This is a genomic window from Pseudomonas sp. R9.37, from assembly GCF_963878885.1.
Lineage (GTDB): Bacteria > Pseudomonadota > Gammaproteobacteria > Pseudomonadales > Pseudomonadaceae > Aquipseudomonas.
The window spans coordinates 170,916-228,390 of record NZ_CAWNZA010000049.1 but is presented as its reverse complement, the minus strand read 5'-3'; the positions used below and the strand labels follow the sequence as shown (position 1 = coordinate 228,390).

General features: G+C 63.0%; 45 protein-coding genes and 1 pseudogene (1 of these 46 running past the window's edge). 21 read left to right on the top strand and 25 right to left on the bottom strand.

The window, feature by feature from the left end:
• The 7 genes in view from AACU78_RS28445 to AACU78_RS28415 are tightly spaced (at most 57 nt apart) and all read right to left on the bottom strand, a layout consistent with a single transcriptional unit that may run on beyond the window.
• Positions 1-674: the 5' portion of an LLM class flavin-dependent oxidoreductase gene (locus AACU78_RS28445; RefSeq protein ID WP_106578917.1), read on the bottom strand. The gene continues 499 nt to the left of window position 1, outside the view; only the first 674 of its 1,173 coding nucleotides appear in the window; it begins with the start codon at positions 672-674; its stop codon lies off the left edge, out of view.
• Positions 664-1,629, bottom strand: a complete 966-nt coding sequence (locus AACU78_RS28440; protein ID WP_106578916.1) for an LLM class flavin-dependent oxidoreductase — start codon at positions 1,627-1,629, stop codon at positions 664-666. The genes AACU78_RS28445 and AACU78_RS28440 overlap by 11 nt, the downstream gene beginning before the upstream one ends.
• 16 nt (positions 1,630-1,645) lie before the next feature.
• Positions 1,646-2,623, bottom strand: a complete 978-nt coding sequence (locus AACU78_RS28435) for an LLM class flavin-dependent oxidoreductase (RefSeq protein WP_106578915.1) — start codon at positions 2,621-2,623, stop codon at positions 1,646-1,648.
• Positions 2,620-3,609, bottom strand: coding sequence for an LLM class flavin-dependent oxidoreductase (locus tag AACU78_RS28430; protein ID WP_106578914.1), 990 nt, complete (start codon positions 3,607-3,609; stop codon positions 2,620-2,622). Before AACU78_RS28430 ends, AACU78_RS28435 begins: the two co-directional genes overlap by 4 nt.
• Complete coding sequence (locus AACU78_RS28425; RefSeq protein ID WP_106578913.1) at positions 3,606-4,520, bottom strand: 5'/3'-nucleotidase SurE; 915 nt, start codon at positions 4,518-4,520, stop codon at positions 3,606-3,608. Before AACU78_RS28425 ends, AACU78_RS28430 begins: the two co-directional genes overlap by 4 nt.
• Entirely contained in the window at positions 4,517-5,854 is a 1,338-nt protein-coding gene (locus tag AACU78_RS28420; protein ID WP_106578912.1) for an LLM class flavin-dependent oxidoreductase, read from the bottom strand. Before AACU78_RS28420 ends, AACU78_RS28425 begins: the two co-directional genes overlap by 4 nt.
• A 57-nt stretch (positions 5,855-5,911) precedes the next feature.
• Positions 5,912-8,338: a TonB-dependent receptor plug domain-containing protein gene (locus tag AACU78_RS28415; protein WP_106578911.1), complete on the bottom strand. Its 2,427-nt coding sequence runs from the start codon at positions 8,336-8,338 to the stop codon at positions 5,912-5,914.
• Positions 8,339-8,645: 307 nt separating this feature from the next.
• Between AACU78_RS28415 and AACU78_RS28410 the strand changes: the two genes are divergently transcribed.
• Positions 8,646-9,638: a P1 family peptidase gene (locus tag AACU78_RS28410; RefSeq protein ID WP_106578910.1), complete on the top strand. Its 993-nt coding sequence runs from the start codon at positions 8,646-8,648 to the stop codon at positions 9,636-9,638.
• 67 nt (positions 9,639-9,705) lie between these two features.
• Here AACU78_RS28410 and AACU78_RS28405 read toward each other — a convergent pair whose 3' ends face one another.
• Positions 9,706-11,052, bottom strand: a complete 1,347-nt coding sequence (locus AACU78_RS28405) for a tetratricopeptide repeat protein (protein ID WP_106578909.1) — start codon at positions 11,050-11,052, stop codon at positions 9,706-9,708.
• Between the two features lie 318 nt (positions 11,053-11,370).
• On the opposite strand from AACU78_RS28405, the gene AACU78_RS28400 reads away from it, so the two are divergent.
• From AACU78_RS28400 to AACU78_RS28380, 5 genes are all read left to right on the top strand, one after another.
• Positions 11,371-12,954, top strand: a complete 1,584-nt coding sequence (locus AACU78_RS28400; protein ID WP_106578908.1) for an ABC transporter substrate-binding protein — start codon at positions 11,371-11,373, stop codon at positions 12,952-12,954.
• Positions 12,951-13,928 carry an ABC transporter permease gene (locus AACU78_RS28395; RefSeq protein ID WP_106578907.1) on the top strand — a complete coding sequence of 326 codons (978 nt, stop codon included), beginning with the start codon at positions 12,951-12,953 and terminating at the stop codon, positions 13,926-13,928. Before AACU78_RS28400 ends, AACU78_RS28395 begins: the two co-directional genes overlap by 4 nt.
• Positions 13,928-14,755 carry an ABC transporter permease gene (locus AACU78_RS28390; RefSeq protein ID WP_106578906.1) on the top strand — a complete coding sequence of 276 codons (828 nt, stop codon included), beginning with the start codon at positions 13,928-13,930 and terminating at the stop codon, positions 14,753-14,755. Before AACU78_RS28395 ends, AACU78_RS28390 begins: the two co-directional genes overlap by 1 nt.
• Positions 14,752-16,359, top strand: a complete 1,608-nt coding sequence (locus AACU78_RS28385) for a dipeptide ABC transporter ATP-binding protein (protein WP_106578905.1) — start codon at positions 14,752-14,754, stop codon at positions 16,357-16,359. The genes AACU78_RS28390 and AACU78_RS28385 overlap by 4 nt, the downstream gene beginning before the upstream one ends.
• Positions 16,360-16,422: 63 nt before the next feature.
• Positions 16,423-17,262, top strand: a complete 840-nt coding sequence (locus AACU78_RS28380) for an alpha/beta fold hydrolase (RefSeq protein ID WP_106578904.1) — start codon at positions 16,423-16,425, stop codon at positions 17,260-17,262.
• Positions 17,263-17,271: 9 nt separating this feature from the next.
• On the opposite strand, the gene AACU78_RS28375 is transcribed toward AACU78_RS28380, so the two are convergent.
• The 3 genes from AACU78_RS28375 to AACU78_RS28365 form a co-directional block, all read right to left on the bottom strand.
• The gene (locus AACU78_RS28375) at positions 17,272-18,786 is read right to left on the bottom strand and encodes an ArnT family glycosyltransferase (protein WP_106578903.1); all 1,515 of its coding nucleotides are present in this window, start codon (positions 18,784-18,786) and stop codon (positions 17,272-17,274) included.
• Positions 18,787-18,812: 26 nt separating this feature from the next.
• Entirely contained in the window at positions 18,813-20,468 is a 1,656-nt protein-coding gene (gene arnT / locus AACU78_RS28370; protein ID WP_106578902.1) for a lipid IV(A) 4-amino-4-deoxy-L-arabinosyltransferase, read from the bottom strand.
• Positions 20,469-20,655: 187 nt separating this feature from the next.
• Positions 20,656-21,330, bottom strand: a complete 675-nt coding sequence (locus tag AACU78_RS28365) for a histidine phosphatase family protein (protein ID WP_169368669.1) — start codon at positions 21,328-21,330, stop codon at positions 20,656-20,658.
• Positions 21,331-21,607: 277 nt separating this feature from the next.
• On the opposite strand from AACU78_RS28365, the gene AACU78_RS28360 reads away from it, so the two are divergent.
• The 4 genes from AACU78_RS28360 to AACU78_RS28345 all read left to right on the top strand — a co-directional run bounded on the left by AACU78_RS28360 (position 21,608) and on the right by AACU78_RS28345 (position 27,493).
• Entirely contained in the window at positions 21,608-22,276 is a 669-nt protein-coding gene (locus tag AACU78_RS28360; RefSeq protein ID WP_106578966.1) for an ABC transporter ATP-binding protein, read from the top strand.
• A 1-nt stretch (position 22,277) separates the two neighbouring features.
• On the top strand, positions 22,278-24,740 hold the full coding sequence (locus tag AACU78_RS28355; RefSeq protein ID WP_106578900.1) for an FtsX-like permease family protein: 2,463 nt from the start codon (positions 22,278-22,280) through the stop codon (positions 24,738-24,740).
• Positions 24,730-25,794: a lipocalin-like domain-containing protein gene (locus AACU78_RS28350; protein ID WP_106578899.1), complete on the top strand. Its 1,065-nt coding sequence runs from the start codon at positions 24,730-24,732 to the stop codon at positions 25,792-25,794. Before AACU78_RS28355 ends, AACU78_RS28350 begins: the two co-directional genes overlap by 11 nt.
• A gap of 256 nt (positions 25,795-26,050) precedes the next feature.
• Positions 26,051-27,493, top strand: coding sequence for a hypothetical protein (locus AACU78_RS28345; protein ID WP_106578898.1), 1,443 nt, complete (start codon positions 26,051-26,053; stop codon positions 27,491-27,493).
• Between the two features lie 46 nt (positions 27,494-27,539).
• Here AACU78_RS28345 and AACU78_RS28340 read toward each other — a convergent pair whose 3' ends face one another.
• Both AACU78_RS28340 and AACU78_RS28335 read right to left on the bottom strand, forming a co-directional pair.
• Positions 27,540-28,640: an SMP-30/gluconolactonase/LRE family protein gene (locus AACU78_RS28340; protein WP_106578897.1), complete on the bottom strand. Its 1,101-nt coding sequence runs from the start codon at positions 28,638-28,640 to the stop codon at positions 27,540-27,542.
• Positions 28,637-29,314, bottom strand: a complete 678-nt coding sequence (locus AACU78_RS28335) for a sterol desaturase family protein (protein WP_106578896.1) — start codon at positions 29,312-29,314, stop codon at positions 28,637-28,639. Before AACU78_RS28335 ends, AACU78_RS28340 begins: the two co-directional genes overlap by 4 nt.
• A gap of 295 nt (positions 29,315-29,609) precedes the next feature.
• Here AACU78_RS28335 and AACU78_RS28330 point away from each other — a divergent pair, with 295 nt between their 5' ends.
• The 6 genes from AACU78_RS28330 (at position 29,610) to AACU78_RS28305 (ending at position 36,567) form a co-directional block, all read left to right on the top strand.
• Positions 29,610-30,533: a substrate-binding domain-containing protein gene (locus AACU78_RS28330; protein ID WP_106578895.1), complete on the top strand. Its 924-nt coding sequence runs from the start codon at positions 29,610-29,612 to the stop codon at positions 30,531-30,533.
• Between the two features lie 63 nt (positions 30,534-30,596).
• Positions 30,597-32,105, top strand: a complete 1,509-nt coding sequence (locus tag AACU78_RS28325) for a sugar ABC transporter ATP-binding protein (protein WP_106578894.1) — start codon at positions 30,597-30,599, stop codon at positions 32,103-32,105.
• Positions 32,071-33,063 carry an ABC transporter permease gene (locus AACU78_RS28320; RefSeq protein ID WP_106578893.1) on the top strand — a complete coding sequence of 331 codons (993 nt, stop codon included), beginning with the start codon at positions 32,071-32,073 and terminating at the stop codon, positions 33,061-33,063. The genes AACU78_RS28325 and AACU78_RS28320 overlap by 35 nt, the downstream gene beginning before the upstream one ends.
• 26 nt (positions 33,064-33,089) lie before the next feature.
• Positions 33,090-34,169 carry an alcohol dehydrogenase catalytic domain-containing protein gene (locus AACU78_RS28315; protein ID WP_106578892.1) on the top strand — a complete coding sequence of 360 codons (1,080 nt, stop codon included), beginning with the start codon at positions 33,090-33,092 and terminating at the stop codon, positions 34,167-34,169.
• A 3-nt stretch (positions 34,170-34,172) separates the two neighbouring features.
• On the top strand, positions 34,173-35,705 hold the full coding sequence (locus AACU78_RS28310) for an FGGY-family carbohydrate kinase (protein ID WP_106578965.1): 1,533 nt from the start codon (positions 34,173-34,175) through the stop codon (positions 35,703-35,705).
• A gap of 136 nt (positions 35,706-35,841) precedes the next feature.
• Positions 35,842-36,567, top strand: a complete 726-nt coding sequence (locus AACU78_RS28305; protein WP_106578891.1) for an SDR family oxidoreductase — start codon at positions 35,842-35,844, stop codon at positions 36,565-36,567.
• Here AACU78_RS28305 and AACU78_RS28300 read toward each other — a convergent pair.
• From AACU78_RS28300 to AACU78_RS28270, 7 genes and pseudogenes are all read right to left on the bottom strand, one after another.
• Entirely contained in the window at positions 36,564-37,568 is a 1,005-nt protein-coding gene (locus AACU78_RS28300) for a LacI family DNA-binding transcriptional regulator (RefSeq protein ID WP_106578890.1), read from the bottom strand. The genes AACU78_RS28305 and AACU78_RS28300 overlap by 4 nt on opposite strands.
• Before the next feature lie 58 nt (positions 37,569-37,626).
• Positions 37,627-38,490: a LysR family transcriptional regulator gene (locus tag AACU78_RS28295; protein ID WP_106578889.1), complete on the bottom strand. Its 864-nt coding sequence runs from the start codon at positions 38,488-38,490 to the stop codon at positions 37,627-37,629.
• An 862-nt stretch (positions 38,491-39,352) separates the two neighbouring features.
• Positions 39,353-39,882: pseudogene (locus AACU78_RS28290) on the bottom strand (FadR/GntR family transcriptional regulator); the annotation flags it as partial.
• A gap of 109 nt (positions 39,883-39,991) precedes the next feature.
• A complete protein-coding gene (locus AACU78_RS28285; protein WP_106578888.1) occupies positions 39,992-40,753 on the bottom strand; it encodes an alpha/beta fold hydrolase in 762 nt (253 codons plus the stop codon).
• Between the two features lie 106 nt (positions 40,754-40,859).
• Entirely contained in the window at positions 40,860-42,272 is a 1,413-nt protein-coding gene (locus AACU78_RS28280; protein ID WP_106578887.1) for an efflux transporter outer membrane subunit, read from the bottom strand.
• The gene (locus AACU78_RS28275) at positions 42,265-44,256 is read right to left on the bottom strand and encodes a MacB family efflux pump subunit (RefSeq protein WP_177410113.1); all 1,992 of its coding nucleotides are present in this window, start codon (positions 44,254-44,256) and stop codon (positions 42,265-42,267) included. The genes AACU78_RS28280 and AACU78_RS28275 overlap by 8 nt, the downstream gene beginning before the upstream one ends.
• Entirely contained in the window at positions 44,240-45,412 is a 1,173-nt protein-coding gene (locus AACU78_RS28270; RefSeq protein WP_106578886.1) for an efflux RND transporter periplasmic adaptor subunit, read from the bottom strand. Before AACU78_RS28270 ends, AACU78_RS28275 begins: the two co-directional genes overlap by 17 nt.
• Before the next feature lie 256 nt (positions 45,413-45,668).
• On the opposite strand from AACU78_RS28270, the gene AACU78_RS28265 reads away from it, so the two are divergent.
• From AACU78_RS28265 to AACU78_RS28245, 5 genes are all read left to right on the top strand, one after another.
• A complete protein-coding gene (locus AACU78_RS28265) occupies positions 45,669-46,151 on the top strand; it encodes a sigma-70 family RNA polymerase sigma factor (RefSeq protein ID WP_106578885.1) in 483 nt (160 codons plus the stop codon).
• Between the two features lie 119 nt (positions 46,152-46,270).
• Positions 46,271-47,608, top strand: a complete 1,338-nt coding sequence (locus tag AACU78_RS28260; RefSeq protein ID WP_106578884.1) for a lysine N(6)-hydroxylase/L-ornithine N(5)-oxygenase family protein — start codon at positions 46,271-46,273, stop codon at positions 47,606-47,608.
• An 81-nt stretch (positions 47,609-47,689) separates the two neighbouring features.
• Positions 47,690-48,910, top strand: coding sequence for a putative DNA modification/repair radical SAM protein (locus AACU78_RS28255; protein ID WP_106578883.1), 1,221 nt, complete (start codon positions 47,690-47,692; stop codon positions 48,908-48,910).
• Positions 48,907-49,740, top strand: coding sequence for a TIGR03915 family putative DNA repair protein (locus AACU78_RS28250; RefSeq protein ID WP_106578882.1), 834 nt, complete (start codon positions 48,907-48,909; stop codon positions 49,738-49,740). Before AACU78_RS28255 ends, AACU78_RS28250 begins: the two co-directional genes overlap by 4 nt.
• Before the next feature lie 380 nt (positions 49,741-50,120).
• Complete coding sequence (locus AACU78_RS28245; RefSeq protein ID WP_106578881.1) at positions 50,121-51,014, top strand: GNAT family acetyltransferase; 894 nt, start codon at positions 50,121-50,123, stop codon at positions 51,012-51,014.
• A gap of 134 nt (positions 51,015-51,148) precedes the next feature.
• On the opposite strand, the gene AACU78_RS28240 is transcribed toward AACU78_RS28245, so the two are convergent.
• From AACU78_RS28240 to AACU78_RS28220, 5 genes are all read right to left on the bottom strand, one after another.
• Complete coding sequence (locus AACU78_RS28240) at positions 51,149-52,168, bottom strand: branched-chain amino acid aminotransferase (protein WP_106578880.1); 1,020 nt, start codon at positions 52,166-52,168, stop codon at positions 51,149-51,151.
• A gap of 224 nt (positions 52,169-52,392) precedes the next feature.
• On the bottom strand, positions 52,393-53,772 hold the full coding sequence (gene lpdA / locus AACU78_RS28235; RefSeq protein ID WP_106578879.1) for a dihydrolipoyl dehydrogenase: 1,380 nt from the start codon (positions 53,770-53,772) through the stop codon (positions 52,393-52,395).
• Positions 53,773-53,775: 3 nt separating this feature from the next.
• Positions 53,776-55,053 (bottom strand): dihydrolipoamide acetyltransferase family protein, encoded by a 1,278-nt coding sequence (locus AACU78_RS28230; RefSeq protein WP_106578878.1) that lies wholly within the window; start codon positions 55,051-55,053, stop codon positions 53,776-53,778.
• Positions 55,054-56,112 carry an alpha-ketoacid dehydrogenase subunit beta gene (locus AACU78_RS28225; protein WP_106578877.1) on the bottom strand — a complete coding sequence of 353 codons (1,059 nt, stop codon included), beginning with the start codon at positions 56,110-56,112 and terminating at the stop codon, positions 55,054-55,056.
• 2 nt (positions 56,113-56,114) lie between these two features.
• Positions 56,115-57,350, bottom strand: a complete 1,236-nt coding sequence (locus AACU78_RS28220; RefSeq protein WP_106578876.1) for a 3-methyl-2-oxobutanoate dehydrogenase (2-methylpropanoyl-transferring) subunit alpha — start codon at positions 57,348-57,350, stop codon at positions 56,115-56,117.
• Positions 57,351-57,475 lie beyond the last annotated feature (125 nt).

Below are 57,475 nucleotides of genomic sequence, written 5' to 3'. Positions count from 1 at the left end.
CGCATGCGCTGGATGCGCTCGGCGATCATCACCGGCGGTTCGCACCACATCAAATAGGTTTGCCCATGGGCCGCGCCGACGCGTTCAGCGGCTTCGGAGGCGCCGCCGAAATAGATGGGCGGCACCACAGCGCCGGGCGCGATCGGCGTGTGGGTGCCGCTGCGGTAATAACGTCCGGGATGCGCCGAAGGCTGGCCGGCCCAGACAGCCTGGAATTGCTGCAGGAATTCAGCGGTGCGCGCATAGCGTTCGTCGTGTTCGAGAAAGTCGCCCAGCGAGCGCTGCTCGAAACGGCTGGAGCCGGTCACCACATGCAAGGCCAGGCGATTCTCGCTGAGCAATTGCAACGTGGCGGCGCGGTGGGCGGTGTAGGCCGGCAATTCGGTGCCGGGCCGCAAGGTGAGCAGGAAGTTCAGGCGGCGCACTTCCTGGGCCAGCACGGCGGTGATCAGCCACGGGTCTTCGAAGCCGCTGGCGGTGGGCACCATGATGCCGTCGAAACCGGCCTGTTCGGTGGCGCGTACGATCTGGCGCAGGTAGTCCAGCGTCGGTGCGCGTTCGCCTTGCTGGAACAACCCGACCTTGGGCAGGCCGCTGCTGGTGAGGTGGCGGCCGTCGCCGTTGGTGGGCAGGAACCAGTCCAGCTGGATCGGTGGGCGTACATCATTGCTCATCGTGCAAGCGCTCCTTGCGCAAAAGGGGGACCACCTGTTCGCCAAAACGCAGTACTTCGCTGACCGCCGGGCCGCCTTCCAGGATCAGGTGGCTCAGGCCCAGCCCGTGCAGTTCCTGCAGGCGCGTGGCGACCTGTTGCGGGGTGCCGACCAGGATCAGCGGTTGCCCGGGCTGCAGTTGCAGCAAATTCGGGTGCACTTCCCATTGGCGTAACGGGTGGCGGGCACGGGGCAGGGTGGCCAGCGGTTCATCCGGCAGGTCCGGCACGGGCAGCAAGGTGGCAGCGGTTTCCCAGGCCAGGTCTTCGCTGTCGCCGAGAATCAGGCCAAAGGTGCAGGCAAACTCAAGGTCCGGTTGGCTCTGCCGCCAACCCTGTATTTGCTGGGCCAGCCAATGCGGATGCCCAGGCGCCAACAGGCAGGTCTGGGCATGCGCGGCCACCAGCGTATGGCTCTGGCTGTCGTCCAGCACCAGCGCAGGCGCGGGCAACTCGCGGCGGGCGACGCCGGCGTTTTCCAGCTGGAAATACCGGCCTTGATAGTCCAGACCGCCGTTATTGGCTGCGAGCAGTTGCTGGAGGATGTCCAGGTATTCGCCGATGCGCTCGCTGCGCTGGTCGCGGTTGAGCCATTCGCCGAACGCGCTGCGCTCAGCGTTTGGCAGGTGCAGTTGCACGCGGTGGCCACTGATCGATTGCAAACTCTGCAGGGTGGTCGCCAGCGCTGCCGGCAGCATTACCTCTGGCGGCACGCTCACCGACAACTGCACCCGCCGCGTGTGCGCGCACAACGCTGCCGCCACACCCAGGCTGTCGGCGCACAAGGCGCCCCCGGGTATCCACAGGCCATCGAGCCCGGCGTATTCAACCGCCTGGGCCAACTGAATCCATTGCCCCGGCCGCGCCGCCCAATCGGGCGTACACAGGGGCATCAGCCAGCTGAATTGAAGGGGCATCGGTGCGCTCCATTCTTCATCGTTTTTGCCAACCCAGCGCCGGGGCGATGTCCTTGGCGATGATTTCCAGGCGCTTGAGGATCTGCGCCTGGGTCGAGCTTTCGGCCTGGACCACGGCGATCACGTAATCAGCATAAGGCAGCAGCGACGGGTCGTGCTGCAAGCTTTCGATCACTTCATCGGGATGGCCGTGGTGCACGTTCATCAGGCGCAGGTGTTCCTGCAGGTGCAGCGCCTCGTTGATCAGGCCTTCGCGTTGCAGGCGCGGGATGTGCCGCTCGATGTCCACCGCCAGTTCAGCCTGGGCGCTGGCGCGGCTGTCGGCCGGGAAGATCGCGCGGACCACGCCAATGCGCGGCGCGCGCTCAGCGTGCGACCAGGCGTGCAGGTAGGCATCGGCCAGCGGTTTTTGCACCGTGAGTGGGTCATGTGTGGCGGTGCCCAGCAGCAGGCCGTTGCCTTGCTGGGCGGTGTAGAGGGCGCCGTCGAGGCTGGCGTGGGAGTGCCACAGTCGCGCACTCAAGCCGGGCGCGGGCGGTTGCAAGGTCAGTTCGCCGCTCAGTGGTTGGCCTTGCAACAGATGCTGCAGGCGCTGCTGACGCTCGGCGAAATCCGCCTGGCGCCGACTCGGGTGGCGGTCGAAGGCGCTGAAGTTGTCGAGGTTGGCGCCGCCGCTGCCCAGGCCCAACTGCACGCGACCGCCGCTCAAGGCGTCGAGCACGCTGGCGTCTTCGGCCAGGCGGATCGGGTCTTCGAACGGCAACACAATCACCCCGGTGCCCAGTTCGATCTGTCGCGTGCGCTCGGCCACCGCCGCCAGCAACACCAAGGGTGAAGGCAAGCGGCCGAAGCCATTGCTCAGGTGGTGCTGGGCAATCCAGCCGCCGTTAAAGCCCAGCGCTTCGGCGACTTCAAACTGCTCGATCAGGTCGCGGTAGACCTGTTGTGGATCCTCACCAAAGGCGTGGCTGAGAAAGCCCAGTTTAAAGCTCATGACAGGTTTCCTGTGGCCAGGGTCGGTTGCCAGCCAAGGGCCGGGGCGATGTGTTCGCGGATGATTTCCAGGGCGCGCAGGGCATCGCGCAACGGCGTGCTGACGGTCTGCACTTGCAGGATCAACTGGTCGTGGGCGCTCAACGTCGGGCCTCGCTGCAGCTGTTCGATAATCTGCGCCACCGGGCCGTGCAGCACGCCGAGGCGCTTGAGGGTGGTGTCGAAGTCGGCGTCAATCTCGCCCTTGAACACACCGATGCTTTGCTGGCGTTGCACATAGGCGAGGATGTCGCGGCGCGTGGCCTCATCGGGCGCAGGGAATAATGCCTGCACCCGTGCGATGCGCGCCGGTGTGCCGTTGTCGCCGGTCCAGGCGTTGCGGTAGCGCCTCACCAGTGCTGCACCGGCGTGCGCCGGCAGGTGCGGATTGGGCGCCATGATCAGCCCGTGACCGCGCTCGGCGACCAATTCGACCCGCGACGTGGCTTCCCACAGCCGGTGGCTCAAGCCGTGGGCGCGCGGCAGCAGGCGTGAACCGCTGTCGGTCAACGGCGCGTTGCCCAACGCATTAAGCAGCTGTTGCAGGTGCTGTTCGTAGTCGCGATGGCGGGCTTCATGCGCGCGGCCAAAAGCGACAAACGTCTCAGGATCAAAGCCGGCACCAAGGCCCAATTCCAGGCGGCCGTGGCTGAGTAAATCAAGCACCGCTGCATCTTCCGCCAACCGCAACGGCGCCTCCTGGGGCAACACGATAATGCCGCTGCCGAGGCTGATGCGCCGCGTGCGCTGGGCGATGGCGGCGAGCAATACCAGCGGCGAGGGCAGGCGCCCGTTTTCGCTGGCGAAGTGGTGCTGCGCCACCCAGCCGCTGTCGAAGCCCAACTCTTCGGCAACCCTGAACAGTTCCAGCGTGTCGCGGTACACCTTGGGATCAGCGCTGGGGCTATAGACCCGACTCAGAAATCCCAGGGAAAAGCCTGCGCTCATGGTTTCATCTCCTGGGCCAATTGCTTTTGCAGCACGGGGCCAGCGCTGATCGACTCCGCAAGGCCGCTGAACGGGCTGATGGTCAGGTAGCCCTTGTTCAGCCACACCGCCTCATCGTTTTGCTGTGCAGCGCTGGCGGCGGGGCTGTACTGGAAGCCGATGCCCGGCTTGCCTGGCAGGTTGAATTGCTTGAGGTCGTCGGTGTACAGCGCTTCAAAACCCACGTAGCTGCCGATGCGAGTGAGCTTCACGCCTTTGATCTGCGAGTCTTTGGGCAGGTTGATGTTCAGGCCCAGCCCTTTGGGCAGCAGCGCGCCGTCCGGCTGGCGATGTTGATCGAGGGCGTGCACCAGCTTCACGATCAACTGCGCGGCGCGTTGCGGATCGGCTTCTTTCAAGTCGGTACTCACCGCCAGCGCCGGCACCCCGGCCTGCAGCGCCACACTTGCGGCATTGAACGTGCCCGAGGCCATGTTGATCGCCCCCAGGTTGTTGCCGGGGTTGGGGCCGACGATGACCAGGTCAGGGTGTGGCAGGATTTTATTCAGGCCCAGCAGCACCGCCATCACGGGCGTGCCACTGATCTGGATCTGCACCGCTTTACCAGCGCACTCGGCGCTCTGGCACAGGCCTTTTTCATGGGTGCTGATGAAGTAGCTGTCCGGGTAGGCCGGGTCGCTGTCGTGGCCGACGCTGACTTCGCGACCAAAAAAGAACGCGCCGCCACGCGCACTCTGGTCGCTTTGCGGCGCGGCAACCTTCACGGTGTGCCCCGCAGCCTTGAGTGCGGTGTACAGCGCGCGAATGTTCGGGTGCTGATAACCGTCGTCATTGCTCAGCAAAATGTTCAGGGCAAACGCCTTGGAGGCGATCAGGCTGCCGACTGCCAGCATCCATGCGCTGTGCTTCATGCGGGGGCTCCTTGGGTAAAGCGGTTGGCCGGGCGCGGCAGGCCGAGGTTTTCGCGCAAGGTGCTGCCTTCGTATTCCTGACGGAACAGCCCGCGCGCCTGCAGCAGCGGGATCACGCGTTCGACAAACAGCTCGATGGAACCGGGAAAATACGGGAAGAACACATTGAAGCCGTCGCAGGCGCGCGCCTGGAACCACGCCTGGAAATGGTCCGCTACATCCGTGGCGGTGCCGATCACCGGGTTGCCGCCGGCCAGGCGCAGGTACAGCTGGCGAATGCTCAGGTTCTCGCTGCGCGCCAGTTCCAGCACCTTGTCGCGACGGCTGCCGCGTTGGCCTACCGGTGTGTCCGGCAGCGGGCCGTCGAGGTCATGGCCGGACAGGTCGATGTCATCGCCCAGGGTGTCGGCGAGCAGGCGCAGGCCCAGTACCGGGTCGATCAGTGCCTGGAACTCCTCGAACAAGGCTTGGGCCTGTTCGCGGGTGTCGGCGATAAACGGCGTGACGCCGGGCAGGATTTTCACGTGATCAGGGTCGCGGCCAAAGGCGGCGGCACGTTGCTTGATGTCCTGATAGAACGCCTGGGCACCTTCAATGTTGTGCGCGTGGGCAAAGATCAGCTCAGCCACGCGCGCCGCCAACTGCTTGCCGGGCTCCGACGCGCCGGCTTGTACCAGCACCGGATGGCCCTGCGGCGAGCGCGCCACGTTGAGCGGGCCACGCACGGCAAAATGCGCGCCGCGATGGTTGAGGGTGTGCAGCTTGGCCGGGTCGAAATACTCGCCGCTGGCTTTGTCGCGGGTGAAGGCGTCGTCGTCCCAGCTGTCCCACAGGCCCTTGACCACGTCGTGGAATTCTTCGGCGCGCTGGTAGCGGTCACCGTGGTCCACGTGGTTTTCGCGGCCGAAATTCCAGGCTTCATCGCGAACCACTGAGGTCACCAGGTTCCAGGCGGCGCGGCCTTTGGACAGGTGGTCCAGCGAGGCGAATTTGCGCGCGATATGGTACGGCTCGTTGTAGGTGGTGGTGGCCGTGGCGATCAGCCCGATAGTGTGGGTGACGGCAGCCAGGGCCGACATCAAGGTCAATGGCTCAAAGTGCTCGGCGCGCGCAGTGCGGCTCAGCGCATCGTGATGATGGCCCCACAGCGCGACCACGTCGGCTATGAACAGGGCATCGAATTTGCCGCGCTCGGCGGTCTGGGCGATGTGTTTGAAGTGCTCGAAATCCAGGCTGGCATCGGCCTGGGCCAGCGGGTGGCGCCAGGCGGCGACGTGGTGGCCGCTGTTGGCCAGAAACGCGCCCAGTTTGAGTTGATCGGTGCGAGGGGTCATGCACAGGCTCCCATTCAGGTCAGGCACGGAGCCGGCGAACCGGCCCCGTGCGCTGGGTTAGAAGTTGTAGGTCACGCCGGTGTACCAATAGCCGCCGGTAGTGCCGTAAGGCGAGAAGTTGCCATAGGGGAAACCGCCCGAGCTGCTGGCCAGGTCAGTGCGCTCCGGGTACTTGTTGAACAGGTTGTTGGCACCGGCATTCAAGGTCACGGCCTTGGTCAGGTGGTAGTCGATGTTCACGTCGGTGATCCACGCCGGCGAGAAGGTACGGTCGTAGATCTCGGCGGTGCCGTACTGCGTGTACTCGCCGTAGCGGGTCAGGTTGAGCGCGACTTCCAGCTTGTCGTAGGTCCAGGTGGTGCCCAGCAGCAGCTTGGATTGCGGCAGGCCGTACTTGAGGTTGCCCTGGCGCTGACGGTCGTAGCCACCGTCCGGGCCGAGGGCTTGCGCGGCGACAGCGGAGGCGTGGATGTCGTCGATCTGCGTGGTGTTCCAGTTGAACCCGGCGGAGTATTTGAGGTTGCCGTAGGCGCCGATGTCCTGGCGATAGTCGCCCACCAGATCGACGCCGCGGGTGGTGGTGTCCAGGGCGTTGGTGAAGTAGGTGACCGCCTGGTTCGGGTTCAGCCCGGCGGCGGCGAGAATGGCACTGATCTGCGGGGTGCCGCCCAGGTAGCCGGTCTGGGCGATGCGGTCCTTGATCTTGATCTGGTACGCGTCGAGGGTGATGTTGGTGGCATCGGTGGGCTGCAGGGTCAGACCGAGGCTGAAGTTGGTCGACTTCTCGGGCTTGAGGTTGCTGGCGCCCAGCGCCTTGGCCACGTCGGAGTTCACCGCCACGTTGCGGTAGTCGAACAGTTGGCCGTTGACGCTGGTTTGCGAGGTGGCGCTGTAGATCTGCTGGGCCAGCGACGGCGCGCGGAACCCGGTGCTGAAGGTGCCGCGCACGGCCAGGATCGGCGTCAGCTGGTAACGGGTCGAGAACTTGCCGTTGGTGGTGGTGCCGGAGCCGTCGTTGTAATGCTCATAGCGACCGGCCAGGTCCACGTGCCATTTATCGGTGAAATCCTGTCCGACCTCGCCGTAGCCCGCCAGGCTGATGCGGCTTTTTTCGGCGGCATCGGCCGGTGTGGTACCGGCGCCGGAAATCGTTCCTGGTGGAATGATTGACCCGTCGGCGCCAGTGCCGAACGGCCCGCTGGCGTAAGAGGCGACGTCGCCCTTGCCGATTTTGTAGTCCTCGTAGCGCTGCTCCAGGCCCCAGGAGATTTGCGTCGGCTTGTACAGGCCAAGGTCAAAGGCGCGGGTCAGGTCGAGGTTGTTGGTCCATTGGCTGAAGGTCTTCACGCCGGTGTCCACCGAGGTCGGCGACGTCGGGCCGTAGCTCAGGTTGTAGGTGTCGGTCAGCGTGGCGCGCGCATGGTCCTGGCCGTAGGTGCTGGACAAGTCGTAGTCCCAACCGGCCGCCTGGCCTTTACCGCCGAACGCGACCTGGAAGTCGTCTTCGATAAAGCGCAGGTTGTCTTCGATGCCTTCCGGGTACGGGGTCTGAATGCCGTTGAACGACGGTGGCTGGTGGAATGCCAGGGGCTTTTCCGAATTGCGATGGGTGAAGGTCGAGAACGAGTACAGGGTCAGCGCGTCGGCCACCGGCAGCTCGGCGTTGTAACCCAGGCTGAAGTTTTTCGCCTCGGGCAGGCCGGTGCCGTAGTAGGTATGGCGTTGGCTGGTGTTGCCGGCAGAGTCGGTGTACGGCGCGTCGTCGGAACGGTCCGAGATGTTCTGCTTTTTCACGTCCAGGGCCAGGTTGATAAAACCATCGTTGGGCAGCGCCAGGCCGACGTTACCGGTTTGACGCACGGTTTCGCCGTCGCCGTTTTCGTAGTTTTGGCCATAGCTGGTGGACAGGCTGCCACCGTGGTCAGTCTGCTTGAGCACGATGTTGACCACGCCGCCGATGGCGTCCGAGCCATATTGCGCCGAGGCGCCGTCGCGCAGGACTTCGACGTGATCCACCAGGGCGGTGGGGATCATGTCCAGGTCCACTGGCTGCGAGCCGGAGTTGAGGTAAGTGCCATTGTTCAGCAGCGCGCTGTTGTGGCGGCGCTTGCCGTTGACCAGCACCAGCACCTGGTCGCCGTTGAGGCCACGCAGGCTGATCGGGCGCACCACCGAGGTGGAACCGAAGCCCGAGGAAGCCGGTTGGTTGAGGGACGGCAGCACCTTGCTCAGCGCACGGGTCAGGTCGCCCTGGCCGGTGGCCAACAGTTGCTTGGACGAAATCACATCCACCGGCGCCGGGCTTTCGGCCAGGGTGCGCGCCTGGCCACGGTTGCCGATCACGACGACCGTGTCCAAAGGGTTGTCACTGGCCGGCGCGTCGGCGGCCAGGGCCAGGCTGCTGTAGCTCGCGGCCTCGCACAAGGCGAGAAATAACAAAGTGTGGGCGAAGGCCTGGCGGCCTGCGGCGCGTGATGCATTCATGATGGGAAACACTCCAGTAGTTTTAAGGCGTTGGCCTTGATCGAGGTCGGCTTGTTGGGTTCAAGCTCTGGTGAAGGCAGGAGAGCAAAGGCTGTGCCATCTGTAAAAACCGTCTTAAAACAACTAGTTAGAGTGATTTTGGCGCCTGTGTTGGTGTTTTTCTAACAGGCCAAAGGGCAGGGTGTTGGTTTTTGTGCAGGACACGCTCGCGCGGACCGCAATGCACGCCGCAACGCCGGGGTATTGCGGCTTGGCACACCCCTTGCTCTCCCCACGCCATACCTGAACCCAAGGAAGTTTTTTCTGTATGCCTAGACCCGGCCCGCGCAATGCCCTCACTGATATCCCAGGCCTCACGGTCGGCCACGCCACGGACCTGCACGTCGACACCGGCGTGACGGTGATCCGCCCCGATGGCTTCTGGACGGCCAGCATCGACATCCGCGGCGGCGGCCCCGGCGGGCGTGAAACAGCGGCCCTGGAGCCGGAAAACATGGTCGGCCAACTGCACGCGCTGGTGTTTGCCGGCGGCTCGGTGTTCGGCCTCGGCGCGGCCGATGCGGTGGCGGCCAAACTGTCTCAGGACGAGGTTGGCCTGCATTTGAAACCCGGCGCGCCGGCGATTCCCATCGTGCCGGCGGCCGTGTTGCATGACCTGGCCAATGGCGGCGACAAGGCTTGGGGCCTGGAGCCGCCTTATCGGCGCCTGGGGTTTGAAGCGTTGGCGAATGCGGCTGAGGACTTCGAGCTGGGCTCGGTGGGTGCTGGGCGTGGCGCCATGGCGGGCGTGTTGAAAGGCGGGTTGGGCAGCGCCTCTCTGGACCTGGGCGATGGCTTGATCGTCGCGGCGCTGGTGGTCGCCAACCCGATTGGCTCGGTGTATATGCCCGATGGCGAAACCTTCTGGGCCTGGCCTTGGGAGGTGGAGGGCGAATTTGGCGGGCATCGGCCGCAAACCGAGATGGACTGCAGCGACCCGATGCCGGAGCTGTCGCGCCTGGACTCCATGGGCCGCTTGCAGGCCGGAGCCAATACCACACTGGTGGTGGTCGCCAGCACCGCGCGGCTGACCGTCGCCGAGTGCAAGCGTGTTGCAATTATGGCCCAGGACGGGATTGCCCGAGCCGTGCGGCCGGCGCATCTGCCGTTTGATGGGGACACGGTGTTTGCCTTGGCGTCGGCGGCGGTGGCGTTGACCGACGGCCCACGGCGGCAGGTGGAGATTGGTTGTATTGGGGCAGCCGCCGCGGATTGCGTGGCGCGGGCGATTGCCAGGGGGGTATTTGCCGCTCGAAGCTGATTAACCAGTGAGCGCGCTCAAAGGTGCAAGCTGGCACGCCAGCTCGCACCTTTTTGAAGGTTGTTGGTCAGCTAAAACGCAGCACTCGCGCCTGCGCTTTTGCTGCCTGCTCGGGTAGCCCCAACGCCTCATACACGCGCACCAAACTTCGGTTTGTCGGCACATCCCAGCCGTCATACCGGCGCCGTAATTCCAAGGTTTGCTGGGCAGTAAACCAATCACCTGTGCGCAACCGCGCATCCAGTTCGATCTGCGCAAACAAATCGCGCTGGGCATGACTGCCGCCAATCTCGTTCAGGCGCGGCAGGGCGATTGCCAGTTGCGCCAGGGCCTCGTGTACATGGCCTCGCGCATGCGCCAGTAACCCGCGCGCCAGCGGCAATGTCACTTCGCCCCACACCGGTCGCGCCTCACCACTATGCTCGCGCAGCGCCGTCAGCAACCCATCCGCCTCGGGCTTGCCGGCCCGCGCCAACCCATACAGATATTGCACACTGAGAAACGGCTGCACCGTATCGCCCACCCGTGGTTGCAGGTACGGCGCCAATGCTTGCCAGCGCTCACCCACATCGATGCCCGCCAGCTCCATACGCGCCAGCAAGGACACGGCGCCGACCTGATCCTGCGAGTATTGCGGCAGGATGCCCCACACGTGGCGGTCGTAAATCTCCAGGACCTGCTGGTCATCCCCGCGCGCGAGGTAAAACAGCGCCAGGTGCCACCAATTGTGCGTGTACATGAAGGAGTTCAGGCCGTCCCAGTGGTGCTTCACGCCTTGCAGAAAAGCCGTGCCTTCCTCGATACGGCCTTCGGTGAGCATCACATGGGCCAGGGCATGATGGGCCCAAGGCTCGCTCGGTTGCAGACGCAAGGCTTCGCGCGCGCTGGTTTGAGCCTCTTCGAGCAGATGGCATTGCTCATAGGCAAAAGCCAGCAGGCCGTGGCTGTGGGCGATGTCTGCGGCGCCGGCGGTGGCTTTGAGGCCGATGCGCAGCAGCGCCGGCCAGTTGCCGCGATTGAATTCCACATACTGGTTGAGCTTGGCGGCGAACAAGTCGCGCGGGTAGCGTTCAAGCAGGTGGTCGCTCAGGTGCAGGACTTGGTCGAGGTCGTCATTGATCCAGGCGTCCAGCACGGCAAGGTACAGCTGCGCGCGCGGGTGGTCGGTGTTCACGGCGGCGGCGCGTTGGCGGTAGTGGTCGGCCAGTGCCGGGCCTGCGGGGGACTCGATAAACATCAGCAACAAGCCGGCAAACGCATTGGCCAGCGCGGAGTCCGCGTTGGCGTCGGCGGTGGCCAGAATGCGCTCGGCGCGCGGCTGGTAACCGAGAAAGCCGCCGATGAAATCGTCCAGGCCCTGGCGGGTGGCGGCGTCGGTGGTGTCGATGGGGTTGCCCAGGTAATCCAGTGACATGAGGTTCGGCTCGTTGATACAGATAACGGTGACAGGGGCAAACCTTGTGCCAGCTGACACCCTGGAATCCCTGTGGCAGCTGGCTTGCCTGCGCTAGCGCTGGTTCGGCCAACTCATCCGCCCTCCGGCCCACCGCAATCGCAGGCAAGCCAGCTCCCACAAGTGAACGGCGGTGCTGTTGCTTTTTGCACACTCGCGCAGGCCGCTGTGGTTTTTTCATCAGCTCGCCCGATTGCAAATCCAGCAATCTCAAGCCCGAAGCCCCATGGCACAGCGCTTGCAAAACCTCTGGCATCTCTTTCAACCCGAGGAGCCTCCATGCGCTCATTCTCTTTGCGCCGCGTCCTGTCGTCCGTGGGCCTGTGCACCGTTTTGCTGGCCGGCCAGGCGCTGGCGCAACCCCAGGACGGCGGCGTGCTGAACCTGGTGGCCCAGCCGGAGCCGCCGTCGCTGATGCATGGCGTGGTCAGCCATGTGTCCACCCAATACGTGAGCGGCAAGATCCTTCAGGGCCTGCTGACGTTCGACACTGACCTGAACCCCAAACCGGTATTGGCCAAAGCCTGGACCCTTTCGCCGGATGGCCTGACCTACACTTTCGACCTGCAGGACGGCGTGCACTGGCATGACGGCCCGGCGTTCACCGCCGATGACGTGGTGTTCAGCTTCCAGACCTTCTACCCCGAAGTCGACAAGCGCCTCGGCGGGATCATCACCGAATACGTTGACAGCATCACTGCCACGGGCCCGTTGCAGGTGGTGTTCCACTTGAAGAAACCCTTCGCCCCGTTGCTCTCGGCCCTGGGCAGTGGCCTGCGCCCGGTGGTGCCCAAACACCTGTACGAGGGCACTGATTTTCGCAATAACCCTTACAACCTCAAACCGGTCGGCACCGGGCCGTTTGTGTTTGTCGAGTGGAAACGCGGTGCCTACATCAAGCTGGCCAAGAACCCCACCTACTGGAAAAAAGGCCTGCCGCACCTCGACGGCATCATCTTTCACGTGATCCCCGACGGCTCCTCGCGCGCCGCCGCATTCGAGCGCAACGACGTGCAAGTGCTGCGCAGTGGCGATGCCGATTACTCCGACCTCAAGCGCCTGAGTGCCTTGCCCGGTGTGCAGTCATCGCACAAGGGCTGGGAGCTGTATGCGGGCCTGGCGTTTTTGCAGATCAACACACGCAAGCCGCCGCTGAACAACCCCAAGGTGCGCCAGGCGATCCTGTATGCGCTGAACCGGCAGTTCATCGTCGATAACATCTTCTTTGGCTCGGGAAAGGTTGCCCAGGGCGAGTTCGTCTCGACCACGCCGTACCACGACCCACAACTGCCGCAGTACGCCTATGACGTGAACAAAGCCAAGGCCTTGATTGCCGAGTCCGGCGTGGACGTGGGCGCAGTGCGTATTCGTCTGCTCAATGGCGAGAAGGGCGGTGCGTGGGAGCGCCTGGCCGAGTACACCAAGCAGTCCTTGCAACCGCTGGGTTTCAAGGTGCAAGTGGTGACGTCCGACGCCGCGACGTGGTTCCAGCGCGTCAGTGACTGGGATTTTGACCTGACCTACAACTTTATCTTCCAGATCGGCGACCCGTACCTGACCAGTGCCTACCTGTTCCGCTCCGACTACATCCTCAAGACTTCGCCGTTCGCCAACGTCAGCGGCTACAACAGCCCGGAAGCGGATGCGCTGTGGAACAAACTCGCCGACACACCGGAAGGCCCTGAGCGCAAGCAGCTCTACAGCCAGTTGGAAAACGTGCTGAACACCGACCTGCCGATTGCGCCGATCTTTGAAATGCGCAACCAGACGCTGTTTCACAACCAGGTGAAAAACCTGCTGCAAACCGCCACCAGCCTTAACGAAGATTACGAAAGCGTCTACCTCGAGGCGCCGGCGCCATGAACGGCGTGCTGTATCTGGGCGGGCGCCTGGCCAGGGCGCTGCTGATGGTGGTGGCGGTACTGGTGTTGAGCTTTGTGCTGATCCACCTGGCGCCGGGTGACCCGGCGCTGCTGCTGGCGGGCGAAGCGGGTGTGGACGATGTGCAGTTTATCGAGCAACTGCGCCAGACCATGGGCCTGGACAAACCGCTGGTTGAGCAACTGCTGATTTACCTGGGCCATATTGCCCAACTGGACCTCGGCTATTCCTACCGTAACCAGAGCTCGGTGTGGTCACTGATCGCCGAGCGGTTGCCCGCCACGTTGGCGCTGATGGGCTCGGCGTTTGTGGTGTCGTCCGTGTTGGGCGTGAGCCTGGGTGTGTTGGCGGCGCGGGCCAGACAGAAGCGCCATTGGCTCGATGGCGTGATCTCCCACGGCGCCTTGCTGCTGTATGCGATGCCGCCGTTCTGGCTGGCGATGCTGTTGATTCTGCTGTTTTCCGTGAGCCTGGACTGGCTCCCGGCCTTTGGCATGGAGAGCGTGGGCCAGGACTTCTCGCTGCTTGATCGCTTGCGGCATCTGCTGTTGCCGTGCGTGTCGCTGAGCGTGCTGTTTCTCGCCCTGTATATCCACCTGACCCGCGCCGCCGTGCTCGACGCCCTTGGCCAGGAATACGTGCGCACCGCCCACGCCAAAGGGCTGCACCCCCGGCGCATTCTGTATGTGCATGTGCTGCGCAATGCGTTGCTGCCGGTGGTGACCTTCGCCGGGCTGCAACTCGGCCAACTGGCCAGCGGCGCGTTGCTGGTGGAAGTGGTGTATTCCTGGCCCGGTATCGGGCGCTTGATGTACGACGCCCTGGCGCAGCGCGACTACGGCGTATTGATGGGTGGCTTTTTAGTGATTTCGATCCTGGTGGTGGGCTTCAACGTGTTGACCGATGTGATCTGCCGTTTCCTCGACCCGCGCATCGGCGCCGGAGGGCAGGGCTGATGGCGCTGCTCAAACGCTTTATCCGCCAGCCTTCGGCGTTGCTGGGCGCGGTATTTTTGCTGGTACTCGCGGGGTTGGCGACTGCCGCGCCGTGGCTCACCCACAGTTCGCCATGGGAGATGAACACCCAGCCGATGCTCGCCCCGTTCCATGATTCGGCGCATTGGCTGGGCAGCGATTTGCTCGGCCGCGACCTGGGCAGCGGTTTGCTCTACGGCGCCCGCGTGTCCCTGGCCGTGGGCGCATTGGCGAGCCTGGCAACCTTGCTGGTCGGCTTGATCGTCGGCGCGCTGGCCGGTTATTTCGGCGGTTGGCTCGACGGCGTGCTGATGCGCGTCGCCGAGTTCTTTCAGATTATCCCGCAGCTGGTGCTGGCGGTGATTTTGGTGGCGGTGCTGGAGCCGTCCCTGGGCACCATTGTGCTGGCCATCGCCCTGGTTGCCTGGCCGGCGGTGGCGCGCCTGGTGCGCAGTGAATTCCTTACCCTGCGCCAGCGTGAGTTTGTGCAAGCCGCGCGGGTGCTGGGGCAATCGCCACTGGGGATCATCACCCAACAGATCCTGCCGAACGCCCTGGCGCCGTTGCTGGTGGTGATGACCTTTGTGATGGCCACGGCGATCCTCACTGAAGCGGCGCTGGCGTTCCTCGGGTTGAGCGACCCGGAAGCGATGAGCTGGGGCTACATGATCAACGCCTCGCGTGGCGTGTTGCGCGAGGCCTGGTGGATGAGCTTTTTGCCGGGCCTGGCGATTGTGCTGTGCGTGCTGGCGGTGAACCGGGTGGGCGAAGGCTTGCGCGTGGCTTTTGAACCGGGGAGGTCGCTATGACGTTATTGCGTGTCGAGAACCTGCGTATCGCCTTGCCGCCCGGTGCGGACCGCAGCCATGCGCTGTATGACCTGGCGCTGCAATTGCGCAGCGGCGAATGCCTGTGTGTGGTGGGCGAGTCCGGTTCGGGCAAGTCGATGCTGGCCAAGGCGTTGCTGCGTCAACTGCCGACGCCGTTGACGGTGGAAAGTGGGCGCCTGGCGTTTCGCGATCAAGACCTGGCCGCCCTCAGCGACACTGCCATGCGCCAACTGCGCGGGCGCGATATCAGCATGGTCTTTCAGGAGCCGATGAGCGCCCTAAACCCGCTGCTGCGCGTGGGTGAGCAGATCGACGAAACCCTGCGCGCCCATGGGGTGAACGCGGTGCGCGAGCGCCGTCGGCGCGTGGTCGACCTGCTCGGTTATGTCGGCCTGCCCGACCCTGAACGCCTGCGCCTGGCTTATCCGTTCGAGCTGTCCGGCGGGCAGCGCCAACGGGTGGTGATCGCCATGGCCCTGGCGTTCGATCCGGCGCTGTTGATTGCCGATGAACCGACTTCGGCCCTGGATGTGACCACTCAGGCGCAGATCCTCGACCTGTTGCGCAAAATCCAACAGGACAAGGGCATGGCGCTGTTGTTTATCACCCATGATTTTGCCGTGGTCGAGGCAATTGCCGACCGCGTGCTGGTGTTGCAAAAGGGCCATCTGGTGGAGCAGGGCAGCGCCCGCCAGGTGTTGCGCGAACCGCAGGCGGCGTATACCCGGCAACTGCTGGCGGCGGTGTCGGCACAACCGCTGGCACCGCGTACGGCGGTGGACGGCGCCGTGGTGCTCAAGGCCGAGCAACTGGGCAAGGTTTTCAGCACCCGTGCAGGGTGGGGCGCGCGCCGTACCACGCAAGCGCTGGACGCGGTTCAATTGCAACTGCGCGAAGGCGAAACCCTGGGGATTGTGGGTGAGTCCGGCTCGGGCAAATCCACCTTGGGCCGCTGCCTCGTGCGCCTGTTGCATGCCGACAGCGGGCACATCCAATGGCTCGGCCAGGAGGTTGTCGGTCTATCGGAGCGGCGCCTGCGCCCGTTGCGCAGCGCGGTGCAGATGATCTTCCAGGACCCGTTCGCCTCGCTCAACCCGCGCCAGACGGTAGGCCGCATCATCATGACCGGGCCGCGGGTGCAGGGCCGCTCCAGGGCTGACGCCGAACAGCGCGCGCGGCAATTGCTTGACTTGGTGGGCCTGCCGGCCTCGGCCTTCGAGCGCTACCCGCACGAAATTTCCGGGGGCCAGCGCCAACGCATCGGCATCGCCCGTGCATTGGCGGTGGAACCGAAAATCCTGATTGCCGATGAGTGTGTTTCGGCTCTGGATGCGTTGATTCAGGTGCAGATTCTGGAGCTGCTGGAGTCGCTGCAACGGCGGCTTAAATTGAGCATCGTGTTTATCACCCACGACCTGCGCGTGGCGGCGCGGCTGTGTGATCGCATTGCCGTGATGCAACACGGGCGGGTGGTCGAGCAGGGCGAGACTGACAGATTGTTTGCCGATGCGCGGCATCCCTATACCCGAGCGCTGTTGCAGTGCGTGCCGAACGCCGCCGTGCTTGAAGCCGACACGCTTTAATGCAGGCGCCGGCAAGGCCGCCGCCACACTGACCGAGTTTTTTGATCGAGGAATGCAGTGTTTATGAGTGCCAACCTTAGCCAGTTGCCAGTGGTGCGCGGTGAAGCCGTGGAGATCCGTCGCGGCCGATCCCTGAGCATCGCCCACCACCGCGGCACGCCCGAATCCGCCACCGTGGTGTTTTTCTGCCATGGCGCCGGCGGCAACAAGGACCAATGGCGCCTGCAATGGCAGGCGCTGAAGGCTGAGGGTTACAGCCTGGTCGCCTGGGACCTGCTCGGCCACGGCGACAGCGCCAAACCGCGAAAAGCCGCTGCCTATGCCTGGTCGGAGCTGGTGGCCGACTACCTGGCGATCCTGCAACGCTACGGCGGTGCTCGCAACGTGATCGTGGCGCATTCCTTCGGCACCGGGCTGAGCTTGAGCACCTTGCTGGCCAAGCCCGCAGTGCCTGTCGATGCGGCGCTGTTACTGGGGACGCAGCTGCATCGACCGGTGACAGGCGGTGGCCTGATGGCTTTACCTGCGTGGCTGTTGGAATGGCTGCGCCCTGTGTTGGCCAAGGGCTTTCGCGAGCGCGCCTGGCACGCCACGGCCGACCCGGCGCTGGTGGCCTATGAAGAGAAACTCACTGAACGCAACCGCCTGTCCATGTTCAAGGCGCTGATGAAGCACGCCCAATGGCCGGACGCCGAGCAGGTTCGCAGCCTGCTGTTGCCGGTCAGCGTGTTGGCCGGCGACACTGACGGCCTCACGCCCGCCAGTGGCGGGCAAGCTCTGGCAGCGCAGTTGCCCAACGCAGTGTTTCAAGTGTTGGAGAATTGCGGTCACCAACTGATGCTGGAAAAACCGCAGGCGGTGCTGGCGGGGTTTCACGCACAGGTGAAGACTCGCAGCGCCTGAGCGGACCTGTCAGCGTGGCACAGGAATAAACGCCACGCTGCCGCCCGAACGTTTCTGGAACAGCCGCTCGCCATTGTCCGGCTGCGTGGTGATCACCTGATGATCCGTGCCCAGGTAGGCCAACGGCGTGGGGTCTTCCTTTGAGTATTGCGCGACGATGATCGTGTGCTGCGGGTCGAACCCCTGGCCGCTGTTTTTTTCCAGCCAGGCCATCAGGGCGGCGCTGTCGCCCTGACGCGGGAAGTCCTGGGTTTCGCTCACGTAGTAAAACGGCTTGCCGCCGTTTTGCAGGTACATCGGGACCTTGTTGTCGACTTCCACCAGCACCATCTGCCACTGATTCCACGGCGCGCTTTTCACCGCCTCGGCGTGCACATCCTCGGCGAATCGGGTGACGCCGCCGTTGCCGGTGGTCCAGGGGTAGACCACGCCCAGCACCAGCAGCAACACGCCGGCGGTGATGCCAAACGCCTTCTGCCAGCGCGGCCAACGGGCCGGTTGCTGCTGCAGGCGTTCACTCAGCCACCAGGCGCCCAGCAGCTGGGCGAAAGGCACCAGCGGCAATACGTAATAACTGCGGCGGCTGCCGCTGGCGGTGAAGAACACAAACAACAGGCCCAGGCCCCACACCAGCCAGCGCACGCTAGGAGGCGTTTGGCGCCAATGGCGCAGCGCCAGCCACACGCCGAGCAGCCAGCACGGCGCCCAGGGCAGGGTGTAGGCGGGCAGGTAGATCAGGTAGGTATAGATCGGTCCCATGTGGTCGAAGGGGTCGAAAAAGCGCACGACGTTTTCCTTGAACACCAGTTCAAGGCCGCTCTCGCCATAGGTGGGTGCCCCGTAAAAGTGGGACAACACGAAGGGGATCGAATAGAACGCCGCCGCGATCAGCATGGCCAGCAGCAGGCGCAGGTTGAGGTGGCGCCGGTAGCGGTGTTCGCCGAGCAGGTGTGGCAACAGCACCAGGCCCGGCAACACGAAGCCGATCAAACCTTTGAACAGCGACGTTGCCGCCAGCAGCAGGAAAAATACCGTGTAGCGTCCCAGCCGCGTGTCGTCCGGACCGCGCCAATACCACCAGACCGCCGACAGCACGCCACACACGGTCAGCACATCGGCTGTGGCCACGCGGGCCCAGAACAGAAAGTAGAAGGTGGTCGCCAGCATCCAGCCGGCAATCAGCCCGGTGCCTTTACGAAACAGGCGCTCGCCGATCAGGTAGACCAGCCAGATACTCAGCCAGGCCGCGATCACGGATGACAGGCGCAGCGACCACGGCCCGAGTCCACCCATCAGGTTGGCGCACGCGGTAATCAGCCAGTAAGAGGGCAGCGGTTTGTCGTAGTACGGTGCGCCCTTGAGGTAGGGGTCGAAGTAGTCACCGCTTTGCAGCATCTGCAGGGCGATGTTGGCCCAACGGGTCTCCGGCCCCCACAAATCGCGACTGCCCAGGCCCAGCAGCAGGAGTAACGCCGAGACGCCCAGCAGCACCAGCGCGCCGCGTTCGGTTTTCCAGAAATTCATCGGCGGCTCTCACGGTGGGCATGACGTCAAGGAAGTTTGGGATAAATGATCAGCAGCATGGCGCCCTTGCGGTAGCGCTGGCCTCCGGGTGGCAGTTGCCCTTCTTCGCGATGTTCACTGGTGCTTCTGACGCGCATCAATACGCCGACCGAGCCTTGTTGGCGGGCTTCGCTCAGCCAGGGCTGAACATTTTCAAAGCTGACTTTGCGGTGCACCGAATCTGCGTATTTGAGGCCATAGCGCAGTTCGCCCTCGGTGTCGTAGAACGCCACGTCAGGGCGGCGCAAGCGCCAGGACAAAGCCGAGGCCGAACCCAGTTCATTGCTGATCAAAGCATGGGTTTGTTGCAGTTCATCCAGATGCTCAAGCACGAACTGGTCGGGCATTTCGGTATCGGTAACCTCTTGCGGCATGCCGGCAGGCAGCAGCGCCACCAGCACGCCGATGGCCAGCGCAGGCATGGCCCACAGCGTCAGCGGGCGGAAGGCTTGCAGCAGATTTGCCAGGATCCAGCCCAACAGCACGATGAAGGTCAGCGACAGGCTGTACATCTCGGCGTGGCTGTTGCTGTACAACGGCTTGTCGATCTGCAGGTAAATCAGGGTCGCCATCGCGCCGAGGCCGATGACGAAATTGAGCAGGCCGTTAATGCGCAGGCTGCGTGTTTGGCCGCGGTTGATCAGGTCGATCAACGCATGCCCCATCAGCAACGCCAGAGGCAGCAGACACGGCATGATGTAGGTCGGCAGCTTGCCGTTGCTCAGGCTGAAAAAAACCAGCGGCAGCAGCAGCCACAAGGCCAGAAAAACAATCGCCGGTCGGCCTTTGTCTTTCCAGGCGTTGACCACGGTCGCGGGCAACAGCGCCGCCCATGGCAGGCACGCCACCACCATGATCGGCAGGAAGAACCACCAGGCCCTGGCGTGTTGGGCATTGTTGGAGGAGAAGCGGCGGATGTGCTCGTGCCAGAAGAAGAAGCGCCAGTAGTCCGGTTCCTGCAGATGGATCGCCCACACCCACGGCAGGCACAGCACCACCGCCACCAGGATCGCCAGCGGGCCATAGCGCAACAATTCACCCAGGCGTCGTTGCCAGAGCATGTACGGCACGGCGATCAGCACCGGCAACAGCCAGGCCAGAAAGCCCTTGGTCATAAACCCCATGGCGCAGGCCACGCCCAGCACTGCCCAGGCGCCGAGCCGGCCACGTGAGGTGCGGCTGTCGAGCGCGAACCACAGAGCAACCAGGCTGAGGTTGACCCACAGGGTGAATTGCGGATCGAGGTTGGAGTAACCCGCTTGCCCCGCCACCAACCCGAAGCTCATGTAGAGCAGGGCACAGGCGAAGCTCTTGCGCGGATCGTTCCACAGGCGGCGGGCGATAAGGTACGCGAGCACAACGCTCAGGCCCGTGGTCAAGGCCGAGGCAATGCGTACCCCGAAGAGGTTTTCGCCAAACACCCACTGGCCGATGGCGATCAGCCAATAGCCGGCGGCAGGCTTTTCGAAGTAGCGCACGCCCATGAAATGAGGCGCCACCCAGTTGCCGCTCAACAGCATTTCCTGGCTGATCTGGGCGTAGCGGGTTTCATCCGGTATCCATAAACCGTGCAGGCCCAAAGGCAGCAGATAGAACACGGCGAAGGCCAGCAACAATACCGGCAGAGGTTTTAAACGGGTCATCAAAACGTCGCTCCTTGACGTTTAACGGTGGAGTACTGAGGCATGTAAGTAATAGAAGAAAGAGTCACAAAGTTCACTAAGCCACTGAAAATATTCATGACGTCCTGAAGTAACAGGCGCAGTTAAACATGCCAGAAGAGGGCTGTCGGTTTGCTGAACATACGGGTGGGTATATGTAAAAAAGTGTCTAGAGTTTTTTCAGGACGGCGGGCCATCCGGGGCTGTTCATGATGCCCAGGGTCTCGAATTTGCCGTTGGCCTTGACCCGAACAAACAGGGCGCTGCCGTACTCGGGAAAGGCCGCGTGGGGGAAACCCAGGGTCTTTTCGAAGTCGGCAATACAGCCGCTGTGGGTAACAAATACCAGGTTGCGCCCGGGCTGCTTGTGGCTGAGCAGTTCTTCGCCAATGGCCGCGCCGCAGATCGCCTGCTGCCCGGAGGTCAGCTCGGCATTGCCGAACATGAAGTGTGAGGTCTGGGCCGTGCGCAATGCGGGGCTGGCAAGCACGTCGCTACCTTCCATGCCGAGTTTGAGGAAGGCCTTGCCCAGTTCTTGCGCGCGTTGGGTGCCGACGACTGTCAGGCCCTCGGCGCCGCCGAAACAGGGGTTTGTCGAGCGGTCGCAGCGCTCTTCATGGCGCACCAGCACGATCAGGTCACCGTCGCGCCAGCTGGGCAGCACTTGCGAGTTCAGCAAGCGATTGCCCACGCTCAGGTCACGCGGTGATGAGGGCCACAGCAGGAAGCCGGCGAGCAGCAGCGCGATGACTGCAAGGCCCGCCCACCACTTTCGCAACCACTTGATATAGCCGCGGCGCGAACGCGGTTTGGTCAGGGTAAGGTCAACCACATCATTCACCATGGGCACTGTACTGCACTGTTTTTATTGAAGTAGGCGCAACGCTTCGACGGATGCCCGAAGTTAAGCAAGAGGCTGTCATAGGGCTGCTGTCTTTTCGCTGAACATCCAGCGGTTAAAAGTGGCCACGGCCGGCAACTAACTAGTTGCTGGCCGTGGGCGTGTGGTGGGCAATTTAGAGGGGCGAGGGTAGGCGGGCGGTGAAATCAATGTGAAAAAATTGCGTGGGCGCGACAATCAGCCGTTATTCTCGTTTGCAGTCTTTCAAGTGAGCGCTTTTATGTTGCAGGTGCACGGTGTCCTTAAAAGCTACGCCACCCCGCAGGGCCCGCTGACGGTGCTGGCGGGCGTCGATTTGCACCTGGGCGAACGCAGCAGCCTTGCGCTGATGGGCGAGTCGGGCAGCGGCAAAAGTACGCTGCTGCATCTGGTGGCCGGGCTCGACCGCGTGGACGGCGGCAGCATCCAGGTGGGCGCACAGCGCCTGGACCAACTGACCGAGGCGCAGCTGGCTCACTGGCGGCGCACCGAAATCGGCCTGGTGTTCCAGCAATTCAACCTGATCGGCAGTTTGCGCGTCGAGGACAACCTGGCGTTCCAGGCGCGGCTGGCAGGGCGCTTCGATCCGCAGTGGCAGGCACAATTGGTGGAGCGCCTGGGGCTGGGTGACTTGCTCAAGCGCTACCCCGAGCAACTGTCCGGCGGCCAGCAGCAACGGGTGGCGGTGGGGCGCGCCCTGGCCTCGCGCCCCGGCTTGCTGCTGGCCGATGAGCCGACCGGCAATCTGGACGAAGCCACCAGCGATGAAGTGTTGCAATTGCTGTTGGACCTGCTGCGTGACAGCGCGACCAGCCTGTTGATGGTCACCCACAGCCCGCGCATCGCAGCGCGCCTGGACCGGCAAGTGGTCTTGCATCGCGGCCGTGTCGTGCCCGCGGACGCGCGTTGAGATGAGCGTTTTTTATTGGACGTTGCGCGCACTGCTCAGCCATTGGCGGCGTCACCCGGTGCAGTTTTTCAGCGTGTTGACCGGCCTGTGGCTGGCCACCGCACTGTTGACCGGGGTGCAGGCGCTGAACAGCCAGGCGCGGGACAGTTATGCACGCGCCAGTCAATTGATCGGCGGTGAGCCGCAAGCCAGCCTCAGCGCGCCGGACGCTGCCAGCTTCCCCCAGGCGCTGTTTGCCGAACTGCGCCGTGCCGGGTGGCCGGTATCGCCGGTGGTGCAGGGCCGCTTGCAGCTCAAGGGGCATGAGGACCTGCGCCTGCAATTGATGGGCATTGACCCGCTGTCGTTGCCCGGCGGCGGGGCAGTGGCGGGGCAGCGGTTGAGCCAGGCGCAGATGATCGCGTTTTTCAACCCGCCGGGGCGGACCTGGATTGCACCGCACACCTTGTCGGCCCTGGGGTTGCATGAAGGCGAGCAACCGCTGACCGCGAGCGGGCAAGCCTTGCCACCGTTGCAGGTTCAGCAGGACATGGCTCCGGGCCTATTGCTGACCGATATCGGCTTTGCCCAACCGCTGCTGGGCATGCCGGGGCAGCTGTCGCGCCTGCTGCTGGACAAGGCCTTTGCCGCCGGTCATCCCACGCCACCGGCTGCGCTGCAACTCAAGCAGGGTGAGGACAACAACCTCGCGCGCCTCACCGAAAGCTTTCACTTGAACCTCGACGCCTTGGGCTTTTTATCCTTTGTGGTGGGGCTGTTTATTGTCCACGCCGCGATCGGCCTGGCGCTGGAACAACGGCGCGGATTATTGCGTACCTTGCGCGCCTGCGGGGTCAGCGCGTGCATGCTGATCCTCAGCCTGGGCGTCGAGCTCGGCGTGTTGTCGTTGCTCGGCGGTGTGCTCGGTGTCGCCAGCGGGTATCTGTTGGCGAGCCTGCTGCTGCCGGATGTCGCCGCAAGTTTACGTGGGCTGTACGGCGCCGAGGTGCCGGGCCAGTTGAGCCTCAGCCCGTGGTGGTGGATGGCCGGGTTGGGCCTGAGTCTCGTGGGCGCGCTGCTGGCCGGCGGCAGCAGCCTGTGGCGGGCGGCGCGCTTGCCGCTGCTGGCACTGGCCAATGCCCAGGCCTGGCATGACGCGCACGCGCGCTGGTTGCGACGCCAGGGTTGGGTGGCGGCTACCGCGCTGGTCATCGCGCTGCTGGCGCTAGGGTTGGGCGACAGCCTGGCGGCCGGTTTTGTGTTGATGGCCGCCTTGCTGCTGGGCGCGGCACTCGGCTTGCCGGTGGTGCTCAACGGCCTGCTGACGGCAGTGCTCGGGCGTAGCCGCTCAGTGCTCGGCCAGTGGTTTCTTGCCGACTGCCGCCAGCAGTTGCCCGCCTTGAGCCTGGCGCTGATGGCTTTGCTGCTGGCCCTGGCGGCGAATATCGGCGCGGGCTCCATGACCTCGGGCTTTCGCCAGACCTTCAATAACTGGTTGGAGCAACGCCTTACGGCGGAGCTGTACCTCAACCCGCAAAACCCGGCTCAGGCCGAGCAACTCGCGACGTGGTTGGCGCAGCAACCCTTGGTGCAGGCGGTGTTACCGACCTGGCAGGTTGCCGTGCAACTGCAGGGCTGGCCGGCGGATGTGTTCGGCGTGGTCGACGACCCGACCTACCGCCAGCACTGGCCGTTGCTGGAGGCGGCAAGCACGCCTTGGGACCAGTTGCTGCAAGGCGACACCGTCATGCTCAGCGAACAATTGGCGAGGCGCTTGAAGGTGCAGTTGGGCGATGCCGTCGCGATCCCCACGCCTGAGGGTCTCTGGTCGCCCAAGGTGGTGGGAATTTACGCCGACTACGGCAACCCCAAAGGCCATCTGCTGGTCAATTCGCACCACCTGCTGGCGCATTGGCCAGCGCTGACACCGGCCCGCTTCAACCTGCGGGTGCAGCCGCAAGATGTGCCACCGCTGGTGCGCGAGGTGCAGCGCACGTTCGCCCTGGATGACAGCCGCATTGTCGATCAGCAGCAACTCAAAGGCTGGTCGAGCCAGGTGTTTGAGCGCACTTTCGCCGCCACCGCCGCCTTGAACAGCCTGACCCTCGGCGTGGCCGGCGTGGCGCTGTTTATCAGCCTGCTGACCCAGAGCCAGAGCCGACTGTGCCAACTCGCGCCCCTGTGGGCGCTGGGCGTGACGCGTCGACAATTGATGTTGCTCAACCTGGGCCAGACCTGGCTGTTGGCGGTGTTGACCCTGGTGCTGGCGTTGCCGCTGGGCCTGCTGCTGGCGTGGTGCCTGGACGCGGTGATCAACGTGCAGGCATTCGGCTGGCGCCTGCCATTGCAGGTGTTTCCGTGGCAGCTTGCTCAGTTGTTGGGGTTGGCGCTGCTGGCCACCTTGTTGGCCTCGGCCTGGCCGTTGTGGCAGTTGTACCGCAGCCGCCCGGCGGATTTGCTGAGGACGTTTGCCAATGAAGATTAAAGCCTGGTTGTGGGCCGCCTTGCTGTTGCTGGCCGCGTGCGACAAAGCCCCCGCGCCGCCGGAAAGCTTCGCCGGCCTGGGCAGCGATGCGGCGGACTTTGCTCAGGTGGTGCCCGGCAAGGTCTTCAGTTTTCCCGAGGACCACGGCCCCCATGACGGTTTTCGCATTGAATGGTGGTACGTCACCGCCAACCTCAAGGACGCCCAGGGCAATGTGTTCGGCGTGCAATGGACGCTGTTTCGCAACGCGTTGAAGGCGGGGCCGGCGCAACCCGGCTGGCACGACTCCACGATCTGGCTCGGCCACGCCGCCGTGACCTCCGCCACTCACCACTACGCTGCCGAACGCTACGCGCGTGGCGGGATCGGCCAGGCCGGCGCCCAAGCGGTGCCGTTCAATGCCTGGATCGACGACTGGAATTTCGCTACCCGCCCCGGCGCCGCAAGCCCTCTGGCGCAGATGCAACTCAAGGCCGGCGGCGCACAATTTGCCTACGACCTGCAACTGACCTCCAGCCGCCCGCTGGTGCTGCAAGGTGACAACGGTTACAGCCGCAAATCCGATCAGGGCCAGGCGTCCTACTACTACAGCCAGCCGTTTTTCACCGCGACCGGCACTGTCAGCATCGACGGCACCCCCTATCAGGTCAGCGGCCCGGCGTGGCTCGACCGTGAATGGAGCAGCCAACCGCTGGCGGCCAGTCAGACCGGCTGGGACTGGTTTTCCCTGCACCTGGATCGCGGCGAGCAGTTGATGCTGTTTCGCGTTCGACAAACAGACGGCGCGGGCTATCTCACCGGCACCTGGATTGATCAACAGGGCCGCACCGAGACGCTGCACAACGCCGATATCCAGCTCACGCCACTGACCACTACCGCGATCGACGGGCGCCAAATTCCGACGCGCTGGTCACTGAAAATTCCCGGCAAGCACCTGGATATCACCCCCCAGGCCGTCAATCCGAAGGCCTGGATGAACCTGAGCATTCCGTACTGGGAAGGGCCGGTGCAGTTTGAGGGTGGGGTGGGGTATCTGGAAATGACCGGGTATTAACGCGCCTCTGGGCAGACACTTTTTCTCTGCCCGGTAGGCAACTTCCCAATGTGGGTGCGCGCACCTGGACGTGTGTCCGGGCCGTATCGGCGTGCCTATAGGCTGAAGCCGTCGGTGGTTTCCAGTTGAAACGGGCGCGTGAAAAAATCGGCAAAAATACTGTACATGCATACAGTCTTGTTCTACATTCCATCCCAGGTGACCGGATGTCACCGATCACCTGAGCTTCAATTTTTTAACTATGGATGGATAAAAAATGAAACCGACAAAAGCCCTTATGCTGGGCGCGGCCATGATGGCCTCCTGCTTTATTTCGGCCTCTGCCCTGGCCGAGCCAACCCTTGCGATACTCACCCCCGGTACGGTCAACCAAGGCGTGATCGATGCGCTGAAACCGGGTGGCACGCTGACGCCCGTGCCGATCCCGGACGATCTGCTGCAAAAGCTGCTGGATGCTAAGAACGGCAAGGTAAAACCCGCTGGCAAGGCGGCCAGATCCGCACCGTTCAACACTGCCATCGGCGAGCTGAAAAAGCCGAGCCAGTCCAACCTGAAAAGTGCTGCCGTCGCCGCCTTTGAGCCGCTGTTTCCGACCCTGGATATCAACACCCTCTACACCATCGACCAGGTGCAAACGGGCCAGGAGTTTCCCTACCACTTCAACCTGCCGCACAACGCCCGTGTATTGGTGCAGTTGATCAACCAGAGCGCCGGCGCCGATATGTCGCTAAGCCTGTTCCGCGATGACGGCCAGGGCAACCCGCAATTGATCGATACGTCCGATAACCCAGGCAACGCCGATGAATACCTGGGCGGCATCCTGCCGGCGGGTGATTACTACTGGTTCATGGTGGCCAAGACCGCAACCAACGCGCAGTTCAGTTTTGGTGTGGCGGTGGACACCAACATCGACGCTTTTGAGCCCAACGACACACCGGAAAGTGCCTTTGCGCTGCCGGACTCGATGAACAAGGTGACCGGCAACCTCGACAACGCCAGTGACGTTGATTACTTCGACTTCAAGGCGGTGCGCGGCCAAAGCGTGAGCATGTACCTGGCGGGTGATGAAAATGGCAGCCGCAACCAGTGGCTCTTCGAGCGTTTCGATGGTGCCAACTGGGTCACCGTGCCGGCCGGCTCCACGTCGACCTACCCGAGCGTCACGCCGGGCACCACCGTCAAGGTGCGCGTACGTGCCAACCCGGGCGTGGCACAAGACCCGACCAAGCAGTACGCCTTGAGCCTTGGCTCGACGCCACGGTTGAACACATCGGATGTGAAGGGCGACAACATCGTGCGGGTGCCGGCTTCGATATTCTGGATGGCGACCCAGGCCGGGCGCACGTTGAACTGGACCACCAACTGGTCCGACTCCACGGGCGCACCTCTGTTGGGGGTTACGCCTGTGCTGCGCGTGGACAAGCGCTTTGTGGGCGCCGAGTACCACTGGACCGACTTCAAGGCCAGCACCAACAGCGCCGGCACCTCCCAGGCCAGCGCCGCGCTCGGCGAATGCTTCGGCGATTACCGCGTGCAATACCCGGACAGCAGCACCGGCGTGAAATACAACTGGGAGACCACCTTCAACTTCGGCGGCTGGCGTATCGAGCTGGACGAGTTCCCCGGCGTGGGGGTGGGCGGTGACAATGTGGCGTACGTGACCTTTGGGCACATCTGCACCCAGGACATCATTCACTGATCTGTTGACGCAAGCATGAAGGGGCAGTCCATCCGGACTGCCTTTTTTATTCGCGGGCCAGGGCCTGCTTCATTGGCAGGCGCGCCATGCTCGTGCTTTTCAACGAGCCCAGGTACAACCAGTCGCCGTATTCACGCGCGGTGGTGATGGGCGAATAATTGCCCGTGCTGCCATCCTGCAAGTTGGCGATGACCTTGCCGTCGGTATCCAGCCCCAGCACAAAGGCTTTGCGCTCGATGGGCCTGGGCACCACCATCAGCGCCCGTACCATCACCTTGCGCAGCAACGGATAGCCGGCGAAGCCATCCAGCAACGGGTTGCGCGGCGAATACAGCGCGACCCAGAAGCGATCGCTGCCGTTGAAGCTGAGGTTGTCCGGCAGGCCCGGCAGATTGTCGATAAACAGGTCGTGGATACCCACGTGCTCACCCTTGAGCCAGTAGCGGCTGATGCGGTAGGCGCCGGTTTCGTTCACCAGCACATAGTTCTCATCCGGCCCCAGCGCCACACCGTTGGCAAACTGCAACTGGTCAAGCAACACCTCGGTGAGGCCGGTGGCAAAGTCATAGCGCAACAGCCGACCATCGCCGCCATGTTCGATCACGGCTTCACCATCCTGGCCATAGCCCCAGCGACTTGACGCGTCACTGAAATAGGCAAAGCGCCCACTGGCGTCAACGGTCACGTCATTGGTAAAGCCAAACGGCAAGCCATTCGCGCTGCTGGTCAGCGGTGTGAGTTGGCGATTGGCATCCAGCGCGAGCAAGCCCTTGACCCCATCGGCAATGATCAAACGCCCATCCGGGTGCAACGCCAGGCCGAGCGGACGCCCGCCGGTATTGGCCAACACTTCCAGGGTGTGGCTGTCGGGCGATGTTCGGATGACGCGTCCGTCCTGCAGGCCACTGATCAAAAAACCTTGCGCATCCAGCAACAAGGCTTCGGGCCCGGCGATGTCCGATGCGCCGATTCGTTGCACCGCCTTGAGCCGCTGATTCTCGGCGTAGGTGCCGTCCTTCATCGAGGGCGCCTTGGGCGGGGCCCAGTTCACCGGTTGTACGTGGGTGGGCATCAGCAGCAGAAAGGCGATCAGCGCAAGCGATACAACGAACAGCCCATGACGAAGACTTTGACGGCGGTGGCTCATGACTGTTCCTGGTTGTCGTGGGCGTTGGGTTCCCACTGCAGAGTGCCGAACAGGTAATCCATCAGCGGCAGAACGATATTGAAATTGCGCCCTTGCATCAGTTCGCGGCGGTGGTGCAGGGCGTGCAATTGGTGCATCTGGCGGATCCACGGCAGGCGTGCCACGCGGTGGTTGGCAGGCAGGTGTTCGCAGGCGTGGAACACCTCGTACAGCAAGTAACCGAGGATCATGCAGGCGGCAAACAGCCCGGCGATGTTGGGGCTCAGGTGGTTGAGCAACCACCAGGCGGGCAGGGTGATGGCCAGGCTGTGCAGCACGATCAGCCACGCCGGAAACAGGATCACGCGCCAGTCCCGAGGGCTGTCGTAGGTCATGTGGCCGGGCGTGAAGAAACTGTGATGGTCGCCGGTGTGACGCGCATAAAACAGCCGGGCGAGGGTGTGCTTGTGATGACCGAGGTGGCGGTGCACGAGGTAGATGCACAGGTTGAAGAACACCAGCGTCAGGGGCACGGTCAGCCACTGGAGCGCGGTGATGTGGTCGGTGGAGGACCCGGCGAGGAGGATGCAGAAAATGCCATAACCGAGGACGAAACCGGCGTGCAGCCATGGGTGGTAATGGCGGCTTATGGCCGCGCGATAACGGGTGCGGAAGGTCTCGGTAGGGTGGGCCATGGCGGTCAGCTCGGTATTTTTTTGTTGGAGGCTGAGCTTAGTTGGTGGTGGGGATTGTGCGAGTTTTTGCGCCGTACACCGATCAAAATGTGGGAGCGCGCTTGCTCACGAAAGCGGTGAGTCAGTCGCGGTATGCAGTGACGGACACACCCTCTTCGCGAGCAAGCCCGCTCCCACATTTGCACCAAGACCGACCAATGGCCTCTTGCACAGCCCTGATTTACTTGCTAGCTTCTCGCAAAATGTTAACGATAACATTTGCTCTAACAATAAAAACAAAACAGAGAATCACGCCATGAAAATGCTCCCAAAAACCCTGTGTTTACTGGCTGTCAGCATCACCCTCGGCAGCGCGGCTCCAGCCTTTGCCGACGCCGCCAAACCGATCCGCATCGGCGCTTCCTTCCAGGAGATCAACAACCCCTATTTCGTCACCATGAAAAACGCCCTTGAAGAAGCCGGCGCGACCATCGGTGCAAAACTGATCATCACCGACGCCCGTCACGACGTGTCCAAGCAAGTCAGCGACGTCGAAGACATGCTGCAAAAGGGCATCGACATTCTGTTGATCAACCCTACCGACTCGGTCGGCGTGCAATCGGCGGTCAAATCCGCCCATGCCGCCGGGGTTGTGGTGGTTGCGGTAGACGCGCAAGCCGACGGCCCACTGGACTCCTTCGTCGGCTCGAAAAACTTCGACGCCGGTTTCCAGGCGTGTGAATACCTGGCCAAGAACATTGGCGACAAAGGCAACATCGCGATCCTCGACGGCATCGCCGTGGTGCCGATCCTCGAGCGTGTGCGCGGCTGCAAAGAGGCGGTGGCCAAGCACCCGGACATCAAGATTGTCAGCATTCAGAACGGCAAGCAGGAACGTGACCAGGCGCTGACCGTCACCGAAAACATGCTGCAAGCCCAGCCCACGCTCAAGGGCATTTTCAGCGTCAATGACAACGGTTCTCTCGGCGCCTTGTCGGCCATCGAAGCCAGTGGCCTGGACGTAAAACTGGTCAGCGTCGACGGCGCGCCGGAAGCGATCAAGGCGATCCAGAAGCCCGGCAGCAAGTTCATCGCCACCTCGGCGCAGTACCCACGCGATCAGATCCGCTTGGCCCTTGGCATCGCGCTGGCCAAGAAGTGGGGTTCGCAAGTGCCTGCCACCCTTCCGGTGGACATCACCTTGATCGATCAGGCCAAGGCCAAGGACTTCAGCTGGTAAATCGCCCGGGCCCCACGTCACACGTGGGGCTTGAGGTCTCCTTCTGAATACGAGGTCGGCGGTATGAGCAGTCTTCTGAAGCTGGAAAATATCTGTAAGCGTTACCCGGGCGTGCAGGCCCTCAAGGGCATCAACCTGCAAGTGGAACGCGGCGAGATTCATGCCTTGCTCGGGGAAAACGGCGCGGGCAAGTCAACCCTGATGAAGATCCTCGGCGGTGTCGAGCATCAGGACGAAGGGCAGATTCTGATCGACGGCCAGGCGCAGCAGTTCGCGACCTACCGCGATGCGATCGCTGCCGGCATTGGCATCGTGTTCCAGGAATTCAGCCTGATTCCCTACCTCACGGCGGTGGAAAATATCTTTCTCGGCCACGAGTTGAGCAACCGTTTCGGCCTGCTGCGCAAGCGCGAGATGGTCGAGGCGTCGCACGCATTGTTCAAGCGCCTGGGCGTGAACATCGACCTGCAGTGCGCGGTCAAGCACCTGAGCGTGGCCGAGCAGCAGTTTGTCGAAATCGCCAAGGCCCTGGCCCTGGACGCGCGCTTGCTGGTGCTCGATGAGCCGACCGCCACGTTGACGCCCAGCGAAGCCGAGCTGCTGTTTCAGATCATGCGCGAACTCAAACGCCAGGGCGTGGCGGTGATTTTTATCTCCCATCACCTGGAGGAAATCTTCCAGGTGTGCGATCGCATCAGCGTATTGCGCGACGGCGGCAATGTCGGCGTGACCGATGTGGCCGACAGTGACATTGATCGGCTCGTCGAGATGATGGTCGGCCGCCGCCTGGAATGCAGTTTTCCGCCTAAGCCGACCGATGCACGCGGCCCGCTGTTACTGGAGGTCAAGGACATTCAGCTGGTGCGCAACGGCCCGCATAACCACTTCCAGTTGCACAAGGGCGAGATCCTCGGCTTTGCCGGGCTGGTGGGTTCAGGCCGTACCGAACTGGCGCTGGGCATGATGGGCGCGCTGCCGTCGGTGAGCAAAGAGGTGTGGTTGCGCGGCGAGAAAGTCACCCTCGATGACCCGGCGCAGGCCCTGGCCCACGGTATCGGCCTGCTGCCCGAAAGCCGCAAGAGCGAAGGATTGATCACGGACTTCAGCATTCGCGAAAACATCTCCCTGAATAACCTGCCCAAGTACCAGAACGCCTCCGGGCTGATCGACAAGGCCAGGGAGTGCGCCAGTGTTGAAGACCTGATGCGCCAGCTGTCGATCAAAGCGCCCAGCGGCGAAAGCCGAGTGTTCAACCTCAGCGGCGGCAACCAGCAAAAGGTCGTGATCGCGCGTTGGATCAACCACCACTGCGACGTGCTGGTGTTCGACGAACCCACACGCGGCATCGACGTCGGCGCCAAGGCGCAGATCTACGCACTGATGCGCAGCCTCACCGAGCAGGGCTACGCAATCATCATGATTTCCTCCGAACTGCCCGAAGTCATCGGCATGTGCGATCGCGTCGCCGTATTTCACAAGGGCGCCATCGTCAAGGTACTCGAAGCGTCCGCCGTCAACCCACAAGAGGTCATGCGCCATGCAACAGGGGGCTCAAGTGAATATGTCCATTAACACCGGCGACACCGGCCGGCTGCGCCTGAACCTGGCGCGGCTGGTGCGTTCGCCGGCGTTTTATCCGTTCGTGGGGCTGGTGGTGGTGACCCTGGTGATGATCCTCGCCAGCGACACGTTCCTGACCGCCAGCAACCTGTCGAACATCGCCCGCCAAGTGTCGATCAACGCGATCATCGCCGTGGGCATGACCTGCGTGATTCTCACCGGCGGGATCGACCTGTCGGTGGGGCCGGTGATGGCACTGTCCGGTACGTTGACCGCCGGCTTGATGGTCGCGGGCTTGCCGCCAGGCCTGGCGATAGGCGCCGGGATGCTGATCGGCGTGGCCTTTGGCATCGGCAACGGGCTGTTCGTCGCCTACCTGCACATGCCGCCGATCATCGTCACCCTGGCAACCATGGGCATCGCCCGTGGGCTGGGCCTGATGTACACCGACGGCTACCCGATCTCCGGGTTGCCGGAGTGGTTCGGCTTCTTTGGGCGCCAGAGCCTGTTCGGCATCGAAGTGCCGATTCTGATCATGCTGATGACCTATGCAGCCGCCTACGTGTTGCTGCAACACACGCGCATCGGCCGCTACATCTACGCCATCGGCGGCAATGAAGAAGCGGTGCGTTTGTCTGGCGTACGGGCGGCGCGCTTCAAGTTGCTGGTGTACGGCATCAGCGGCCTGACCGCCGCGATTGCCGGGCTGGTGCTGACGTCACGCTTGATGAGCGGCCAGCCGAATGCGGGCGTGTCGTTTGAGCTCGATGCGATTGCCGCGGTGGTACTCGGTGGCGCGTCGATTGCCGGCGGGCGCGGGGTCATCGTCGGCACCTTGCTCGGCGCCATGCTCCTGGGCGTGTTGAACAACGGCCTGAACATGCTCGGCGTTTCGCCCTACGTCCAGAGCGTGATCAAAGGCGCAATCATTTTGCTGGCGATCTTTATCAGCCGTCAGCGGCACAAATAAATTCCCACCAGACAGGACCGAACACCATGGACAAGCACACCCACATGCAAGCCGTCGTCTGCCACGGCCCGAAGGACTATCGCCTGGAGCGCATCGGCAAACCCAAGGCGCGCGCCCATGAACTGGTGATCCGCATTGCCGCCTGCGGCATCTGCGCCAGTGACTGCAAATGTCACTCCGGCGCGGCGATGTTCTGGGGCGGCGACAACCCGTGGGTCAAGGCGCCGGTGGTGCCGGGCCACGAGTTTTTCGGCTATGTGGAGGAAGTGGGCGAGGGCGCCGAGGAGCATTTTGAAGTCGCTGTCGGCGACAAAGTGATTGCCGAGCAGATCGTGCCGTGCGCCAAGTGCCGCTTCTGCAAGTCGGGCAAGTACTGGATGTGCGAAGTGCACAATATCTTCGGCTTTCAGCGCGAAGTGGCCGAAGGCGGCATGGCCCAGTACATGCGCATCCCCAAGACCGCGATCGTGCACAAGATTCCAGAGTCGGTGTCGCTGGAAGACTCGGCGCTGGTGGAACCGATGGCCTGCTCGATCCACACCGTCAACCGTGGTGAAATCCAGCTCGATGACGTGGTGGTGATTGCCGGTGCCGGCACGCTTGGGTTGTGCATGGTCCAGGTCGCCGCGTTGAAGACGCCGAAAAAACTGGTGGTGATCGACATGGTCGACGCGCGCCTGGAGCTGGCCAGGCAATTGGGCGCCGACGTGGTGATCAACCCATCGCGCGACAACGCTCGCGAGATCATCAACGGCCTCACCGACAACTATGGCTGCGATGTGTACATCGAAACCACCGGCGTTCCGGCCGGCGTGACCCAGGGCCTGGACCTGATTCGCAAGCTCGGGCGCTTTGTCGAATTCAGCGTGTTTGGCGCCGAGACCAGCGTCGACTGGTCGATCATTGGCGACCGCAAGGAACTGGACGTACGCGGCGCGCACCTGGGCCCGTATTGCTACCCGATTGCCATCGACCTGTTCGAGCGCGGCCTGGTCACCTCCAAAGGCATCGTCACCCATGATTTCCCGCTGGATAACTTTGCCGAAGCGTTCGAGCTGGCCAACTCGACCAAATCGATCAAGGTGCTGTTGAAGCCGGTGGCCTGAATGATGGAATACGTAATAGGTGTCGACATAGGAACCCAGAGCACCAAGGCGCTGCTGGTGGATGGTCAAGGCACGATCATCGCCCAGCACAGCCAGGGGTATCGCGTGGATACCCCGAAAGTGCGCTGGGCCGAGCAATGGCCGCAGGTGTGGCTGGACGCCGTGGAAGCCTGCGTGGCGCAGTGCATGGCCAAGGCCGGCGTGGCGCCTGCGCAGGTCAAGGCGCTGTGCATCAGCAGCCTGTACGGCGGCTCGGGGATTGCCGTGGATGCGCAGATCACACCGCTGCACCCGTGCCTGATCTGGATGGACCGACGCGCCAGTGAGCAGGTGGCATGGGTGCGTGAACAGGTGGATTTGGAGCGTCTGTTCGCGGTCACCGGCAACTCGGTGGACAGCTACTACGGCTTCACCAAGATGCTCTGGCTCAAGCAGCACCAGCCGCAGGTGTGGGCGCAGACGCGTTACCTGCTGCCGCCCAACAGTTACATCAACTGGTGCCTGACCGGCGAGTTGGCGGTGGACCACAGCAGCGCGGGCAACATTGGCGGCGTCTACGATGTGGCGCAGCGCGGCTGGTCTGAAGAGATGCTGGCGGCACTGGGCATTCCCTTGGCGATGATGCCCGAGCGGCTGGTGTATTCCGGTGAAGTCGTGGGCGGTTTGTTGGGCGCGTGGGCTGCACGCCTGGGGTTGCACGCGGGTACGCCGATCCTCGCCGGAGGTGTGGACGCCGCCATGGCGACGTTGGCCGCCGGTGTCACACAACCGGGCAACCACGTGGCGATGATCGGCACCAGCATGTGCTGGGGCTACTTGAACCAGCAAGTGGACGCGCGCCACGGGTTGGTGAGCATGCCGCATGTCTACAACGGCCATCGAGACCTGTACATCTTTGGCGGCGCAATCACCGCCGGGGCGTCGGTCAGTTGGTTTCGCGAACAGTTCTGTCAGGCCGAAGAGCTGCAGGCCAAGGCCACCGGGCAGGACAGTCTGGCGCTGCTGGAGCAGAGCGCGATGAAGGTTCCGGCAGGCAGCGAAGGCTTGCTGTTCCTGCCGTATTTGATGGGCGAGCGCAGCCCTGTGTGGGACGACCGCGCCAGCGGCAGTTTTGTCGGGCTGAACCTGTACCACAGCCGCATCCACCTGTACCGCGCGGTGCTTGAAGGCGTGAGTTTCGCCCTGCGCCACAACATCGAAGCCGGCACGCAGGGCGCGCACTCACTGGACCCGCGCCTGATTGTGGTGGGTGGGGCGAGTCATTCGGATGTGTGGATGCAGATCATTGCGGACGTCACGCGGTACCCGGTCTACACCATTGTGCAGGAGGTGGAAGCGGCGCTGGGCGCAGCGTTGCTGGCGGCGCACACGGTGGGGTTGGTGAGTGATGGGGCGATGGAGAAGGGCTGGGTGCAGCTGGAGTTGCGGGCGCAGCCCAAGCGCGAAAATGTCGCGGTCTATGACCAGGCGTTTGGCGAGTACTTGAAGCTGTATCCAGCGCTCAAACCGATCATGCACAGCTTGCAATCCGACTAATTCAACACGGTCCGAATGTGGGAGCTGGCTTGCCTGCGATAGCGGTGTATCAGTGGCAAATGGGCTAACTGACCTACCGTAATCGCAGGCAAGCCAGCTCCCACAGTGGACCTTTATTGTCTATGGAAGAGTGACCATGACCACCACCTTCAACTTCACCCACCAGCGCATCCTCGTCACTGGCGCCACCAGCGGCATTGGCCATGAAATTGCCCTTCAGCTCATCAACAGCGGCGCCGAAGTCTTCGCCCTCGGCCGCGACGCCGAGGCCTTGGCCAAGTTGGGCTGCAACACCTTATGCGTGGACATCGCCGACAGCGCCGCCCTCGACAATGCCCTGCACGACCTGCCGCCACTGCACGGCCTGGTCAACTGCGCCGGCATTTCCCGTCTTGAACCCGCCGCCGCCATCAGCGCTGCCGCGTTCGACCAGGTGATGAACGTTAATGCCCGCGCCGCCGCCCAGGTCGCGAGCCGGGTCGCTGCAAAAATGATCGAGGCAAAGATTGCCGGCAGCATCGTCAACGTCTCCAGCCAGGCCTCGCTGGTGGCGTTGGATGATCACCTCAGCTACTGCGCCTCCAAGGCTGCACTGGACGCCATCACCCGCGTGCAATGCGCCGAGTGGGGCCGCTTCGGTATTCGCATCAACAGCGTCAACCCCACGGTCACCCTCACGCCGATGGCCGCCATGGCCTGGTCCGACCCGGCCAAGCGCGACCCGGCGCTGGCAGCCATCCCCTTGGGGCGTTTTGCTGAGACGCTGGACGTGGCGCTGCCGGTGCTGTTCCTGCTGAGCAGCGCCGCCAGCATGATCAGCGGCGTGAGCCTGCCGATCGATGGCGGCTACACCAGCCGCTAGCCGTTTTCCAGTACGCCTGCGATCACCACTTTGTCGCGTGGCTTGTACGGGTCTTGCAGGCGGTCGAGCAGCAGGCGTACCGCGCTGCTGCCGGCCAGGGACGCGTCGTGGGCCACACAGGCGATGGGCACGCCGAAGATATCGGCGAAGGGCAGGCGGTCGATGCCGCAGATGGTCAGGCTGTCGTGCGCGATGTTGTGCATGCGCAACGCACGCAATGCGCCGAGGGTGATCAACTGGTTGAAGCCCATGATCGCGTCCGGCGCCGTGTGTTCGGCCAGGTAATCGAGGGTGTGCAGGTACGACGGCATCAACGTGTAGTCGCCGGCCTGCACTTCAACTTCAATATGTGGATGGTCGGCAAGCACTTCGCGCAGGCCCTTGAGGCGTTCCACGGTGATACGTGAATGCGCAGGCCCGGTCAGCACCAGCAGGCGCTTGAGCTCGGGCGTCTGGCGCAGCAGGTAGTGCGCGGCCTGGATGCCGCTGTGGTAGTTGTCGAGCACTACACGGCTGAACGGGCTGTCGTGAAGCGTGCGGTCGAGCAGCACCACCGGGGTTTTGCCATTGCCCAGGCGCTCCAGGTAATCGGGCTGGTAGCTTGGCTCATCGGAGACCGGCGAGAGGATGATCCCCGCCACGCGGTAGCCCAGCAGGGTGTCGACGGCCTTGCTTTCCAGCTCTTCCAGTTCGTCGGTGTCCACCAGCATGATGGTGTAGCCGTGCTGTTTGGCCTCACGGGAAATTGCCTTGATCATTTCGCTGTAGAACGGGTTGTCTACCGAGGCAGTGATCACGCCGATGATCAGGCTTTCACTGCGCTTGAGCCCACGGGCGAAAGCGTTCGGCACATAATCGAGCTCCCGCGCCACTTCGAGGATGCGCGCCAGGGTGGCGGGTTTGACCAGGTCGGGTTTGCTCAGCGCGCGGGACACGGTGATGGTGGTCATGCCGACCCGTTTGGCAATGTCGCTGATGGTGACGGACTTTTTCTTGTTCATCGGTCAGGCTGCAAAAGGAAACACCCGCAGGCTAGCATGCGCGCAGGTCCAGGGTGATTCAAATCAGCGGGTCCCAGCGTTGTGACCAGTCACTTTCGGCCTTGACCACGCCGCGCAGCAATTCCAGGGCCTGTTGCAACACAGCTGAATCGCGCGCGCGTGAATAGACCAGGTAGGTTGGAAAGCTGAACTCCGGTGCTTTCGGCACGCGCTGCATCACGCCGCTGTCCAGGTAGCTTTGCACCACACGCGTGCGGAAATACCCGGCGCCGCCGTTTTCCAGGATGTACTGCAACGCCAGCGGGCCGAGGTTGAAACTCAGCGCGGCGCGGGCCTTGTCGGGCAGGGCGGTGTCATGTTGCTGGCGAAAGCCTGGACCCCAGTCGATGTAGACGTAAGGGTCCGGCTTGCTCACCAGTTGCACCAGGATCAGTTTTTCTTCCAGCACCTGTTCTACCTGCAGGCCCGGCCAATACTGAGGCTGAAACACGAGGGCGGCATCGAGTACGCCCAGTTCCAGTTGGCGCAGCAGGTATTCGCCTTCACGGACTTCGGTGCGCAGGGCGTGCCCCGGGATGTGTTCGCGCAGGGCTTGCGCCCAGCCGAGCATCAGCGGATTGCACAGGCTGACTTCGCCGCCGATGTGCAGGACATTGCGGTAACCGTCGGGCAACGGCAGGTCGCGTTTTGCGGCTTCCCAGGTTTGCAGCAGCTGGTTGGCGTATGTCACGAAGGCTTCGCCGTCGGCGGTCAGGCGGGCGCCGGCACGGTTGCGGATGAACAGCGTGCTGCCGAGCTGGCTTTCGAGGTTTTTCACGCGTGCGGTGATGGCGGTCTGGGTGACGTGCAGTTTCTCGGCGGCGGCGGCCAGGCTGCCGCAGCGGGTGATTTCGAGGAAGGTGCGTGCCAGTTCGATGTCCATGAAGCCCCCAGGGATGAATGGGGGGATTGTAGTGGAATACGGTCTGGGCTGGGGTGGGCTTGATTAGGTAGATTGGGGGGCATATCCGTTGCTGCGGTAATGGCGGCTTGGGGTTCCGCTCTTACAGCGGGTCACTTTTGGCAAACGCCCGGAATGCCGGCCCAGCCAAAAGTAACCAAAAGGTCTTTGCCCCACCACTCGGCACCTCGCTTGGGCTCGGTGTGCCCTCACTCCGGCTTGAATCCGTGGGCCGCCGCGATGGGCCATCCATGGCCCAACACGGCTAACCCGGCGTCCTGCCGGGTTACCCACGGATTCAAGCCTGCGTTCGGCCAGCGTGGTTGACGGGGCCTGTTAGATCAAGATCAAAAGCAGAGCACGGCGGCCTGGTAGCCGACCTGAGTGGTAGAAGCAAAAGCAGGGCGACAGCACAGCAACACACTTCTAACTGATGCACTGAGCTCCAAATGTGGGAGCGGGCTTGCTCGCGAAAGCGGTGGTTCAGTCAGCTCATGTATCACTGACACACCGCCTTCGCGAGCAAGCCCGCTCCCACAAGTTGACCGAGTGCAGCCGCCAGCACTGCACCGCACTGCTTTTGCTTTTCTGTGGGAGCTGGCTTGCCTGCGATGCAGGCACCTCGGTCTATCAGGCACACCCAGTTGATGCCATCGCAGGCAAGCCCGCTCCCACAAGTTGACCGAGTGCAGCCGCCAGCACCGCACTGCTTTGCTTTTCTGTGGGAGCTGGCTTGCCTGCGATGCAGACACCTCGGTGTATCAGGCATAACCAGTAGATGCCATCGCAGGCAAGCCAGCTCCCACGTTGGTTGGGTTTTCACAGTGGATCTGTGGGTTTTTTTAGAGTGATCAAACTCCAGCAAACAGTGCGGGCTGATCTCGCCTTCCAGCGCGGTCATGTGGTGTTCGGCATCGCATATGGGTTCATGCATCAAGCTGCGCACCGCGCGTTCGTCGCCGGCACGAAAGGCAATCAGCAACTGCTTGTGGAGTCGTCTTTGCTCAACCGTCCGAGCACCAACACTGCCAGTTCTACTTCGATGACCTTGCGCAGCGGGTACACCTGCTCGCCGTCCAGGGGCTGAAAATGCAGGTAGGTACGCAACGCACGGCTGGCGGGTTCGGTGCCGGCCGGGTTCGGATACACGCCGCCACCGGGACCGGTGTGCGTACTCACCAGGCCTTCCACTTCCAGCGCTTTTAGCGCCCCACGGGCCGAGTCTTTGGAGCACTGGACGCTTTCCATCAACTCGCGCTTGGTAGGCAGGCGGTCGCCGGGTTTCAAGGCATCGGTGACGATGGAGCGCTCGACCGACTCGACAATCACATCGCAGAGCTTCTGGCGTTTGCGTCGCAACGGGCGGCCGAGCATGGGCGTCTATTGAGCCTATTAATGCGGATTAATAGCGCTTAATAACGATTGGTCGAGAGCGTCAACGCAGGGTGTCGTCTTCGACGCGTAGAGGCCGTAATCGCAGTGATTATTCCCAGCGGCCGAGGTCGAGACAGCGCGTGGAGGGCGGCGGCTGTCGGCCGTTGACCAGAAAATCCGCGACCCAGCGGTTGGCGCAACCGGCTGCAACCGCGTCGGGCCGGGATGATTCCTTGAGCAACAATTGCTCGACGCCGGAGGCCACCGGCTCAGCGTGCCCGGCGTTGACCAAGACCATGCGCGCGACGCGTTCGGTAAACAGCGCGGCGTACCGACTGCCAAGTCGGGTGGCCTGGGCATTGCCGAGGAAGTTGAGCCGGGCCTCGCCCAGTTGTTCGCGCACAAACTCCATATCGCGCGCGGCCTGTTCTACACCGGTTTCCTGGCTCAGGTCGCGGGGGCTCAGTTCGATCACGTCATAACGGTTGGTCAGGGTGCGATAGGCCGCCGTGGCGTAGGACTCCCAGCGGCCGACCAGTTTAAGGACGAAGGTTGCGCCCTGGCCCGTTTGCGGTTCGCCGGCCTGAATGAACACCACACCTTCGCGGCTGAGCGGTTGCCGGGCGCCGACACGGGTCAGGGCCAGGCGCACCGTGCCACGCTTGGGCGCGGCGTGGTCACGGGGCACGCTGACGCTGGCGCATTGGGTGCGCTCCAGCACCTCAGGGTCCGGCCGTTCAAAGGCGGGGAAGGGACAATCCAGCAGCCAGTCGATTGCCGTGGGCGCGATCAGAGGCTCGGCAAAAGCCCGGCTTGCCACCAGCCAGAGGCAGACGCACGCCAGGCTTTTTACAACAACGCTGGGTTTCATCAAGAAGGTCCGGGCAGCCGTTTGAAGACGGCTTTTTTACCAAGGACCTCGGGTCGAAGAATGTAGGTTTGTTAAACGGTTTGTGTAGGACAACGGAGTTTCGTTATCAGAAACCGGCGTTCCACCCACCCCCCAATGCCTTGTACAGCGCAATGCTGGCTTGAAGACGCGACAGCCGCAGTTGCACATTCAGGTCTTGTGCCGCGTACAGCGTGCGTTGGGTTTCGAGCACCGTCAGCAAGTCCTCCGCGCCCGCTTGGTAACGGCTTTCGGCGATGCGGAAGGCGATCTGGGCCTGTTGCAGTTCTTGGCTTTGCCAGTCGCGTTGCTGATCCAGGCGCGTGATGCTGCTCAGGGACTTTTCCACGTCGGCAAAGCCGTTGATGATGGCGCCGCGATAGGTTTGCAGCAGCTCATCCTGACGGGCGCGGGCCTTGTCGCGTTCGGCGCTTAAACGACCATTGTTGAAGATCGGCGCCACCAGGCCCGAGGTCAGGTTGTAGAACGGGCTGCGCAGGAGTTCCTCGGCCTTGTAGGCGCCCGATCCCAGCGTGGTGCCCAAGGTCACCGTGGGCAGCATCGCCGCACGGGCCACCGTGACATTGGCACTGGCCGCCGCAAGCTGCGCTTCGGCCTGGGCCAGGTCGGGGCGGCGGCTGAGCAGTCGGCTGGGCACGCCCGGGCCGATGCTCGGCCAGGTCAGCGCCTGGAACGACTCGGCGCCCAGGTTCAGCGCTTGCACGGGCTGGCCGAGAAGGGCAGCGAGGGTGATCAGCGATTCTTCGGCCACTTGCTGAATCAGCGGCAGTTGGCGTTGCTGGCTCGCCACCAGGCTCTTCTGTTGCGCCAGTTCCAGGGCCGTGGCGGAGCCGGCGTCGTAGCGGGTCTGGACCAGGTCGAGCACATTGCGCGCGTTCGCCAGGTTCAGCTCGGCGATCTGTTGGCGCTGGCGCGCGGCGAGGGTTTGCGCATAGCGGTCGGCGACGTTGCTGAGCAGCGTCAGCTCGACGGTGGCCTGGTCGAACTCACTGGCGCGCAGGGTCTGCAGGGCACTGTCGCGGGCGGCAGCACGCCCGCCCCAGAAATCCACTTCATAGCTGGCGGTGAGGTTGGCGCCGAAGCTGTCGACGGTCTTATTACTTTCCGTTGCGTCCAGTGAGGAATTGCCGCTGCCGCGCAGCAGTTTTTCGCGGCTGGCGGTGAGGTTGAAATTCACCTCGGGCAACAACGGCGCGCCGGCAATCACCGCGCTGGCCTGGGCCTGACGCACGCGCGCCATGGCTGCCGCCACGTCATAGCTGTCGCGCCGGGCCTGGTCGATCAGGCGGTTGAGTTGCGGGCTGCCAAATTGCGTCCACCACCGCTGGTTGGTGGCTTGCGTGGCCTGTCGCTCGGCGTATTGCCACGCGGCGGGCGGCGCGATGCCGCTGTCGACCTGGGGCGGGTGGCCGGTGCAGGCGTTGAGCAACAGGCACAGGCTGAGCAAGGGCAGGTGCGGCGGGATGCATCGTTTATTCACTGGTCAACGCCTTAACCGGATCGAGCCGGGCAGCTTTACGGGCCGGCATAAAGCCGAATACGACACCGGTGACCAACGCACAGCCAAACGCGCCAAACACCGCCCACAAGGAAAATTGCACCGCCACCTCGGCCAGCACCAGCACGCCGCCTACCAGCAGCGCCAAAGCGATGCCGAACAGCCCGCCAACCACCGAGAGCATCACTGCCTCGGTGAGGAACTGGCGCAGGATGTCGCGCTGGCGCGCGCCGGTGGCCATGCGGATACCAATTTCGCGAGTCCGTTCGCGCACGGTCATCAGCATGATGTTCATCACGCCGATACCGCCCACCAGCAGGGAAATCGCGGCAATCGAGCCGAGCATCAACGACAGGGTGTTCTGCGTGCGCGCCTCGGCCTGGATCATTGCCGCGTTGTTGGTCAACTGGTAGTCGCGCTTGCCGTTGTGCAGCTTGAGCATCAACTGGTCGATGGCCATTTCGGCCTCATGCACCTTGCGCGCATCGGCGGCGGCAATCGCCACGTATTCGGGGTTGTAGGTGCCGAACAGGCGCACGCTGGCGGAGGTGTAGGGAATGGCGACACGGTCATCGCTGTCTTTGTTGCCGGAACTGGAGCCTTTTTCAGCCAGCACACCGATGACCTGGAAAGGCACGTTTTCGATCAGGATGTATTGGCCGATCGGGGTGGCGACGTTTTTGAACAGTTTCTCGCGGATACGGTGGCCGATCACGGCGACGGTGGCGCCGGCGCGCTCGTCAGCCTCGGTGAAGTAGCTGCCCTCGACCACCGGCCAGTTGAAGATCTCCGGGAAGTTGACGTCGTTGCCGCCCACGTAGGCGAGGTAATCCAGATTGCCGAACCGTACACCGGCGTCGCTGCCATTGACCGGCATGATGCGCTTGACCTGGGGCAGCGCCGCCAGGGCCGCGACATCGTTAAGGGTAACGATGCCCAGCGGCGTGCGCGGGTTGGGCGAGGAGCCACTCAGGTAGATGATGTTGGAGCCGAACGCGCCCATCTGCGCCATGACCTGGCGCTTGCTGCCTTCGCCCACCGCCAGCATCACCACCACCGACGCCACGCCGATGATGATGCCCAGCAGTGTCAGCGCGGTGCGGAAGCGGTTGATCCACATTACTCGCCAGGCCGCTTGCACGGCGTCCACCAGTTCGGCTTTCCAGGCGCCGTTGTGTTCGGCACCGTCGGCCAGGCGCTGGCGCAGGTCCACGGCTTGCAGCGCGCCGCTGTGGGCGGCGGCGGGCACGTGGGTTTCACGGGTTGCCGAGTCACTGATGATCAGGCCATCACGGATCTCGATGATGCGGTTGGCGCGCGCCGCCACTTCACGGTCGTGGGTAATCAGAATGACCACATGGCCCTGGCCCGCCAGTTCATCCAGCAGCGCCATCACCTCGGCGCCGCTGTGGCTGTCGAGGGCGCCGGTGGGTTCGTCGGCGAGAATGATATGCCCGCCGTTCATCAGGGCGCGGGCAATGGACACGCGTTGTTGCTGGCCGCCGGAGAGCTGATGCGGGCGGTTGCCGGTGCGGTCGGCCAGGCCCAGGCGGGTCAGCAGCGCCTTGGCGCGGGCGTGCCGTTCGGCGGCGCTGATGCCGGCATAGATCGCCGGCATCTCGACGTTTTCCTGAGCCGAGCCCGACGGGATCAGGTGGTAGCCCTGGAACACGAAACCAAAGGCTTCACGGCGCAGCCAGGCCAGTTCGTCGCTGTCCAGGTGCGCGACGTTTTCGCCGGCGAACAGATAGTCGCCCTCGGTGGGGCGATCAAGGCAGCCGAGAATGTTCATCAGCGTGGATTTGCCGGAGCCCGACGCGCCGACGATGGCGACGAATTCCCCGGCATGGATCGACAGGTCGATCCCGCGCAACACGTCGACCTGCGGGCTGTCGCCGCCGCCGTAGGATTTTCGGATGTTCTTGAGTTCGATCAGCGGCGTGGTCAAGTCAACCCCCGTTGCCATCGACCGGGCCGATCAGCAGGTGATCGCCTTCGTTCAAGCCCTCAAGCACTTCGACCCGCAGGCGGTCGCTGATACCCAGGCGCACCGGGCGCTCCTCGATATCGCCGTTTTTGGCCACCACCCGCGCGAACGGCTGGTCGGCGCCGTGGCTGCCCAACAAGGCCGCGACGGGGGCCGTGAGTACGTCCTTGACCTGACTGGCGACGAAAAACACCTGGGTGGTCATTTCGGCCATCAGCGCATTGTCGGCGTTGTCCACATCCAGCAGCACGGTGTAGAGCACCACGCGGCCACTCCCGCTTTTGCTGGCGCTGCTGGGGCTGCCACTGCCCTGGCTGGTTTCATTCAGCGGCTTGGGCGGTATCGGCAAGATCTGGCGCACGGTGCTGGTCCAGCGCCGGCTGCCACCGGCGAGGGTGGTGAAATAGGCGCTCATGCCCGGTTTGACGTGGCCTATGTCGGCTTCGGAGACTTCGGCCCACACGGTCATCGGCGATAACTTCGCAATGCGCAGGATCAGCGGCGTCTGTTGCTGGGCGTTGAGGGTCTGGCCGACCCGTGCGTCCACCGCTACCACGGTGCCGCTCATGGGCGCATAGATGCGTGTATAGCCCAATTCCGCCTCGTCGCTGCGCAGGCTGGCCTGGGCCTGGCGGATCTGTGCCTGGAACATCTCGACCCGGGCCTGGGTGGCACTCAGTTCGGCCTTGGCGGTTTGCACGTCTTCTTCGCGAGTGGCGTTGCCGGCGGCCAGGCGCTGTTGACGCTGGTATTTCTGACGCGCGAGTTCGTGCTGGGCCTTCTGTTCCTGCAGCTGGGCCTTGAGGTTTTCGATGGAGTAGCGACTGGCGTCGAGTTTGGCTTTTTGCGTCGAAGGGTCGATTTCCACCAGCAACTGGCCTTCTTTGACCTGATCCCCGGCCTCGACGTGAATCTCGCGGATCTGCCCGGACGCCTGGGCGCCGACGTCGACATACCGGCGCGGTTGCAGCGTACCCAGCGCCGTGACGCTGTTTTCAATATTGCCGCGGGTGACGGTGACCGTGGACAGCGTATCGCGGCCGGGCGGCAGCACCTGCCAGGCGGCCACCGCAAGGATGGGGATCAGGCACGCGACAGCGAGCAGGGCGCGTCGAGCGGGGCGAGGGCGTTTCATGCGTTGGTTCCAGCCAGGAAGTGAGGGCCGCAGTTGCGGAGGGGCTGAGTGTTATACGAGAAAATTGCCCGCAGATTTAGGCGTTTACATACACGGAAACAGCGCTATGGAATAAAAAACTCGCGCATTGATGCAAGACTTCTTTAAAAGTAGATGAGAATTACTATAAATTGCACGCACTCAAACTGCCATCATCCATGGCCTGTCTTCTTAAGTACTCAAGGATTTGATGCCGTCGCCCTGACGGCCGGGAGTCATGTTGGAAAACTACTATCGCGAGCTGGTGTGTTTCCTTAACGCCAAGCTGGGCAACCGTCAGGTGGCCGAGGATGTGGTGCATGACGCTTATGTCCGAGTGCTGGAGCGCTCAAGTGACACGCCGATCGAACAACCGCGCGCGTTTTTGTACCGCACCGCGCTGAACCTGGTAATCGATGGTCATCGGCGTAACGCCTTGCGCCAGTCCGAACCCCTGGACGTGCTGGACAGCGAGGAGCGTTTCGCCACCAGTTCACCGCATGCCTGCCACGATCAGGACCAGCGCCTTGAAATGCTCGAGCGTGCCCTGTCCGAGCTGCCGGCCACCTGCCGCGACAGCTTCCTGCTGCGCAAACTCGACGGCCTGTCCCACCTGCAAATCGCCGAACGCCTGAGTATTTCCCGCAGCCTGGTGGAGAAACACATCGTCAACGCCATGAAGCATTGCCGGGTGCGCATGCGCGAGTGGGACGCGCACTGATCAATGATCAGTTAAATTTTATTTCACTGTCCTCGTTTCCTATCAACACATGACCTGTTGTGCAGGTCGTGAAGGTATTCCCGCCCCACCGCCAAGGGGCTTATCCAGAGGACACTGGAATGACACAGGCAATTGCTTCGCCCGCGGTTCACGACCTGATCGGTATCGGTTTCGGCCCTTCGAACCTGGCGTTGGCCATCGCCCTGCAGGAGCGCGAAAAAGCCCAGGGCAAACTGGACGTGCTGTTTCTCGACAAACAGGCCGATTACCGTTGGCACGGCAATACCCTGGTGACCCAGAGCGAACTGCAGATTTCGTTCCTCAAGGACCTGGTGACCTTGCGCAACCCCACCAGCCCTTACTCCTTCGTCAATTACCTCAAGGCCCACGACCGCCTGGTGGACTTCATCAACCTGGGCACTTTTTACCCGTGCCGCATGGAGTACAACGACTACCTGCGCTGGGTCGCGGGGCAGTTCCAGGCCCAGGCGCGCTACGGCGAGGAAGTGCTGGCGATCGAGCCGATCCTGCAACAGCAACACGTTGAAGCACTGCGCGTGATCTCCCGTGACGCGCTGGGCGAACAGCATGTGCGCACCACCCGTTCGGTGGTGGTCAGCGCCGGCGGCACGCCGCGTGTGCCTGAAGCGTTCAAGGCCCTCAAGGATGATGGCCGCGTGTTCCACCATTCCCAGTACCTGGCGCGCATGGCCCAGCAGCCGTGTGTTGAAGGCAAGGCGATGCGCATTGCAATCATTGGCGGTGGGCAAAGCGCGGCTGAAGCCTTTATCGACTTGAACGACAGTTTCCCGTCGGTGCAGGTCGACATGATCCTGCGCGGTTCGGCGCTCAAGCCCGCCGACGACAGCCCGTTCGTCAACGAAGTGTTTTCACCGGCGTTTACCGATCTGGTGTTCCAGCAGGTCGGCGCCGAGCGCGAACGCCTGGTGGCCGAGTACCAGAACACCAACTATTCGGTGGTTGACCTGGACCTGATCGAGCGCATCTACGGCATTTTCTATCGCCAGAAAGTCTCCGGTGTCGCCCGCCAGGCGTTCCGCACCATGACCGTGGTCGAGAAAGCCAGCGCCAGCCCGCTGGGCATCGAACTGTCCTTGCGCAACAACGCCAGCGGCGAAACCAGCGTCAGCCACTACGACGCGGTGATCCTGGCCACCGGTTACGAGCGCCAGATGCACCGCGAACTGCTCGCGCCGCTGGAAGCCTATATGGGCGACTTCGAAGTGGCGCGCGACTACCGCATCGTCACCGACGAGCGCTGCAAGGCCGGCATCTATATCCAGGGCTTCAGCCAGGCCAGCCATGGCTTGAGCGATACCTTGCTGTCGGTACTGCCGATTCGGGCGGATGAGATCGCAGCGTCGTTGTATGAAAACGATCGCCATCGGGGCAAAGCGCGCTCGGTGCAGGACCTGCTCCTCGCAACTGCGAGCTGATCGAGCACAGTCCTACAGACGGCACTGGCGCCAAGGTTGAGCTACTGGTACTGTACAAAAAACCAGTATCGGTAGCTCTCCATGCAGTTGATCGAAAAACTCAGTATCCTCGCCGACGCCGCCAAGTACGATGCTTCCTGCGCCAGCAGTGGCGCGCCCAAGCGCAGTTCCGAGGGCAAGGCCGGGCTGGGTTCCACCGACGGCATGGGCATCTGCCACAGTTACACCCCGGACGGCCGTTGCGTGTCGTTGCTCAAGGTGTTGCTGACCAATTTCTGTCTTTACGACTGCCAGTACTGCGTCAACCGCCGCTCCAGCGACGTGCCGCGTGCGCGTTTCAGCCCGGAGGAGGTGGTCACCCTGACCCTGGATTTCTACCGGCGCAATTGCGTCAGCGGGCTGTTTCTCAGTTCCGGCATTATTCGCTCGGCCGACTACACCATGGAGCAACTGGTCAGGGTCGCCAAGCTGTTGCGCGAAGAGCATGACTTTCGCGGCTACATCCACCTCAAGACCATTCCCGAAGCCGACCCGGCACTGATCGCCGAGGCCGGGCGTTATGCCGATCGGCTCAGCGTGAACATCGAGTTGCCCACCGATGCCAGCCTGCAAACCCTGGCGCCGGAAAAGCAGATCGTTTCAATCAAGCAAGCCATGCAAACCATCTACACCGGTGAGCAAACCGTCCTCAATGAGCCGCGCGCGCCGCGTTTCGCCCCGGCCGGGCAGAGCACGCAGATGATCGTCGGCGCCGACGACACCGACGACAGCACCATCTTGCACGGCGCCGAGGCGCTGTACGGCAACTTCAAGTTGCGCCGCGTCTATTATTCGGCGTTCAGCCCCATCCCCAACAGCCCGAAAAGCGTGCCCCTGGCGGCGCCGCCGCTGATGCGCGAGCACCGTTTGTATCAGGCAGACTTTCTGTTGCGCAGTTACGGTTTCAGCGCCAACGAACTGTTTGAAGGCCCCGGCCACCTGGCGCTGGATATCGACCCCAAGCTGGCCTGGGCGCTGGAGCATCGCGAGGTGTTTCCGCTGGACTTGAATCGCGCCGAACCCACGTTGATTGCGCGCATCCCCGGCATCGGCTTGCGCACTACCCAGCGCCTGGTGGACCTGCGCCGCGAACGCAAAATCCGTTTCGAAGACCTGGCGCGCATGCGCTGCGTGCTGGCCAAGGCCAAGCCGTTTTTCATCACCAGCGACTACCACCCACAACAGGCCGACACCACCAGCGTGTTGCTGCGCGAGCAACTGCGCGACCGCCCGCAGCCTCAGCAAATGGGGTTGTGGGGATGATCAGCCTGGAATGCGACAACCTGTTCAGTACCTGGCGCGAACAGGCGCGCTGGCTGCTCAGCCATCAGGTTGACCCCAGCCAGGTGAGCTGGGGCGAGGCCGAAGTGGCAGACCTGTTTGCCACCGACGAGCCGATTCCTGCGCAGCTTGGGCCGTTCCAGGCGCGCATTCCCAAGGCGCTGTTGGCGCTGTTGGAGTCGGCCGCCTGCTATCACGGCGATCAGCGCTGGAGCTTGCTCTACGAGGTGCTGTGGCGAGTCAGCCATGGCGACCGTACCGCCATGCTGGCCGGAGACAAGCTGGGCAGTGAGTTGCAACGGCGGATCAAGCAGGTGAGTCGCGAAGCTCACCACCTGCACGCATTTGTGCGGTTTATCGCGCTGCCCTCAGAGGCCGGGCCGCAGTTGCCGGAATACGTGGCGTGGCATGAGCCGGCCCACGACATATTGAAATCAGCCAGTCAGCACTTTATCGGGCGCATGGGCCGGCATCGCTGGATGATCGCTACGCCGCTGGATGGGGTGTATTACGACGGTCAGCAGTTGATTCATCAACGCGAATGCCCCCAAGCCTGGCAGCAACTGGCGCAAAACGTCGAAGACCCTCACAGCGCCATGTGGCTGACCTACTACAGCCATATCTTCAACCCGGCGCGCTTGAACCCCAAAGTGATGGAAGGGCATTTGCCCAGTCGATTCTGGAAGAATCTGCCGGAGGGCAAGTTGATTCCGGGGTTGATCAGCGAGGCGCGGACGGGCAAGCAGCGCGATGGGCAGGCGAAGCTGATTGGGACCAAGCCGGGCAAGCGAATTTCCAGCGGGCACGGTTAAAACGGCGAGAGGGGGCCGGTACCCGATAGCGGTGTGTCAGTCACCGAATGCATCGGCGGGCGAATCATCAGGACGGTGTTGGTGGTTTGCATGGGTGCACGGGTCCATGGGGGGCTGAGCTGTGGGGGTATTTTGTGCGTTGCGGTGGGGGAATTCCGGCTGAAACAGAGGGGCGGCTCAGCCGGGAAAGCTGAAAAGTGGGGTGGGGCAGCCGAATCGGCTGAGAGGCTTGAAATGCGCTCAAACTGTGGGAGCTGGCTTGCCTGCGATAGCGATAGGTCAGTACTGAATGTTCTGACTGACAGACCGCTATCGCAGGCAAGCCAGCTCCCACATTAGTATGGTGGCGGTCGTGACACCCGAGCCAGGAAGGAGAATGCATGTCTACCGCTGTTCGTCTTGCCCAAACCACCGATGCCGAGGGGATCAGCCAGGTCATCCTGGCGGCTTTACACAGCAGCAATGCGCGGGATTACCCGGCGGATGTGATCGCTCGCGTGGCGAGCAATTTTACGCCTGACGCCGTGCTGGCCTTGCTCCAGCGGCGGGTTGTGCTGGTGGCGGTGCAGGGTCAGGTGATCGTCGCCACTGCGGCGCTGGATGCCAATGTGGTGCGCTCGGTATTCGTCAACCCGGCGTTGCAGGGGCAGGGCATTGGCCGGTTGTTGATGATTGAGATCGAACTGCGTGCGCGAGATGCCGGGGTGACGGTCTTGAGCGTGCCGTCTTCGCTGACCGCCGAGCCGTTCTACACCAAGATGGGTTTCCACACGGTGCGCGATGTCTACCACGGTAACGAGCGCACGCTGGTGATGGAGAAGGCGCTGTTGTCCCGTCACCCCATCGGGCCGTATCGCGACCGTCAGCACCGTGCACAAGTGGTGGCCTTGTGGCAGGAGGCGTTTGGGTACGACACCGCGCACAACCTGCCGACGTTGGCGATTGATAAGAAGCTGGCGGTCAACGATGGGTTGTTTTTTGTGGCCACGGATAAAAAGGCTGTGATCGGCAGCATTCTCGCCGGTTACGACGGGCATCGTGGTTGGCTGTATTCGGTGGCGGTGCACAGCGATTATCGCCGGCAGGGCCTGGGGGCTTCGTTGGTGCGGCATGCCGAACAGGCATTGACTGCACTGGGGTGCATGAAGATCAATTTGCAGATTACGGGCGGCAATGATGCGGTGGTGGGGTTTTATGAGGCGCTGGGGTATGGGGTGGAGCCGAGGATCAGCATGGGCAAGAAAATAGCCGTGAATATCCCGCCGCAGTCCTGAACACACCGCCGCGCAAATGTGCGAACGGGCTTGCCCGCGATGGCGGTCTATCAGTCAACGTGTTCAGTCACCTATAGACCGCTATCGCAGGCAAGCCAGCTCCCACATGGGTTGTGTGGGGCTGGCTTTTGGGCTTAGACCTTGACGATCCAGCCTTCTGGCGCTTCGACGTCGCCGGTTTGCACGCCGGTCAGCTCTTTGTAGAGCCGCTGGGTGATCGGGCCGACTTCGGTTTCGCTGTGGAACACGTGCAGCTTGCCGTTGTACTGGATGCCGCCGATCGGCGAGATCACGGCGGCTGTGCCGCAGGCACCGGCTTCCTTGAACTGATCCAGTTTGTCGATGAACACTTCGCCCTCGACTACTTTCAGGCCCAGGCGCGACTGGGCCAGCTCGATCAGCGACAGGCGGGTGATGCCCGGCAGCACCGAAGGTGACTTCGGCGTGATGAACTGGTTGTCGTGGGTGATCCCGAAGAAGTTGGCCGAGCCGACTTCTTCGATCTTCGAATGGGTCATCGGGTCCAGGTAGATCGCATCGGCGAAACCGGATTTTTTCGCTTCGGCACCCGGCATCAGGCTGGCAGCGTAGTTGCCACCCACTTTGGCGGCGCCGGTGCCTTGTGGCGCGGCGCGGTCGAAAGTGGAGATCTGGAAGTTGTGCGGCACCAGGCCGCCTTTGAAATAGGCGCCGACCGGGATGGCGAAGACCGAGAAGATGAACTCCGGCGCGGTACGCACGCCGATGTTGTCACCGGTGCCGATCACGAACGGGCGCAGGTACAGCGCGCCGCCGCTGCCGTACGGCGGGATGAACCGCTCGTTGGCCTTGACCACTTGCTTGCACGCTTGGATGAAGTCTTCGGTGGACACGTGCGGCATCAGCAGGCGTGCACAGCTGCGCTGCATGCGCGCGGCGTTCTGGTCGGGGCGGAACAGGTTGATCGAACCGTCCTTGCAACGATAGGCCTTGAGGCCTTCAAAGCATTGCTGGCCATAATGCAGGGCCGTGGAGCCCTCGCTGATGTGCAGCACGTTGTCGTCGGTCAGGGTGCCTTCTTGCCATTCGCCGTTTTTCCAGACCTGGAGAAACCGCTTGTCGGTCTTGATGTAGTCAAAACCCAGCTTGTCCCAATTGATGCTTTCGTTACCCATGACACCCTCTATCTCTGGTCAACCGCCTGGTCGAAGGCAGGCGTGTCGGTTTTTTCTGGATGGGCGCAACAATACTGCATTATTGGCCGGTGTGGGAGCAGGTGGGTAGGCCGTTCAGCATGTGTGTTGGCTGATCCGCCGTTATCGCAGGCAAGCCAGCTCCCACATTTGGAATGCATTCCCCTGTGGGAGCCGGGCTTGCCCGCGATAGCCTCACCGGGGATTTACAGGTGCAGCGCGTGGCCCAAGGCTCTTAAGGCCGCTTCTTGTACAGCTTCGCCGAGCGTCGGGTGGGCGTGGATGGTGCCGGCCACATCTTCCAGACGCGCGCCCATTTCCAGGCTCAAGCCGAAGGCGGTGGACAGCTCGGAGACGCCCACGCCTACGGCCTGCCAGCCGACAATCAGGTGGTTGTCACGCCGCGCGACCACACGCACAAAGCCGGTTTTGGATTCCAGGGTCATGGCGCGGCCATTGGCCGCAAACGGGAAGCTCGACACGATGCAGTCCAGGCCGGCGGCCTTGGCTTCGTCCGGGGTCTTGCCGACCACCACCAGTTCCGGGTCGGTAAAGCACACCGCCGGGATTGCAGCCGGGTTGAATTCGCGGGATTTACCGCTGATCAGTTCGGCCACCATTTCGCCCTGAGCCATGGCGCGGTGGGCCAGCATCGGCTCGCCGCTCAGGTCGCCGATCGCCCACACGTTGCGCATGCTGGTCTGGCAACGGCTGTCGATCCTGATCGCCGAACCGTTCATGTCCAGGTTCAGCGCTTCCAGGTTCCAGCCCTGGGTATTGGGTGTGCGACCCACAGCCACCAGCACCTGATCGGTTTCCAGCGACAAGGTGTCGCCATTGGGATCGCGCACTTGCAGGCACTGGTTCTCAAAACCGGTGACGCTGTGTTTCAGGTACAGCTTCACGCCCAGTTGCTTGAGGGATTCTGCCACCGGCAATGTCAGCTCGGCGTCATAGGCGGGCAGGATATGTTCCTGCGCCTCGACCACACTGACTTCGGCGCCAAGCTTGCGGTAGGCAATGCCCAGCTCCAGCCCGATATAGCCGCCGCCCACCACAATCAGACGCTTGGGCACATGCGTGGGCGCCAGGGCTTCGGTGGAAGAGATGATCGGCCCGCCAATCGGCAACATCGGCAGGTTGACGCTCTTCGATCCGGTGGCCAGCAGCAGGTGTTCGCATTGGATACGCTGGTCGCCGACGTCGACCGTCTTGCCATCGACCACCTTGGCCCAACCGTGGATCACTTGCACTTTGTGTTTTTTCAGCAGGGCGGCGACGCCTGTGGTCAGGCGATCGACAATGCCGTCTTTCCATTCCACGCTCTTGCGGATATCCAGCGTCGGCACGTCGACTTCGATGCCCAACTGCGAACCCTGGCTGTGGTGCACGCTTTGCTGAAATTGCTCAGCCACGTGAATCAAGGCTTTGGACGGAATGCAGCCGATGTTCAGGCAAGTGCCGCCCAGCGCCTGGCCTTCGACCAGGATGGTCGGGATACCCAACTGGCCAGCGCGAATCGCCGCGACGTAACCGCCAGGGCCGCCACCGATGATCAGTAGCGTGGTGTGTAATGTCTGGGACATGCCTTACTCCAAAAACAGGCTGGCGGGTTGTTCGAGCAGGCCGCGAATGGCCTGGATGAATTGCGCCGCGTCCATGCCGTCGACCACGCGGTGATCAAAGGAGCTGGAGAGGTTCATCATCTTGCGGATCACGATCTGGCCCTTGATCACCATCGGCCGCTCAACAATGCGGTTGACGCCGACGATGGCCACCTCCGGCAGGTTCAGCACCGGCGTGCTGACGATGCCGCCCAAGGCGCCGAGGCTGGTCAGGGTAATGGTCGAACCCGACAGCTCGTCGCGACTGGCCTTGCCATTGCGCGCGGCGGTGGCCAAACGCGCGATTTCCTCGGCATTGCCCCACAGGCTGCGCGCTTCGGCGTGACGCACCACTGGCACCATCAGGCCGACATCGCTCTGGGTGGCGACGCCCACATGCACCGCACCAAGGCGGGTGATGACTTGGGCTTCGTCGTCGTACCGCGCGTTGATCTGCGGAAAATCGCGCAACGCCACGACCATGGCGCGCACGATAAACGGCAGCAGGGTCAGCTTGCCGCGCGTGGCACCGTGCTTCTCGTTGAGGTGCACGCGCAACTCGTCGAGGGCGGTGACGTCGATTTCTTCCACGTAGCTGAAATGCGCGGCGCGCCGGGTGGCGTCCTGCATGCGCTGGGCAATCTTGCGGCGCATGCCGATCACCGGGATTTGTTCTTCGTCGGTGCGTTCGGCATAGGGGTTGGCAGCGGTTTTATTTTGCGCCGGACGCTGGAGCAAGAAAGCCTCCAGATCTTCGTGCAAAATCCGGCCCGCCGGACCAGAGCCCTGCACCAGGCGTAGCTGGATGCCAGCATCCAAGGCATGTTTGCGCACGGCAGGGGAGGCCAGTGGGCGTTCGTCAGCTTCACGGGCAACGTGTGCTTGAGCTGCAACCACAGGCGCGGGCGCAGGCTTGCTTGGCGCTGGCGCGGGTTTGGCTTCAGCAACCGCAGCTGGTGCGGGCGCAGGCGCAGCGTTTGCCGGTGCAGCCACCGCCGGTACATCCTTGGCGTTACCCGCGCCTTCCACTTCAATGCTGATCAAAATACTGCCCACGGCCATGACTTCACCCGGCTCGCCGCCGAGGGAAATCACTTTGCCGTGCACCGGCGAGGGAATGTCCACCATCGCCTTGTCAGTCATCACATCCGCCAGCACTTGGTCTTCAACCACCAGGTCGCCGACCTTTACGTGCCATACCGACAGTTCAACTTCTGCGATGCCTTCGCCAATGTCCGGCATCTTGATAACGTGCGTGCCCATTCAGACCTCCATGACCCGTTTCAACGCCGCGCCCACACGGGACGGCCCTGGGAAATACGCCCACTCTTGCGCGTGCGGGTAGGGGGTGTCCCAGCCGGTGACGCGTTCGATCGGCGCTTCCAGGTGATGGAAGCAATGCTCTTGGACCAGCGACACCAGCTCGGCACCAAAACCGCAGGTGCGCGTGGCTTCGTGCACCACCACGCAACGGCCGGTCTTTCTCACCGACTTGACGATGGTTTCCAGGTCCAGCGGCCACAGGCTGCGCAGGTCGATGACCTCGGCGTCGATGCCGGTTTCTTCGGCGGCCACTTGCGACACATACACGGTGGTGCCGTAGGTCAGCACGGTGACGGCCGAGCCCGGACGCACGATCGCGGCGACGTCCAGCGGCACGGTGTAGTAACCATCCGGAACTTGCGCTTGCGGGTGTTTCGACCACGGCGTCACCGGGCGGTCGTGGTGGCCGTCGAACGGGCCGTTGTACAGGCGTTTGGGCTCGAGGAAGATCACCGGGTCGTCGTTTTCGATCGAGGCAATCAGCAGGCCTTTGGCGTCATACGGGTTGGATGGCATCACCGTGCGCAGGCCGCAGACCTGGGTGAACACCGCTTCGATACTCTGGCTGTGGGTCTGGCCGCCATAGATGCCGCCGCCGCAGGGCATGCGCATGGTCAGCGGCGCAGTGAACTGGCCGGCCGAGCGATAACGCAGGCGCGCAGCTTCGGAGATGATCTGGTCGGTCGCGGGGTAGACGTAGTCGGCGAACTGGATTTCTGCCACCGGGCGCAGGCCGTAGGCGCCCATGCCCACCGCCACGCCGACGATGCCGCTTTCGGAGATCGGCGCGTCGAATACCCGCGAGCTGCCGTACTTGTTCTGCAAGCCCTCGGTGCAACGGAACACACCGCCGAAGTAACCGACGTCCTGGCCGAATACCACCACGTTATCGTCACGCTCAAGCATCACATCCATGGCCGAGCGCAGGGCCTGGATCATGGTCATGGTGGTGGTGGTCATGGCGGTTTCCACTTCGATACGGTTGTTGTGATCGTTCATGGTCAGATCCCCAACTCTTGACGCTGGCGCTTCAAGTGCTCCGGCATCTCTTTATAAACGTCTTCGAACATGGTCGCGGCGCTTGGAATCTGGCCGCCGGCGAGGGTGCCGTACTGTTCGGCTTCTTTTTGCGCCTTGACCACTTCGGCCTCAAGTTCGGCACTGACCGCCGCGTGTTCCTCTTCGGACCACTGGCCAATCTTGATCAAATGCTGCTTGAGGCGCGTAATCGGGTCGCCGAGCGGGAAGTGGCTCCAGTCATCGGCGGGGCGGTATTTGGACGGATCATCCGAGGTCGAGTGCGGACCGGCGCGGTAGGTGACCCATTCGATCAGCGTTGGCCCGAGGTTGCGGCGCGCACGCTCGGCCGCCCAGGCGGAGGCGGCGTACACGGCGATAAAGTCGTTGCCGTCCACGCGCAGGGAGGCGATACCGCAACCTACGCCGCGTCCGGCGAAGGTGGTGGCTTCACCGCCAGCAATGGCCTGGAAAGTGGAAATGGCCCACTGGTTGTTGACCACGTTGAGAATCACCGGCGCACGGTAGACGTGGGCGAAGGTGAGGGCGGTGTGGAAGTCGGATTCGGCGGTGGCGCCGTCGCCGATCCAGGCCGAAGCGATTTTGGTGTCACCCTTGATCGCCGAGGCCATGCCCCAGCCCACACCTTGTACGAATTGGGTGGCGAGGTTGCCGGAAATAGTGAAGAAGCCAGCGTCCTTGACCGAGTACATGATGGGCAACTGGCGGCCCTTGAGCGGGTCGCGCTCGTTGGACAGCAGTTGGCAGATCAAGTCCACCAGCGGCACTTCGCGCGCCATCAGAATGCTTTGCTGGCGATAGGTGGGGAAACACATGTCGTCGATGTTCAAGGCCAGGGCCTGGGCGCTGCCGATGGCTTCTTCGCCGAGGCTTTGCATGTAGAACGACATTTTTTTCTGCCGCTGGGCGACCACCATGCGGTTGTCGAAGATCCGCGTCTTGAGCATGGCGCGCATGCCTTTGCGCAGGATCTCGACAGGCACGCCTTCGGCCCACGGGCCAAGGGCCTGGCCCTGGTCGTCGAGCACGCGAATCAGGCCCTTGGCCAGGTCAGCGGTGTCGGCGGGTTCTACGTCAATGGCGGGTTTGCGCACCAGGCCAGCGTCGGTCAGACGCAGGTAGGTAAAGTCGGTCTTGCAGCCTGGGCGTCCCGAGGGTTCAGGAACGTGCAGGCGCAGTGGTTCGTACTGCTGGGTCATGGCTTTCTACGCTCTATCTTGTGAATTTCTTGTAGTGGGCGCGCTAGCTGACAGTCCGTCTCCGGGTAGGAGAAATCTTGTCCTACAACAATCATAGGCGTGGCGTAGAAGAATATTTATCTGTG

Excerpts from the sequence above, each read along its gene's own strand:
- AACU78_RS28275 (WP_177410113.1), bottom strand. The coding sequence starts at position 44,256 with ATGGCAACGGGGGTTGACTTGACCACGCCGCTGATCGAACTCAAGAAC.
- AACU78_RS28220 (WP_106578876.1), bottom strand. The coding sequence starts at position 57,350 with ATGACCCAGCAGTACGAACCACTGCGCCTGCACGTTCCTGAACCCTCG.
- AACU78_RS28430 (WP_106578914.1), bottom strand. The coding sequence starts at position 3,609 with ATGAGCGCAGGCTTTTCCCTGGGATTTCTGAGTCGGGTCTATAGCCCC.
- AACU78_RS28340 (WP_106578897.1), bottom strand. The coding sequence starts at position 28,640 with ATGAGCCACCGCCGTCAAAGTCTTCGTCATGGGCTGTTCGTTGTATCG.
- AACU78_RS28345 (WP_106578898.1), top strand. The coding sequence starts at position 26,051 with ATGAAACCGACAAAAGCCCTTATGCTGGGCGCGGCCATGATGGCCTCC.
- AACU78_RS28250 (WP_106578882.1), top strand. The coding sequence starts at position 48,907 with ATGATCAGCCTGGAATGCGACAACCTGTTCAGTACCTGGCGCGAACAG.
- AACU78_RS28385 (WP_106578905.1), top strand. The coding sequence starts at position 14,752 with ATGACGTTATTGCGTGTCGAGAACCTGCGTATCGCCTTGCCGCCCGGT.
- AACU78_RS28225 (WP_106578877.1), bottom strand. The coding sequence starts at position 56,112 with ATGAACGATCACAACAACCGTATCGAAGTGGAAACCGCCATGACCACC.
- AACU78_RS28435 (WP_106578915.1), bottom strand. The coding sequence starts at position 2,623 with ATGAGCTTTAAACTGGGCTTTCTCAGCCACGCCTTTGGTGAGGATCCA.
- AACU78_RS28315 (WP_106578892.1), top strand. The coding sequence starts at position 33,090 with ATGGACAAGCACACCCACATGCAAGCCGTCGTCTGCCACGGCCCGAAG.
- AACU78_RS28375 (WP_106578903.1), bottom strand. The coding sequence starts at position 18,786 with ATGAATTTCTGGAAAACCGAACGCGGCGCGCTGGTGCTGCTGGGCGTC.
- AACU78_RS28335 (WP_106578896.1), bottom strand. The coding sequence starts at position 29,314 with ATGGCCCACCCTACCGAGACCTTCCGCACCCGTTATCGCGCGGCCATA.
- AACU78_RS28390 (WP_106578906.1), top strand. The coding sequence starts at position 13,928 with ATGGCGCTGCTCAAACGCTTTATCCGCCAGCCTTCGGCGTTGCTGGGC.
- AACU78_RS28405 (WP_106578909.1), bottom strand. The coding sequence starts at position 11,052 with ATGTCACTGGATTACCTGGGCAACCCCATCGACACCACCGACGCCGCC.
- AACU78_RS28305 (WP_106578891.1), top strand. The coding sequence starts at position 35,842 with ATGACCACCACCTTCAACTTCACCCACCAGCGCATCCTCGTCACTGGC.
- AACU78_RS28245 (WP_106578881.1), top strand. The coding sequence starts at position 50,121 with ATGTCTACCGCTGTTCGTCTTGCCCAAACCACCGATGCCGAGGGGATC.
- AACU78_RS28440 (WP_106578916.1), bottom strand. The coding sequence starts at position 1,629 with ATGCCCCTTCAATTCAGCTGGCTGATGCCCCTGTGTACGCCCGATTGG.
- AACU78_RS28330 (WP_106578895.1), top strand. The coding sequence starts at position 29,610 with ATGAAAATGCTCCCAAAAACCCTGTGTTTACTGGCTGTCAGCATCACC.
- AACU78_RS28270 (WP_106578886.1), bottom strand. The coding sequence starts at position 45,412 with ATGAAACGCCCTCGCCCCGCTCGACGCGCCCTGCTCGCTGTCGCGTGC.
- AACU78_RS28265 (WP_106578885.1), top strand. The coding sequence starts at position 45,669 with ATGTTGGAAAACTACTATCGCGAGCTGGTGTGTTTCCTTAACGCCAAG.
- AACU78_RS28300 (WP_106578890.1), bottom strand. The coding sequence starts at position 37,568 with ATGAACAAGAAAAAGTCCGTCACCATCAGCGACATTGCCAAACGGGTC.
- arnT (WP_106578902.1), bottom strand. The coding sequence starts at position 20,468 with ATGACCCGTTTAAAACCTCTGCCGGTATTGTTGCTGGCCTTCGCCGTG.
- AACU78_RS28295 (WP_106578889.1), bottom strand. The coding sequence starts at position 38,490 with ATGGACATCGAACTGGCACGCACCTTCCTCGAAATCACCCGCTGCGGC.
- AACU78_RS28285 (WP_106578888.1), bottom strand. The coding sequence starts at position 40,753 with ATGAAACCCAGCGTTGTTGTAAAAAGCCTGGCGTGCGTCTGCCTCTGG.
- AACU78_RS28240 (WP_106578880.1), bottom strand. The coding sequence starts at position 52,168 with ATGGGTAACGAAAGCATCAATTGGGACAAGCTGGGTTTTGACTACATC.
- AACU78_RS28395 (WP_106578907.1), top strand. The coding sequence starts at position 12,951 with ATGAACGGCGTGCTGTATCTGGGCGGGCGCCTGGCCAGGGCGCTGCTG.
- AACU78_RS28320 (WP_106578893.1), top strand. The coding sequence starts at position 32,071 with ATGCAACAGGGGGCTCAAGTGAATATGTCCATTAACACCGGCGACACC.
- AACU78_RS28380 (WP_106578904.1), top strand. The coding sequence starts at position 16,423 with ATGAGTGCCAACCTTAGCCAGTTGCCAGTGGTGCGCGGTGAAGCCGTG.
- AACU78_RS28325 (WP_106578894.1), top strand. The coding sequence starts at position 30,597 with ATGAGCAGTCTTCTGAAGCTGGAAAATATCTGTAAGCGTTACCCGGGC.
- AACU78_RS28365 (WP_169368669.1), bottom strand. The coding sequence starts at position 21,330 with ATGGTGAATGATGTGGTTGACCTTACCCTGACCAAACCGCGTTCGCGC.
- AACU78_RS28415 (WP_106578911.1), bottom strand. The coding sequence starts at position 8,338 with ATGAATGCATCACGCGCCGCAGGCCGCCAGGCCTTCGCCCACACTTTG.
- AACU78_RS28310 (WP_106578965.1), top strand. The coding sequence starts at position 34,173 with ATGGAATACGTAATAGGTGTCGACATAGGAACCCAGAGCACCAAGGCG.
- AACU78_RS28355 (WP_106578900.1), top strand. The coding sequence starts at position 22,278 with ATGAGCGTTTTTTATTGGACGTTGCGCGCACTGCTCAGCCATTGGCGG.
- AACU78_RS28350 (WP_106578899.1), top strand. The coding sequence starts at position 24,730 with ATGAAGATTAAAGCCTGGTTGTGGGCCGCCTTGCTGTTGCTGGCCGCG.
- AACU78_RS28260 (WP_106578884.1), top strand. The coding sequence starts at position 46,271 with ATGACACAGGCAATTGCTTCGCCCGCGGTTCACGACCTGATCGGTATC.
- AACU78_RS28360 (WP_106578966.1), top strand. The coding sequence starts at position 21,608 with ATGTTGCAGGTGCACGGTGTCCTTAAAAGCTACGCCACCCCGCAGGGC.
- AACU78_RS28400 (WP_106578908.1), top strand. The coding sequence starts at position 11,371 with ATGCGCTCATTCTCTTTGCGCCGCGTCCTGTCGTCCGTGGGCCTGTGC.
- AACU78_RS28410 (WP_106578910.1), top strand. The coding sequence starts at position 8,646 with ATGCCTAGACCCGGCCCGCGCAATGCCCTCACTGATATCCCAGGCCTC.
- AACU78_RS28425 (WP_106578913.1), bottom strand. The coding sequence starts at position 4,520 with ATGAAGCACAGCGCATGGATGCTGGCAGTCGGCAGCCTGATCGCCTCC.
- AACU78_RS28420 (WP_106578912.1), bottom strand. The coding sequence starts at position 5,854 with ATGACCCCTCGCACCGATCAACTCAAACTGGGCGCGTTTCTGGCCAAC.
- lpdA (WP_106578879.1), bottom strand. The coding sequence starts at position 53,772 with ATGTCCCAGACATTACACACCACGCTACTGATCATCGGTGGCGGCCCT.
- AACU78_RS28230 (WP_106578878.1), bottom strand. The coding sequence starts at position 55,053 with ATGGGCACGCACGTTATCAAGATGCCGGACATTGGCGAAGGCATCGCA.
- AACU78_RS28255 (WP_106578883.1), top strand. The coding sequence starts at position 47,690 with ATGCAGTTGATCGAAAAACTCAGTATCCTCGCCGACGCCGCCAAGTAC.